The 55199-nt window shown below is 65.3% G+C and carries 57 protein-coding genes and 1 tRNA gene (2 of these 58 running past the window's edge); 27 read left to right on the plus strand and 31 right to left on the minus strand.

Annotated features, from left to right (window positions below; all coding sequences use genetic code 11):
- The 8 genes from ACX12D_RS02050 to ACX12D_RS02085 all read left to right on the plus strand — a co-directional run.
- A protein-coding gene (locus tag ACX12D_RS02050; protein WP_459372743.1) for a methyltransferase domain-containing protein crosses the window boundary here: on the plus strand, positions 1-68 show its 3' end. Its footprint begins 880 nt before the window's first position; 68 of the gene's 948 nt are visible here — the last part of the coding sequence; its start codon lies beyond the left edge, outside the window; it ends in the stop codon at positions 66-68.
- 265 nt (positions 69-333) lie between these two features.
- On the plus strand, positions 334-843 hold the full coding sequence (locus tag ACX12D_RS02055; protein ID WP_253929796.1) for a DUF2244 domain-containing protein: 510 nt from the start codon (positions 334-336) through the stop codon (positions 841-843).
- A gap of 57 nt (positions 844-900) precedes the next feature.
- Positions 901-2163 (plus strand): cytochrome c oxidase subunit II, encoded by a 1263-nt coding sequence (gene coxB, locus ACX12D_RS02060; RefSeq protein WP_459372744.1) that lies wholly within the window; start codon positions 901-903, stop codon positions 2161-2163.
- A 23-nt stretch (positions 2164-2186) separates the two neighbouring features.
- Positions 2187-3791: a cytochrome c oxidase subunit I gene (ctaD, locus tag ACX12D_RS02065; protein ID WP_006159471.1), complete on the plus strand. Its 1605-nt coding sequence runs from the start codon at positions 2187-2189 to the stop codon at positions 3789-3791.
- A 77-nt stretch (positions 3792-3868) separates the two neighbouring features.
- A complete protein-coding gene (locus ACX12D_RS02070) occupies positions 3869-4000 on the plus strand; it encodes a cytochrome oxidase small assembly protein (RefSeq protein ID WP_006159470.1) in 132 nt (43 codons plus the stop codon).
- Positions 4001-4017: 17 nt separating this feature from the next.
- Positions 4018-4632 (plus strand): cytochrome c oxidase assembly protein, encoded by a 615-nt coding sequence (locus tag ACX12D_RS02075; RefSeq protein WP_150989703.1) that lies wholly within the window; start codon positions 4018-4020, stop codon positions 4630-4632.
- A gap of 34 nt (positions 4633-4666) precedes the next feature.
- Positions 4667-4879: a DUF2970 domain-containing protein gene (locus tag ACX12D_RS02080; RefSeq protein ID WP_035861042.1), complete on the plus strand. Its 213-nt coding sequence runs from the start codon at positions 4667-4669 to the stop codon at positions 4877-4879.
- Between the two features lie 136 nt (positions 4880-5015).
- The gene (locus tag ACX12D_RS02085; protein ID WP_459372745.1) at positions 5016-5876 is read left to right on the plus strand and encodes a cytochrome c oxidase subunit 3; all 861 of its coding nucleotides are present in this window, start codon (positions 5016-5018) and stop codon (positions 5874-5876) included.
- A gap of 161 nt (positions 5877-6037) precedes the next feature.
- On the opposite strand, the gene ACX12D_RS02090 is transcribed toward ACX12D_RS02085, so the two are convergent.
- The gene (locus ACX12D_RS02090) at positions 6038-6247 is read right to left on the minus strand and encodes a twin transmembrane helix small protein (protein ID WP_459372746.1); all 210 of its coding nucleotides are present in this window, start codon (positions 6245-6247) and stop codon (positions 6038-6040) included.
- 78 nt (positions 6248-6325) lie between these two features.
- On the opposite strand from ACX12D_RS02090, the gene ACX12D_RS02095 reads away from it, so the two are divergent.
- From ACX12D_RS02095 to ACX12D_RS02115, 5 genes are all read left to right on the plus strand, one after another.
- Positions 6326-7087 (plus strand): SURF1 family protein, encoded by a 762-nt coding sequence (locus ACX12D_RS02095; RefSeq protein WP_459372747.1) that lies wholly within the window; start codon positions 6326-6328, stop codon positions 7085-7087.
- A 109-nt stretch (positions 7088-7196) separates the two neighbouring features.
- Positions 7197-7853: an SCO family protein gene (locus ACX12D_RS02100; protein WP_459372749.1), complete on the plus strand. Its 657-nt coding sequence runs from the start codon at positions 7197-7199 to the stop codon at positions 7851-7853.
- Between the two features lie 7 nt (positions 7854-7860).
- Positions 7861-8964, plus strand: coding sequence for a COX15/CtaA family protein (locus ACX12D_RS02105; protein WP_459372750.1), 1104 nt, complete (start codon positions 7861-7863; stop codon positions 8962-8964).
- Positions 8961-9896, plus strand: a complete 936-nt coding sequence (locus tag ACX12D_RS02110; protein ID WP_441632284.1) for a heme o synthase — start codon at positions 8961-8963, stop codon at positions 9894-9896. The genes ACX12D_RS02105 and ACX12D_RS02110 overlap by 4 nt, the downstream gene beginning before the upstream one ends.
- Positions 9897-10044: 148 nt before the next feature.
- Positions 10045-10671, plus strand: a complete 627-nt coding sequence (locus tag ACX12D_RS02115; RefSeq protein WP_459372751.1) for an SCO family protein — start codon at positions 10045-10047, stop codon at positions 10669-10671.
- 90 nt (positions 10672-10761) lie between these two features.
- Here the strand turns inward: ACX12D_RS02115 and rpoH are convergent, their stop codons facing one another.
- Positions 10762-11658: an RNA polymerase sigma factor RpoH gene (gene rpoH, locus ACX12D_RS02120; RefSeq protein ID WP_006159460.1), complete on the minus strand. Its 897-nt coding sequence runs from the start codon at positions 11656-11658 to the stop codon at positions 10762-10764.
- Positions 11659-12055: 397 nt separating this feature from the next.
- Here rpoH and ACX12D_RS02125 point away from each other — a divergent pair, with 397 nt between their 5' ends.
- Positions 12056-12931 carry a pirin family protein gene (locus tag ACX12D_RS02125; protein WP_459372752.1) on the plus strand — a complete coding sequence of 292 codons (876 nt, stop codon included), beginning with the start codon at positions 12056-12058 and terminating at the stop codon, positions 12929-12931.
- A 29-nt stretch (positions 12932-12960) separates the two neighbouring features.
- Here the strand turns inward: ACX12D_RS02125 and ybiB are convergent, their stop codons facing one another.
- The 5 genes from ybiB to ACX12D_RS02150 form a co-directional block, all read right to left on the minus strand.
- Complete coding sequence (gene ybiB, locus ACX12D_RS02130) at positions 12961-13989, minus strand: DNA-binding protein YbiB (protein WP_459372753.1); 1029 nt, start codon at positions 13987-13989, stop codon at positions 12961-12963.
- Between the two features lie 126 nt (positions 13990-14115).
- The gene (locus tag ACX12D_RS02135; protein ID WP_459372754.1) at positions 14116-14919 is read right to left on the minus strand and encodes an ABC transporter ATP-binding protein; all 804 of its coding nucleotides are present in this window, start codon (positions 14917-14919) and stop codon (positions 14116-14118) included.
- Positions 14920-14978: 59 nt separating this feature from the next.
- The gene (ntrB, locus tag ACX12D_RS02140) at positions 14979-15917 is read right to left on the minus strand and encodes a nitrate ABC transporter permease (RefSeq protein ID WP_459372755.1); all 939 of its coding nucleotides are present in this window, start codon (positions 15915-15917) and stop codon (positions 14979-14981) included.
- An 85-nt stretch (positions 15918-16002) separates the two neighbouring features.
- On the minus strand, positions 16003-17322 hold the full coding sequence (locus tag ACX12D_RS02145) for a CmpA/NrtA family ABC transporter substrate-binding protein (protein WP_441632297.1): 1320 nt from the start codon (positions 17320-17322) through the stop codon (positions 16003-16005).
- A 360-nt stretch (positions 17323-17682) separates the two neighbouring features.
- Entirely contained in the window at positions 17683-18336 is a 654-nt protein-coding gene (locus ACX12D_RS02150) for an ANTAR domain-containing response regulator (RefSeq protein ID WP_459372756.1), read from the minus strand.
- A gap of 208 nt (positions 18337-18544) precedes the next feature.
- On the opposite strand from ACX12D_RS02150, the gene ACX12D_RS02155 reads away from it, so the two are divergent.
- Positions 18545-19246: a fumarylacetoacetate hydrolase family protein gene (locus ACX12D_RS02155; RefSeq protein ID WP_043343393.1), complete on the plus strand. Its 702-nt coding sequence runs from the start codon at positions 18545-18547 to the stop codon at positions 19244-19246.
- 4 nt (positions 19247-19250) lie between these two features.
- Positions 19251-19898 (plus strand): maleylacetoacetate isomerase, encoded by a 648-nt coding sequence (gene maiA, locus ACX12D_RS02160; protein ID WP_459372757.1) that lies wholly within the window; start codon positions 19251-19253, stop codon positions 19896-19898.
- A gap of 89 nt (positions 19899-19987) precedes the next feature.
- Here maiA and ftsY read toward each other — a convergent pair whose 3' ends face one another.
- Positions 19988-21133 carry a signal recognition particle-docking protein FtsY gene (ftsY, locus tag ACX12D_RS02165; protein WP_459372759.1) on the minus strand — a complete coding sequence of 382 codons (1146 nt, stop codon included), beginning with the start codon at positions 21131-21133 and terminating at the stop codon, positions 19988-19990.
- Between the two features lie 60 nt (positions 21134-21193).
- Between ftsY and ACX12D_RS02170 the strand changes: the two genes are divergently transcribed.
- The 5 genes from ACX12D_RS02170 (at position 21194) to ACX12D_RS02190 (ending at position 25849) form a co-directional block, all read left to right on the plus strand.
- Complete coding sequence (locus ACX12D_RS02170; protein WP_459372760.1) at positions 21194-22720, plus strand: M16 family metallopeptidase; 1527 nt, start codon at positions 21194-21196, stop codon at positions 22718-22720.
- Between the two features lie 24 nt (positions 22721-22744).
- The gene (locus ACX12D_RS02175) at positions 22745-24106 is read left to right on the plus strand and encodes a M16 family metallopeptidase (protein ID WP_459372761.1); all 1362 of its coding nucleotides are present in this window, start codon (positions 22745-22747) and stop codon (positions 24104-24106) included.
- A 77-nt stretch (positions 24107-24183) separates the two neighbouring features.
- On the plus strand, positions 24184-24813 hold the full coding sequence (gene rsmD, locus ACX12D_RS02180; protein WP_183032820.1) for a 16S rRNA (guanine(966)-N(2))-methyltransferase RsmD: 630 nt from the start codon (positions 24184-24186) through the stop codon (positions 24811-24813).
- Between the two features lie 217 nt (positions 24814-25030).
- Positions 25031-25519 (plus strand): pantetheine-phosphate adenylyltransferase, encoded by a 489-nt coding sequence (gene coaD, locus ACX12D_RS02185; RefSeq protein WP_174426608.1) that lies wholly within the window; start codon positions 25031-25033, stop codon positions 25517-25519.
- A 69-nt stretch (positions 25520-25588) separates the two neighbouring features.
- On the plus strand, positions 25589-25849 hold the full coding sequence (locus tag ACX12D_RS02190; RefSeq protein ID WP_043343403.1) for a YfhL family 4Fe-4S dicluster ferredoxin: 261 nt from the start codon (positions 25589-25591) through the stop codon (positions 25847-25849).
- Positions 25850-25941: 92 nt separating this feature from the next.
- On the opposite strand, the gene pth is transcribed toward ACX12D_RS02190, so the two are convergent.
- From pth to ACX12D_RS02225, 7 genes are all read right to left on the minus strand, one after another.
- Positions 25942-26535, minus strand: coding sequence for an aminoacyl-tRNA hydrolase (pth, locus tag ACX12D_RS02195; RefSeq protein ID WP_441632312.1), 594 nt, complete (start codon positions 26533-26535; stop codon positions 25942-25944).
- 159 nt (positions 26536-26694) lie between these two features.
- Entirely contained in the window at positions 26695-27294 is a 600-nt protein-coding gene (locus tag ACX12D_RS02200; RefSeq protein ID WP_459372762.1) for a 50S ribosomal protein L25/general stress protein Ctc, read from the minus strand.
- Between the two features lie 119 nt (positions 27295-27413).
- Entirely contained in the window at positions 27414-28367 is a 954-nt protein-coding gene (locus ACX12D_RS02205) for a ribose-phosphate pyrophosphokinase (RefSeq protein WP_017229695.1), read from the minus strand.
- Between the two features lie 97 nt (positions 28368-28464).
- Positions 28465-28541: transfer RNA gene (locus ACX12D_RS02210), tRNA-Gln, on the minus strand.
- Positions 28542-28601: 60 nt separating this feature from the next.
- Positions 28602-29480: a 4-(cytidine 5'-diphospho)-2-C-methyl-D-erythritol kinase gene (gene ispE, locus ACX12D_RS02215; protein ID WP_459372763.1), complete on the minus strand. Its 879-nt coding sequence runs from the start codon at positions 29478-29480 to the stop codon at positions 28602-28604.
- A complete protein-coding gene (gene lolB, locus ACX12D_RS02220) occupies positions 29477-30106 on the minus strand; it encodes a lipoprotein insertase outer membrane protein LolB (protein ID WP_459372764.1) in 630 nt (209 codons plus the stop codon). The genes ispE and lolB overlap by 4 nt, the downstream gene beginning before the upstream one ends.
- 119 nt (positions 30107-30225) lie before the next feature.
- Positions 30226-32109, minus strand: a complete 1884-nt coding sequence (locus ACX12D_RS02225; RefSeq protein ID WP_459372765.1) for a tetratricopeptide repeat protein — start codon at positions 32107-32109, stop codon at positions 30226-30228.
- Between the two features lie 141 nt (positions 32110-32250).
- On the opposite strand from ACX12D_RS02225, the gene mutM reads away from it, so the two are divergent.
- The 3 genes from mutM (at position 32251) to mutY (ending at position 36663) form a co-directional block, all read left to right on the plus strand.
- Entirely contained in the window at positions 32251-33132 is an 882-nt protein-coding gene (gene mutM, locus ACX12D_RS02230) for a bifunctional DNA-formamidopyrimidine glycosylase/DNA-(apurinic or apyrimidinic site) lyase (RefSeq protein WP_459372766.1), read from the plus strand.
- A gap of 266 nt (positions 33133-33398) precedes the next feature.
- A complete protein-coding gene (locus tag ACX12D_RS02235; protein WP_441632324.1) occupies positions 33399-35342 on the plus strand; it encodes a dynamin family protein in 1944 nt (647 codons plus the stop codon).
- 151 nt (positions 35343-35493) lie between these two features.
- Complete coding sequence (gene mutY, locus ACX12D_RS02240; RefSeq protein WP_459372767.1) at positions 35494-36663, plus strand: A/G-specific adenine glycosylase; 1170 nt, start codon at positions 35494-35496, stop codon at positions 36661-36663.
- Between the two features lie 121 nt (positions 36664-36784).
- Here the strand turns inward: mutY and ACX12D_RS02245 are convergent, their stop codons facing one another.
- From ACX12D_RS02245 to ACX12D_RS02295, 11 genes are all read right to left on the minus strand, one after another.
- Positions 36785-37462 carry an LON peptidase substrate-binding domain-containing protein gene (locus ACX12D_RS02245; RefSeq protein ID WP_459372768.1) on the minus strand — a complete coding sequence of 226 codons (678 nt, stop codon included), beginning with the start codon at positions 37460-37462 and terminating at the stop codon, positions 36785-36787.
- Between the two features lie 66 nt (positions 37463-37528).
- Positions 37529-38446, minus strand: coding sequence for an RNase adapter RapZ (rapZ, locus tag ACX12D_RS02250; protein WP_441632330.1), 918 nt, complete (start codon positions 38444-38446; stop codon positions 37529-37531).
- A 119-nt stretch (positions 38447-38565) separates the two neighbouring features.
- The gene (locus ACX12D_RS02255) at positions 38566-38916 is read right to left on the minus strand and encodes a PsiF family protein (protein WP_459372769.1); all 351 of its coding nucleotides are present in this window, start codon (positions 38914-38916) and stop codon (positions 38566-38568) included.
- 187 nt (positions 38917-39103) lie between these two features.
- Positions 39104-40075, minus strand: coding sequence for an HPr(Ser) kinase/phosphatase (gene hprK / locus ACX12D_RS02260; RefSeq protein ID WP_006159437.1), 972 nt, complete (start codon positions 40073-40075; stop codon positions 39104-39106).
- A 35-nt stretch (positions 40076-40110) separates the two neighbouring features.
- Positions 40111-40566 (minus strand): PTS IIA-like nitrogen regulatory protein PtsN, encoded by a 456-nt coding sequence (gene ptsN / locus ACX12D_RS02265; protein ID WP_006159436.1) that lies wholly within the window; start codon positions 40564-40566, stop codon positions 40111-40113.
- A gap of 382 nt (positions 40567-40948) precedes the next feature.
- Entirely contained in the window at positions 40949-41299 is a 351-nt protein-coding gene (gene hpf, locus ACX12D_RS02270) for a ribosome hibernation-promoting factor, HPF/YfiA family (RefSeq protein ID WP_006159435.1), read from the minus strand.
- A gap of 49 nt (positions 41300-41348) precedes the next feature.
- A complete protein-coding gene (locus ACX12D_RS02275) occupies positions 41349-42824 on the minus strand; it encodes an RNA polymerase factor sigma-54 (protein ID WP_043343436.1) in 1476 nt (491 codons plus the stop codon).
- Positions 42825-42959: 135 nt separating this feature from the next.
- Positions 42960-43745: an LPS export ABC transporter ATP-binding protein gene (lptB, locus tag ACX12D_RS02280; RefSeq protein WP_150991814.1), complete on the minus strand. Its 786-nt coding sequence runs from the start codon at positions 43743-43745 to the stop codon at positions 42960-42962.
- A 24-nt stretch (positions 43746-43769) separates the two neighbouring features.
- Positions 43770-44414, minus strand: coding sequence for a lipopolysaccharide transport periplasmic protein LptA (gene lptA / locus ACX12D_RS02285; protein WP_174425621.1), 645 nt, complete (start codon positions 44412-44414; stop codon positions 43770-43772).
- 54 nt (positions 44415-44468) lie between these two features.
- Positions 44469-45095: an LPS export ABC transporter periplasmic protein LptC gene (lptC, locus tag ACX12D_RS02290; protein ID WP_441632407.1), complete on the minus strand. Its 627-nt coding sequence runs from the start codon at positions 45093-45095 to the stop codon at positions 44469-44471.
- Between the two features lie 15 nt (positions 45096-45110).
- Entirely contained in the window at positions 45111-46094 is a 984-nt protein-coding gene (locus ACX12D_RS02295) for a KpsF/GutQ family sugar-phosphate isomerase (RefSeq protein WP_150991810.1), read from the minus strand.
- A 151-nt stretch (positions 46095-46245) separates the two neighbouring features.
- Between ACX12D_RS02295 and ACX12D_RS02300 the strand changes: the two genes are divergently transcribed.
- A complete protein-coding gene (locus ACX12D_RS02300; RefSeq protein WP_416047538.1) occupies positions 46246-48225 on the plus strand; it encodes a monovalent cation:proton antiporter-2 (CPA2) family protein in 1980 nt (659 codons plus the stop codon).
- 35 nt (positions 48226-48260) lie between these two features.
- Here the strand turns inward: ACX12D_RS02300 and ACX12D_RS02305 are convergent, their stop codons facing one another.
- A complete protein-coding gene (locus ACX12D_RS02305; RefSeq protein ID WP_459372770.1) occupies positions 48261-48644 on the minus strand; it encodes a ribbon-helix-helix domain-containing protein in 384 nt (127 codons plus the stop codon).
- Positions 48645-48712: 68 nt separating this feature from the next.
- A complete protein-coding gene (locus tag ACX12D_RS02310) occupies positions 48713-49291 on the minus strand; it encodes a DJ-1/PfpI family protein (RefSeq protein ID WP_006159426.1) in 579 nt (192 codons plus the stop codon).
- 161 nt (positions 49292-49452) lie between these two features.
- Between ACX12D_RS02310 and ACX12D_RS02315 the strand changes: the two genes are divergently transcribed.
- Both ACX12D_RS02315 and ACX12D_RS02320 read left to right on the plus strand, forming a co-directional pair.
- Entirely contained in the window at positions 49453-50025 is a 573-nt protein-coding gene (locus ACX12D_RS02315; RefSeq protein ID WP_459372771.1) for an adenine phosphoribosyltransferase, read from the plus strand.
- Positions 50026-50397: 372 nt separating this feature from the next.
- A complete protein-coding gene (locus ACX12D_RS02320; protein ID WP_459372772.1) occupies positions 50398-52083 on the plus strand; it encodes a Na/Pi cotransporter family protein in 1686 nt (561 codons plus the stop codon).
- Between the two features lie 50 nt (positions 52084-52133).
- Here the strand turns inward: ACX12D_RS02320 and ACX12D_RS02325 are convergent, their stop codons facing one another.
- The 3 genes from ACX12D_RS02325 to uvrA all read right to left on the minus strand — a co-directional run.
- Entirely contained in the window at positions 52134-52619 is a 486-nt protein-coding gene (locus ACX12D_RS02325; RefSeq protein WP_459372773.1) for an adenosine-specific kinase, read from the minus strand.
- 110 nt (positions 52620-52729) lie between these two features.
- Positions 52730-53077 (minus strand): hypothetical protein, encoded by a 348-nt coding sequence (locus tag ACX12D_RS02330; protein WP_459372774.1) that lies wholly within the window; start codon positions 53075-53077, stop codon positions 52730-52732.
- 5 nt (positions 53078-53082) lie between these two features.
- On the minus strand, positions 53083-55199 hold the 3' portion of the coding sequence (gene uvrA, locus ACX12D_RS02335; RefSeq protein WP_459372775.1) for an excinuclease ABC subunit UvrA. Its footprint extends 748 nt past the window's final position; 2117 of the gene's 2865 nt are visible here — the last part of the coding sequence; the start codon falls outside the window, past its right edge; its stop codon occupies positions 53083-53085.

The following is a 55199-nucleotide window of genomic DNA, read 5'->3' on the forward strand; positions in this document are numbered from 1 at the left end:
CTGTCGATGAGCTCGGCCACGCCGTGGTTCCGCTCGACAAGATCGGGCGCGCGCGGCAGCGCAAGTAACGTCCGCGGCGCTGCTGCACGCATCGGCGGCGCAGTCAAGCTGCCGATGGCGAGCACCGTACTGATGCACAAAAACTTGTCGCGCGCTAGCCCCTTGGTCAAGTAGCGGCCTTGTCCGAGTAGGCGAAGCGCCCTATAATGCGCCAGTTTGTCGCAGTGGTCTCCCTGGCACAATTTGCCCGAAATCGCACTTCAATGGTGCGTCCCAGGCGCAATCGTCCAGGCGTGCATCCAGCGCAGAGTAGTTGGCGATGCAAGGTTGGCGATGCAAGACTTGGGTATCGCACTCCAGACGGCGCAAGGCAAATCCGGCGGCAGTTCCGACGGATTTGGCCCGCCGGACAAAGACTGGCTGATGAAGCGGAATTGTTCGCTGTCTCCGCGCCAGGTTGGCTGGTTTTACCTCTCCATCGTCAGTGTTTCGCTCGCCATCGCTTTGTTCTTCGCGTGGCGAGGGTCATGGCTCGTGCTTCCCTTTGCCGGGCTGGAACTGCTGGGGCTGGGCATTGCCCTGCTGGTGCACGGGCGGCATGCGTCGGACTACGAGCGCGTCAGCCTCGTCGACGGCAGGCTGGTAGTGGTTTCGGTCAGTGCAGGGCAGCTGACACGGCATGAATTCAACCCGCTCTGGGTGCGGGTTGAACCGGGTGAATCATTACGGGCGCTGGTGTTGCTGCGCTCGGGCAAGAGCGCTGTGCGGGTGGGGTGTTTTCTGGACCCGTACAAGCGGCGAAAGTTCGCGCAGGAGCTCGCATCGGCTTTGCGCTGCCTCTGAGAGGCGGCGGGGGCCGGCGAGTCACAGATTTGAATCTGTAAATTGGGTAGATAACAAATGAAAATGTGGAAGAAGGCATCCGCAGCGTGTCTGGTGGGGGCGTCCCTGCTCATCAGCCATGCAGCCCTGGCAGTGGAAGACATGCCAGGTGGCCCCGCCGTGCGACAGCTCAATCTGACCGAGCCGGTCACCAAGATCGCCGAGCAGATTCACTGGCTGAACTGGATGATGCTGATCATGTGCACCGTGATCTTCATCGGCGTGTTCGCGGTGATGTTCTACTCCGTGTTCACGCACCGCAAGTCCAAGGGCGCGAAGTCGGCCTCCTTCCACGAAAGCATCACCGTCGAGGTGATCTGGACCATCATCCCCTTCCTGATCGTCATCGGCATGGCCCTGCCCGCCACCAAGACGGTCGTGGCGATGAAGGACACCACCAACGCCGACATCACCATCAAGGCCACTGGCTACCAGTGGAAGTGGGGCTACGACTACCTGAAGGGCGACGGCGAGGGGATTTCCTTCGTGTCCACCCTGACCACCCCGCGCGAGCAGATCAACAACGAGGCCCCCAAGTCGAACACCTACCTGATGGAGGTGGACAACGAGATGGTGGTGCCCGTGAACAAGAAGGTCCGCATGGTGCTGACGGCCAATGACGTCATCCATGCCTGGATGATCCCGGCCTTCGGCGTCAAGCAGGATGCCATCCCCGGCTTCGTGCGCGACACCTGGTTCAAGGCCGAGAAGGTTGGCGTGTACCGTGGCCAGTGCGCCGAGCTGTGCGGCAAGGAACACGCCTTCATGCCGATCGTCGTGCGCGTCGTCTCCGACGCCGACTACGCCAAGTGGGTCGACGGCAAGAAGAAGGAGCTCGCCGCCAAGGCGGACGATCCCAACAAGACCTGGACCCTGGACGAGCTCAAGGCCCGTGGCGAGAAGGTCTACACCGCCAACTGCGCGGTCTGCCACCAGCCTAACGGCAAGGGCGGCGGCGCCTTCCCGGCTCTCGACGGCTCCAAGATCGTCAACGGCCCGGATGCCGGCCAGATGCATATCCTGCTGGAAGGCAAGGGTGCCATGCCGGTGTGGAAGCACCTCTCCGATACCGAGCTCGCTGCCGTCATGACCTACACCCGCAACAACTGGGGTAACAAGACGGGTGAAGTGATTCAACCGAGCGATTTCGTGAATGCGCGTGCCGGCAAGTTCCGCGAAGGCGGCGGCGCACCTGGCGCGAGCGGCGACGCCGCGCCCAAGACGGAAGACAAGCCCGCTGCCAAGCAGGCCAGCGCCGCGGGCGACCGCGCCGCAGGTTGAACAGGATTTCAGGAGTTTTCGCGATGAGTACTGCTACCCCGGACGCGCTCGCCCACCCGCACGACCACGCGCATGACGATCACCACGATCAACCGCATGGCTGGCGCCGTTGGCTGTTTGCCACCAACCACAAGGACATCGGTACGCTGTACCTGCTGTTCTCGTTCACCATGCTGCTGTCTGGCGGCGCGCTGGCACTGCTGATCCGTCTCGAGCTGTTCGAGCCGGGCTTGCAGTTCTTCCGCCCGGAACTGTTCAACCAGTTCACCACCATGCACGGCCTGATCATGGTGTTCGGCGCGATCATGCCGGCCTTCGTCGGCTTCGCCAACTGGATGATCCCGCTGCAGATCGGCGCATCCGACATGGCGTTCGCGCGGATGAACAACTTCAGCTTCTGGCTGATGCCCCCGGCAGCGCTGCTGCTGGTGCTGTCGTTCTTCGCACCGGGTGGCGCCACCGCCGCCGGCTGGACCCTGTACGCGCCGCTGTCGGTGCAGATGGGCCCCGGCATGGACATGGCGATTTTCGCCATGCACATCATGGGCGCGTCGTCGATCATGGGCTCGATCAACATCATCGTCACGGTGCTCAATATGCGCGCACCCGGCATGACGCTGATGAAGATGCCGATGTTCTGCTGGACCTGGCTGATCACCGCCTACCTGCTGATCGCCGTGATGCCGGTGCTGGCTGGCGCCATCACCATGGTGCTGACCGACCGTCACTTCGGCACGAGCTTCTTCTCGGCTGCCGGCGGCGGCGATCCGGTGATGTACCAGCACATTTTCTGGTTCTTCGGCCACCCCGAGGTCTACATCATGATCTTGCCGGCGTTCGGGATCGTCTCGCACGTCGTGCCGACCTTCGCCCGCAAGCGCCTGTTCGGCTATAGCTCGATGGTCTACGCGACCGCTTCGATCGCCATCCTGTCGTTCATCGTGTGGGCTCACCACATGTTCACGACCGGCATGCCCGTGACCGGCCAGCTGTTCTTCATGTACGCCACCATGCTGATCGCGGTGCCGACGGCTGTGAAGATCTTCAACTGGATCGCTACCATGTGGCGCGGCTCGATGACCTTCGAGACCCCGATGCTGTTCGCGATCGGCTTCATCTTCGTGTTCACCATCGGTGGCTTCACCGGCCTGATGCCGGCGGTGGCCCCGATCGACATCCAGCTGCAGGACACCTACTTCATCGTTGCCCACTTCCACTACGTGCTGGTGGCGGGCTCGCTGTTCGCGATGTTCTCGGGCTTCTACTACTGGGGTCCGAAGTGGAGCGGTTTCATGTACAACGAAACCCGCGGCCAGATCCACTTCTGGGGCTCGATGATTTTCTTCAACGTCACCTTCTTCCCGATGCACTTCCTGGGTCTGGCCGGCATGCCGCGTCGCTATGCCGACTACCCGACCCAGTTCGCGGATTTCAACGCGATTGCATCGATCGGTGCACTGGGCTTTGGCCTGATGCAGGTGTATTTCTTCTTCTTCGTGGTGCTGCCGTCCTACCGTGGCGGCAAGGCAGCCGGGGACAAGCCTTGGGATGGTGCCGAGGGCCTGGAATGGACCGTGCCGTCGCCGGCCCCGTTCCACACCTTTGAAGTGCCGCCGCAAGTCAAGTAAGCCGCAGTCAGGCAAGCCGCAATAGGCACGGAAGGATGGGCAGGGCCCGTCCTTCCGTGCCACGCAAGCAAGGTGTTATGCAGGATCCAAACAAAAGTCCATCGCAGGCAGACCGCAAGGCCTCCAATCGTCGTCTCGGCCTGATCCTTTTCTCGATCGTGATGGTTTTCTTTTTGGGTTTCTTCGCCAAGATGATCTTTCTTGGCTGAAGCTGCAGGGTATTGAGATGAGCGCGAACCAGCAGTCAAGCAATGCCACCGACAAGAAGTTCAACCGCGGGATGATGCTGCGGCTGTTGGTGGTGGTGGCGTTGATGTTCTCGTTTGGCTATGCGCTGGTGCCGCTGTACAAGAAGATCTGCGAGATCACCGGCCTGAACGTGGTGACCACGCGGGACCTGTACGGTGGCCAGGTCAAGAACACGCAGGTGGACAAAACCCGCACGATCACGGTCGAGTTCGACTCCAACGCGCGCGGGCCCTTTGCCTTCCGTCCGGTCAAGAGCAGCATGGAAGTGCACCCGGGCGAGATGACCACCATCGTCTACGAAGTGGCGAATGGCCAGGCTCGCGATATCTCGGCGCAGGCCATCCCGAGCTACCTGCCCAAGCTGGCCACGCAGTATTTCAAGAAGATCGAGTGCTTCTGCTTCAAGGAACAGACGCTGAAGGCGAAGGAAGCACGCGAGATGCCGGTGGTGTTCGTGATCGATCCGGACCTGCCGAAAGACGTGAAAAACATTACGCTGTCCTATACCTTCTTCGAGATCGGGACGCCGGTGGCGCAAGCGCCGCAAGGTCCGCTCGACGCGCAGCCAGCAGGCGCGGGCAAGGGCATTTGAGTTTGCAGGCGAGGCAGGTTGCAGGGGAAAAGCCGTGGATGAGATGAAGGACGCGGTCAAGCGCAAGCTGTCATTTGCGCAGACGCTGCGCGCGGTGTTCTGGTCGTTTATCGGCCTGCGCAAGGGCAGCGAGCATGAGCGCGACATGGCACAGCTCAACCCGGTCCATGTGATCATTGCCGGCCTGATCGGGGTAGCCATCCTGATCGCGGTGCTGATCACGGTTGTGCGTGTGGTGGTAGGGTGAGGCCACGCAGCACAGAGCACGGGGCAGGGCAGGAGTAAGTAAAAAAAGCAGGGCAAAAGCATGCCGCCGGCCTCGTCAGGGCTGGATGTGCGGATAACGATTACTGAATCAGAGACTCTGAGCTGGAGAAAAAAGAATGAGTGCGAACCGCGCAAACGCTCCGTACTACTTCGTACCGGGCCCCTCGCGCCATCCGATCACGGCTAGCTTTGGCTTGCTGCTGACGGCTGGGGGTGCTGCTGGCTGGGTAAACGGGCAGAGCTGGGGGCCTTACCTGTGCGGCCTGGGCCTGCTGTGGTTCCTGTTCGTGCTCAAGAGCTGGTTCGGCGAGGCGATCAACGAATCCGAGACGGGCAAGTACGGCAAGAACATTGACCTGTCCTTCCGCTGGTCGATGGGCTGGTTCATCTTCTCCGAGGTGATGTTCTTCGCGGCGTTCTTCGGCGCGCTGTTCTACGCCCGCAACATCGCCATGCCGTGGCTCGGCGACCTGAACAACAAGATCCTGTGGCCCGACTTCGCCGCCGTATGGCCGAACCTCGGACCGGCCGGTGTCGTGGAGAGCTTCCAGACGATGGGCCCGTGGCCGATCCCCACGATCAACACCGCCTTGCTGCTGATGTCCGGCGTGACGCTGACCTGGGCGCACCATGCGCTGCTCGCCAACAAGCGCAGCCAGCTGATCCAGGGCCTGGTGCTGACCATCCTGCTGGGCGCGATCTTCATGTGCTTCCAGGTGTACGAATACCACCACGCGTATTCGGAGCTGAACCTCAAGCTGACCTCGGGCATCTACGGTTCCACCTTCTTCCTGCTGACCGGCTTCCACGGTTTCCACGTGACGCTTGGCGCGATCATGCTGACGGTGGTGCTGGTGCGCGTGCTCAAGGGCCAGTTGACGCCCGACCATCACTTCGCATTCGAAGGCGCCGCCTGGTACTGGCACTTCGTTGACGTGGTGTGGCTGTTCCTCTACATCGTGGTGTACTGGCTGTAAGACACCCGATTGCAGTGCCCGCCGGCCACGCCGGCGGCATCGCGCAGGAGGTTCTCCTCCTTCGCGAGGAACAACAAAAAACAAGCGCCGCAGGGGAAGTAGCCAGCCTGCGGCGCTTGTTTTTTGTGGTTTGAACCTGGCGCAGCCGGGCCGCGCCGGCTTCAGGGCGTCATGCGGATGCCCGTGCTCTGTATCCATCCCATCCAGTGCGAGAACAGGATGAAGACGAACAGGGCCACCGAGAAGCCGACCCGGAACATCAGCGAGCGCATCATGTTTGGCGTCCTGCCGCGGTCGCGCATCATGAAGAACAGGGCGGAGGCCAGGCTACCGATGATGAGGAAGAACGCGATGAGGATGACGATGCGCATGGAGGGCCCGCAAGCGCGGGGTCTGCTAGGGATAGAGCGCCATTATCGCATCGGCGCGCGTGGCAACGCCCTCGGGAAATGCCAGGGAGGCCGCACGTGAAACTGTGGCGCGCACTGAGCCCGCTGCCCACCATCGCCGCGCTGGTGGTGATTGCAGTCACCTGTGCCTTGGGCAACTGGCAGCTGAATCGGGCCCACGAAAAAGTGGCGCGGGCCGCGCGCCTCGAGGCGCTGGCCGCCCAGCCGCCGCTGGAGATCGGGCGCAGCCTGGTGAGTGGCGCGATGGCGGAGCGGCGCGTGCACGTGCGCGGGCGCTTCGATGCAGCGCATACGGTTTTGCTGGACAATCGCCCCCACAGCAACGGCACCGATAGCCGTGCCGGATTCATGGTACTGACGCCGCTGCGGGTTGCCGGGGGCGATGCGGCCACGCCGGCCGTGCTGGTGCTGCGCGGCTGGCTGCCGCGCGATGCGCAGGATCGCACCCATATCGCGCCGTTCCCGACGCCGGAAGGCGAGGTGGAGCTGGACGGCACCGCGCTGGCGACCGTGCCCAGGGTCTTCAGCCTGGGCCGTGGCGCGAATGCCGAGGCCGGCCAGAAGATCCGCCAGAATGTCGATCTCGCTGCCTATGCAACGGAGCTTGGCGTGCCCCTGCAACCCTTTGTGCTGGAGCAGCGCAACGACAACGGCGACGGGCTGGCGCGCGACTGGGCGCCAGCGGACATCGGCGCGGATCGCCACTATGGTTATGCCTTCCAGTGGTTCGGGCTGGCGGCGCTGACCCTGGTGCTGCTGGTGGCGTTGAGCTGGCGGCGAGCTGCCCGCATGACGGCTTGAGCATTCTCGCGGGTGGCACCCGTATCACCTACGAACCACAGCGGCGCGTTGCGGTCAGATGAGCGCAACCGCCCCTAACGACAGACCGACGACAGACAGACGAAACACTATGCAACAGCCAGATCCCGCTTCGGCCCAGGCCGCCCGCGCCGCGCCGCAAGACTCGCGCATCGACGCCCGCACCCGTCGCGGCCGCATCCAGATGCTGCTGCTTTTGCTGGTGTGCGCTTCGCCTGTCATCGCTTCCTACCTGACGTACTACGTGTTCAAGCCGGCGGGCGGTTCCACCAACTACGGCACGCTGATCGAGCCGCAGCGCCCCATGCCCGCGATTCAGATCGGCAACGAGCGTGCCGAGTCCGTGCCGTTGGATAGTTTCAAGGGCAAGTGGCTGCTGGTGACGACGGATGGCGCGGCGTGCGACGAAGCCTGCGCCAGGAAACTGTTCACCATCCGCCAGATCCGCGCGGGGCAGGGCCAGGACCGCGAGCGCATCGTGCCGGTGTGGCTGATCAGTGACGAAGGCCCGATCGATTCCCGCCTGTCGGCCGCCTACAACGAGCCCTATGCCGGCGTGCGCTTCCTGCGCGCCAACCGCGAGGCCATGCAGAAATGGCTGCCGGCGGAACCGGGTGCCCGGATCGAGGACAGCCTGTTCCTGATCGATCCGCTGGGCAACCTGATGATGCGCTTCCCCAAGGAGCCGGACCCCAAGAAGATGAGCTCCGACCTGAAGAAGCTGCTCAAGTACTCTCACATCGGGTGAGGCGCGCATGCTGCTCCAACTCGCCATCATCGGCGTCCTGATTGCGCTGTTCCCCTTGAGCTACGTGCTGGTCAAGGGGGACCGCAACAAGTACCGCAAGCTGGTCTGGATCACCGCCTTCCTGACGCTGGACCTGATCATGTTCGGCAGCTTCACGCGGCTGACGGACTCCGGCCTGGGTTGCCCCGACTGGCCGGGTTGCTATGGCCACTCCAACCCGCACGCGGCACAGGAGCCTATCCGCGCCGCCGAGACGGCCTTGCCCAGCGGGCCCGTGAGCATCACCAAGGCGTGGATCGAGATGATCCACCGTTACTTCGCCCTGGCGGTCGGCGTGCTGATCACCACGCTGATGGTGCTGGCCTGGGTCAAGCGGCGCGAACTCAAGCAGTCGCCCTGGTTCGCCACCGGGGTGCTGCTGCTGGTGTGCGTGCAGGGCGCATTCGGGGCCCTTACGGTCACGCTCAAGCTGCAGCCGATCATTGTGGTCACGCACCTGATGCTTGCCATGAGCCTGCTGGCCGCGTTGATCTGGCTGGGCTCGCGCAACGATCCGCCCTTGCGGGTGGCGCCGCAGGCGGTGGGGCTGCGCTGGCCGGCGCGCATCGCGCTGGCCTTGCTGGTGCTGCAGATCTTCCTGGGCGGCTGGGTGAGCACTAACTATGCCGTGCTGGCGTGTACCGACTTTCCGCTGTGCAACGGCCAGCTCGTGCCGGACATGGACTTCCGCCACGGCTTCACGTTGTGGCGGCAGCTCGGCATGACCGCCGACGGCGACTACATCCCGCATTCAGCCCTGGTGGCGATCCATTGGGTGCATCGCGGCTTCGCTTTCGTCGTGCTGGCTTTCCTGGCCTGGTTCGGGCTGCAGGCACGCCGCCTTGGCGGCCTTGCCCGCAGTGCCGGCTGGTTGCTGGGCTTTCTCGCGCTGCAACTGGCCACTGGCCTGTCGAACATCGTGTTCGACTGGCCGCTGGGCGCCGCGGTGGCGCATAACGGCGGCGCGGCGGTCTTGCTGCTGCTCCTGGTTCGCCTCAACTACAATATAGGGCTCGCGGCCCGGTCCGCTGACATCGCTACCGACGTGCCGGCCGCCGCGCGCGCCACATGAAAGACAAGAACTCCCCAGTGGTCACAGCTACCCACACACATCCCTTCGGACGGGTTCGCCACCTGGTCCGCCAGTACGCCGCCCTGACCAAGCCGCGGGTGACGCAGCTTGCCGTCTTCTGCGCCATCATCGGCATGTTCCTCGCCACACCCGGCATGGTGCCGTGGCCGGTGCTGATCGGGGGTGCCGCCGGCATCTGGCTGTTGGCAGGTGCCGCTTTCGCCATTAACTGCCTGGTGGAGCAGAAGGTCGACGCGCTGATGCGCCGCACCGCGTGGCGCCCGTCGGCCACCGGCGAGATCACCACCATCCAGACGCTGGTGTTCTCCGCCGTGCTGGGCGGGGCGGGGATGTGGCTGCTGCACGTCTACACCAACGACCTGACCATGTGGCTGACCGTGGCCACCTTCGTTGGCTACGCCGTGGTGTACACCATCCTGCTCAAGCCGGCCACGCCGCAGAACATCGTCATCGGCGGCCTGTCCGGCGCCATGCCGCCGGCGCTGGGCTGGGCGGCGGTCGCGGGCGAGCTGCCGGCGGAAGCCTGGTTCCTGGTGCTGATTATCTTCACGTGGACGCCGCCGCACTTCTGGGCCCTGGCCCTGTATCGCCGCGCCGACTACGCCAAGTCCGGCCTGCCGATGCTGCCGGTGACGCACGGCGAGCGCTTCACGCTGCTGCATATCCTGCTGTACACGCTGATCATGATCGCGGCCACGCTGCTGCCTTTTGTGTACGGCATGTGCGGCTATATCTACCTGGCGGCCGCGCTGATCCTGGGGGGCGGGTTCCTGGCCTACTCGTGGAAGATGTATCGCAACTACTCGGATGCGCTGGCGCAACGCACCTTCCGCTTCTCGATCCTGTATCTCTCGCTGCTGTTCGCCGCGCTGCTGGTCGATCACTACTTCAAGTTCCTGCCGCAGGCCTGAGCGGGGCGCGCAGGCTTGCGGCATCTTGTCGCGGCCGGCGCGCGTGACGGCCGTGATCGGCGATACTGCGTGTCATCTGTTAATGTGACCTTGTCGCGTCCAGCCGCCTGCCGGGCGGCGCCGGCTCGCCAACACCACCCGAACTCGCATGCCAAACCACTTCCCTTCAGGCTTCCTCCCCACCTTCGCGACATTCCGCCGGTTTTGCCTGCTGACCCTGTGCGCGCTGCTGCTGGCGGCATGCGGCCAGCAGAAGGCTTCCTTCAAGAACGTCGATATCACCGGCGGCAGTGAGTTCGGCAAGGACTTCGTCCTCACCGATCACAACGGCAAGGTGCGCTCCATTGGCGACTTCAAGGGCAAGGCGGTAGTGATGTTCTTCGGCTATACGCATTGCCCTGACGTGTGCCCGACCACCATGGCCGAGCTCAAGGCGGTGATGGAGCAACTGGGGCCGGACGCCGACAAGGTGCAGGTGCTGTTCGTGACGGTGGATCCGGAGCGCGATACGCAGGCGCTGCTGGCGCAGTATGTGCCGGCCTTCGATCCGCGCTTCCTGGGCATGCGCCCGGCCGACGATGCCGCGCTGCAGAAGGTTGCCAAGGACTTCAAGGTGTTCTACGCCAAGGTGCCGGGCACGTCCCCGAACAACTACACCATGGATCACTCGGCGGGCAGCTATGTGTTCGACCCGAGCGGCAAGCTGCGCCTGTTTATCCGCCACGGCCAGGGGCCGGAGCCGATCGTGCACGACCTCAAGCAACTGCTGTCCTGAGGCGAGCCGCCGGGGCGCAAAGCCGGCAGGCAAAATAAAACAGGGCCGGTCGCGAGACCGGCCCTGTTCTACTTTTGGCGCGCTCAAGCCTTAGGCAAAAGCCTGCAGCGCACCCTTCATCTTCTTCATCGCCGCGGTTTCGATCTGGCGGATGCGTTCGGCGGAAACGCCGAATTCGTCAGCCAGTTCGTGCAGCGTGGAGCCGCCCGAGCCGTCGTCGTTGACCTGCAGCCAGCGCGCTTCGATGATGCGGCGGCTACGGTCGTCGAGCTTGGACAGCGCTTCTTCCAGGCCTTGCACCTGCAGGCGGTCGTGGCGCTGGGCCTCGATCACGCGGGTGGGCTCATTGTGGTTGTCGGCCAGGTAGGCGATGGGCGCGAAGTCCTCTTCGCCATCGTCAATCTGCCCTTCGAGCGCCAGGTCGCCGCCCGACAGGCGGGTTTCCATCTCCATCACTTCTTCCGGCTTGACGTTCAGCTCACGCGCAACCGCGTCGATCTGTTCCGGCGTGAAGGTATGGGCACCCTGCTTGTGGCTGCGCAGGTTGAAGAACAACTTGCGCTGAGCCTTGGTGGTAGCCACCTTGACCATGCGCCAGTTCTTCAGCACGTATTCGTGGATCTCGGCCTTGATCCAGTGCATCGCATACGACACCAGCCGCACGCCCTGATCCGGGTCGAAGCGCTTCACAGCCTTCATCAGGCCGATATTGCCTTCCTGAATCAGGTCTGCGTGGGGCAGGCCATAGCCAAGGTACTGGCGGGCGATGGACACCACCAGGCGCAGGTGCGACAGCACCATGCGGCGCGCGGCATCGACGGAATCATGCTCGCGCAACTCGCGCGCGAGCCGCTGCTCTTCCTCGGGGGTAAGCAGGGGAATACGGTGGACAGCCTGGATATAGCTGTCGATATTTCCCAGCGTTCCGGGAAAGGTCAGCGCAAACGTCCCGGCGCCCTGCGGCACCGTGGGCAGACGGTTGGTCATTTGGGTTTGGTCAGCAGATAGGACTGCGTTCACTCGATTGCTCCTTTCGCATCCGGCGGGTGGGTTGCCCGCTTGTGCGGCCCTTTTGGGGGTCTCGCACTGCATTGCAACACATATTAGCACTCAAGCCGGGGGACTGCTAAGTTGGAGTATCAATAGGGTTGATAGTTCCTGGTAATCGAATAGTTCGTCTAAATAGTATTTTAATCCGACATCTTGCGGAATGTGACGAGGCCACTATCTCACGCGGGTGCGCGAACGATCCGGCCATGATTAGAGGGCCACTGCCCCAGCCGGTTCTGTCGCCAGTTGAGATGCTGTGTTTCGCTAGCAGCTACACTCTTTTCATTTGTCTCAGTGGTGCTGAGCGCCAGCATCGACCAAACCGGGGAATACCATGTCCGCTATCGAGCACTTGTTAAAGCCGCACACCCGTGACCTTGGCGACTTTGCCGTGAGCCGTCTGCTGCCCGCCGCGGCAACCCAGACTGTCGGTCCATTCATCTTTTTCGACCACATGGGCCCGGTGGCCATGCCGCCTGGAGAAGGCGCCGATGTACGCCCGCATCCCCACATCGGCCTGGCCACGGTCACCTACCTGTTCGAAGGTGAGATCCTTCACCACGACAGCCTGGGCAGCAAACAGGTCATCAGGCCGGGCGACGTGAACTGGATGACGGCTGGCAGCGGCATCGCGCACTCGGAGCGCTCGCCCCAGTCCGCCCGCGATGCCGGGCCGCGCCTGCACGGCATCCAGACCTGGGTGGCGCTGCCCAAGGAAGACGAGAACGTCGAGCCGTCCTTTCATCACCATCCGGCCGCGACGCTGCCCAAGCTGGAGCGCCCTGGCGTACGCATGACGGTGATTGCGGGCGATGCGTTTGGCGCCGAGGCCCCTGTGAAGGTGTTCAGCCGCACGCTCTACGTGGCCATTGAGCTCGACGCGGGCGCCAGCCTGGAGATTCCGGCGGAACACGCCGAGCGCGGCATCTACCCGGTGGACGGCACCATCGCCCTGGACGGCGAAGTGTTGCCCGAGCGGCACCTGGCGGTGCTGGTGCCGGGCCAGCCGGTGACGTTGACGGCGCAGGTGGCGTCGCGCGTGATGCTGCTCGGCGGCGACCCGACCGACGGCCATCGCTTCATCTTCTGGAATTTCGTTGCCAGCACCAAGGAAGCAATCGAAGCCGCCTCCCAGCGCTGGGAGGATGACCAGTTCCCGCGCGTGCCGGGCGAGAGTGACCGCATGCCGCTGCCACCGCGCAAGCGCTAAAGGGGCGGCGCCGGCTTGCCGGGCCAGGCTCAGACCGGGCTGGCCCAGGCCACGCGCGTGCCTTGCTGCAGGCAGTCGCGGATGGCGTCGATCTGCGTGGCGATCGGGGCAGGCACAGGCGCCTTGCCATCCAGCACGAGGCGGATCCAGGTCGCGGTCTGGTCCACGTCACTGCCGGGCGGCAATTCCGGCACTTCAACGATGGAGCCCGACGTCGGGTCGACCAAGGTGCGTTGATGCCCGTCATGCAGCCAGTCGATGCGGCTGTTGCGCCGGGCGTCCGCGACCACCTCGCCCTCGGTGCCTCGCGCCAGCAGCACATTGGCGGGCTCGCGCGAGAAATAATCGGTCAGGGTTTCGCGGTACTCGGGGTGGGTGTAGCTATACAGCCGCAGCGCCTCGGCCGGGCCGTGCGCGCCCACGGGCTGCAACATCTTGACCACCGTATGCGCAGAGTTGCGCAAGCCGATCTGCATGCGCCTGTCCAGCATCCGGGCCAGCGCCGGCGACAGCACGTCGATCGGCAGCACCGCCAGCGGGCCGGGCTGGGCATCCTTGCTGCGCAGCTGGGATTCGGCCTGCGCCACGGCGCTGCAAGGCGCGATGCCCAGCGCCTCGAACAGCGAGATGCTGGTGACGCGCCCGTTGAATTGGCGGGAGCCGTGCACCAGCACCGGAATGCCCTCGCGCGCCAGCAGCAGCGCCAGCAGCGGCACCAGGTTAGGCTGCTTGCGCGCGCCGTTATAGCTCGGGATTGACACCACGACGCGATCCGCCGGGCCGGCCAGCGGCAGGCAATGCGCGTGCGCGGCATCGAGCATCCCGGCCAGTTCGTGCGGGGCCTCGCCCTTGATGCGATAGGCCATCAGCACCGCGCCCAGCTCGATATCGGCCACGCGCCCTGCCAGCATGGCATCGAACAGCGCCTGGGCATCTTCGCGCGGTAGCGCGCGGGCGCCGTTGACGCCCCGGCCGATTTCCTTGATGTACTTCGCGGCGGCGAAAGCAGGGGCGGCAGGGGCGGCGGGGGCCGCAGGGGAGGTAGGCGTGGTGGTCATGGCGGGTTGGGACGATGTTGTTTGCAGTCCATGATAGCGGAGCGGGCCGGCCGTGCCCATGACAGCCGCGATGCCGGCTCGGCTTCGCCTCGCGCGCGGCAGCGGCAGGCCCGTCATTGCTCCCGCTCAGGCGGCTTCCTTCAGGGCGGGATTGCGCTGCTTGCGGTACAGGAAGTCCAGTACTGCCGTGCGGCATGCGTGGTAATCCTTGTCTTCGGCCAGCGCCATGCGCTCGCGTGGCCGCGGCAGGTCCACCTTCAGCACTTCGCCGATGGTGGCCGCGGGGCCGTTGGTCATCATGACGATGCGGTCGGCCAGCAGCACCGCTTCATCCACGTCGTGGGTCACCATCACCACCGTGCTGCGCGTCTTCGCCACGATCTTGATCAATTCGTCCTGCAGGTGCGCGCGGGTGAGCGCATCCAGCGCGCCGAAGGGCTCGTCCATCAGCAGCACCTTGGGCTCCATCGCCAGCGCCCGGGCGATGCCCACGCGCTGCTTCATGCCGCCCGAGATCTCCTGCGGATACTTGGCTTCGGCATGCGTCAGGCCAACCAAGGCCAGCGTGTCGTGCGTGCGGGCCTTCAGTTGCGCCTTGCTTTCGCTGCCGCCGAACACGCGCTCCACGCCAAGGTAGACGTTGTCGAAACAGGTCAGCCAGGGCAGCAGCGAATGATTCTGGAACACCACCGCCCGATCCGGGCCGGGGCCGGCGATCTCGCGCTCGGCGCAGATCAGCGCGCCGGCGCTGGGCCGGTCCAGCCCGGCCAGCAGGTTGAGCAAGGTGGACTTGCCACAGCCCGAATGGCCGATCAGCGTAATGAACTCGCCGCTGGCGATGGTCAGGTTGACATCGCGCAGGGCAACGAACGGCCCCTTCTTGGTCTTGAAGGTCTGCCCGACATTCTCGATGCGGACGAACTTTTCCATGAGCTTCTCCTTGGGCGCCAGGGCGCGGGTAGCGACTTGCGTCTTTGCGACTTGGCGTCCTAGTTGCCGTAGCTGAAGCGCTTGGCCAGGCTGAGCAGCGCGTATTCGAGCAGCAGCCCGACCATGCCGATGATGAAGATCGCGATGACGATGTGTTCCACCTTCAGGTTGTTCCACTCGTCCCACAGCCAGAAGCCGATGCCGGTGCCGCCAGTGAGCATTTCCGCGGCCACGATCACCAGCCAGGCGGTACCGATGGACAGCCGCACGCCGGTGAGCATGTACGGCAGCACGGCGGGCAGCAGCACGCGGGTGAACACCTTCCATTCGGAAAGGTCGAGCACGCGCGCCACGTTCAGGTAGTCCTGCGGCACGCGGGTCACGCCCACCGCGGTATTGATCACCATCGGCCAGATCGAGCAGATGAAGATGGCCCAGATCGCCGCCGGGTTTGCCGACTTGAACAGCAGCAGGCCAATGGGCAGCCAAGCCAGCGGCGAGACCGGGCGCAGCAGGCTGATGATGGGCGCCATCATCGCGTTGAGAAAGGCGAAGCGGCCCAGCGCGAAGCCGGCCGGGATGCCGATCAATGCGGCCAGCCCGAAGCCCGCCGCCACGCGCGCCAGCGATGCCAGCACGTTCCAGCCGATGCCCTGGTCATTGGGGCCGTTGCGGTAGAACGGGTCGGCGAACAGCGGCACGGCGGCATGCCAGGTGGCGGCCGGCGTGGGGATGGCGGGGATCATGGTGGCGATGCCGTGCCACATCAGCAGGAACAGCGCAAAGCCCGCGACGGGCGGCATCACCTTGAGCACCAAGGCGGTGATGGCGTCGCGCCGCGCCGCGCGGCGGGCCTCGGCTTGCGCGGCGAGCGCGCGGCGCTCGGCGCGTTCATGGGCGTGCTGGTCGCCAACCACGGCAACCTCGGCAGTGGTGCCGGCATCGGCGGGGGCGGCTTGGTTGGCGGCATGCGGGGCCGGCTGGGCTAGTGCATTCACGTCAGGCTCCTTCGGTAGCCGGCGTGTCGCCACGCCGGCGTTCAAGCGGCAATCAAAATCGGAATCACGCCGGGGCGCGTGCGCGTCAGGCCTTGATCTTGAAACCGTCGGCGTAGGCCTTGGGGTCCTTGCTGGCATCCCACACCACGCCGTCGATCAGCTTCGCGGTACGGAAGTCGCTCTTGGGCAGCGGCACCTGCGCGGCCGCAGCGGCTTGCTTGTAGATGTCGATGCGGTTGACCTTCTTCGCCACTTCCAGGTAGTCAGGGTGATCCTTGAGCAAGCCCCAGCGCTTTTGCTGCGTGAGGAACCACATGCCGTCGGAGAGGAAGGGATAGTTGGCGGCGCCGTCCTGGTAGAACTTCATCGAGTCCGGGTCGTCCCAGGTCTTGCCCAGGCCGTTGTTATAGCGGCCCAGCATCCGGTCCAGGATGATGTCCATGTCGGTGTTGACGTAGGACTTGGCGGCAATGGTCTCGGCGGTCTTGCGGCGGTTGGAGGCCGATGCGTCGATGTACTTCGATGCATCGAGCACGGCGGCCACCATCGCGCGTGCCGTGTTGGGATACTTCTGCACGAACTCTGCCGTGGTGCCCAGGGTCTTTTCCGGGTGATCCTTCCAGATCGCCTGCGTGGTCTCCGCGGTAAAGCCGATCTTGTCGGCGATGGCGCGCGCGCCCCAGGGCTCGCCCACGCAGAAGCCGTCCATGTTGCCCACGCGCATGTTGGCCACCATCTGCGGCGGCGGTACGGTGATGGCCTTGGCGTCCTGCATCGGGTTGATGCCGTTGGCGGCCAGCCAGTAGTACAGCCACATGGCATGGGTGCCGGTGGGGAAGGTCTGGGCGAAGGTGTACTCGCGCTTTTCCTTCATCATCAGCGCCTTCAGGCTGGCGCCGTCCTTGACGCCTTTCTCGGCCAGCTTGGATGACAGCGTGATGGCCTGGCCGTTGTGGTTCAGGTTCATCAGCACCGCCATGTCTTTCTTGGGGCCGCCAATGCCAAGCTGCACGCCATAGATCAGCCCGTACAGCACATGCGCCGCATCGAGTTCGCCATTGACCAGCTTGTCGCGCACGCCGGCCCAGGAGGCTTCCTTGGTGGGCGTGATCTTGATGCCGTATTTCTTGTCGAAGCCGAGCGTGCCGGCCATCACGACCGAGGCGCAGTCCGTCAGCGGGATGAAGCCGATCCGCACCTCCGGTTTTTCCGGCGCGTCGGAGCCTGCTGCCCATGCACCTGCGCGTACCAGGGGATCGACCAGGGTGATCACGCTGGCGCCGGCGATGGTAGCCAGGGCGCGGCGCCGTCCGTTGCTGGCGGGCACCGCATCGGCTCCCGTGGTGCTGGCGTCGGTGGCAACTGCTGCGTGCAGCGACTTGGCAATCTTCAGGCGAGAGGGCATTGACACGGCTCCAAATAAAAAGCGTCCTGAACTGCTCCGCTTTCGCCAGAAATGCGGGGGGCAGGTCAGGACGCCGTTGTCCCGTGATGCGGCGCGGCCGTCGTTGGCGGCGCACATCGGTATGTGATCGGCCGTCGTTGGCCGATGCTTCGATTACGCAAGCCGCGTGCCAAGGGGCGGGAGGGCTGTTGCCGGGGGCTGACGGCCGGCGAGGGCGGGCAAGGAGCCAGAAGCGGGCGCGCCGCGGCGGCGTCCGTGCGCTGCCGGTGCGTGAAAGGTGATGCGGTCGCGCCATCCTTGTGCATTGCACCAAGCGCGTGCGGGGCGCATCGAGGCGCCCGATCGTGGTTCGTTCGGCGCTTAGCTCATCACATCGATGACCCGCCGCGCCGCCTCGACGAGCTTGATGCCGCGCTCCATCGCCATGCTGCGCAGCCGCTTGTAGGCCTCGTCCTCGGTCATGCCGCGCTCCTTCATCAGCAGGCCCTTGGCACGCTCCACTTCCTTGCGCTCGGCCAGCTGCAGCCGCGTGGCATCAAGCTCAGCGCGCAGTTCCTGGTCTAGTTCGAAGCGCGCATAGGCCACATCCAGCACGGTCTTGACGCGATCGGCGCGCAGGCCATCGACGATGTAGGCAGTGATGCCGGCAGACAGCGCGGCCTTGATGCGCTGGGCGTCGTCGTTGTCCGTGAAGAGCACGATGGGGCGCGGCGCGTGCTGGGTCGATACGCACACATGCTCGACCGTATCGCGCGCGGCCGACTCCGAGGCGATGATGAGCAGGTCAGGCTGCCGCGCGGCGATGGCGTCGGGCAGCCGCAGGTCGGCGTCCACCGTTTCGATGTCCGTGAAGCCCGCAGACACAAGCCCGGCGCGGATCGTCTCGATATTGAGCGGATCCTCGTCATGCGGGTCGCGCACCAGCAAGATGCGCAGCGCGCGTGAGCCCGACGCGGCGGGCGCGGGGCTGGCGGGACTCGTCGGGGTGGAGGGGGCTGGGGGGCGTCTGTTCATGGCGTCACTTGGAATGCCTCTTGCCATGCAAGATTCGCGCCGAGATGCTTTTCATTGTATTGCGGGGTTTCCCGGATTCAATGGCTGCCGGCGTACGCGGCCAGAACCGCCGGTGTATGCTATTGCCCTGCTGCGCGGCAGGGCGTCTACTGGCGATGCCAGCATGCTGGCGCGCAGTCTAAAACACAGAATATGCTTGGAGAGATGGATGACCGAATTCGTATTTGCCCCGCCGGCGCCCAATGGGGTGCCCGTGCGCGGCAGCAGCGCTCAGTTCCCGGTGCGCCGGGTCTACTGCGTGGGCCGCAACTATGCCGCCCATGCCCGTGAAATGGGATCGGACCCCGACCGCGAACCGCCGTTCTTCTTCTGCAAGCCCGCCGACGCCGTGAGCTATGTGGCCGACGGCACCGAAGGCGCCTTCCCCTATCCGCAGGGCACCAGCAATTGCCACTATGAAGTGGAGCTGGTCGTTGCCATCGGCAAGGGCGGCAAGGACATCGCCGAGGCGGATGCCGCGAGCCACGTGTTTGGCTACGCGCTCGGCCTCGACATGACGCGCCGCGACCTGCAGAACGAATCGAAGAAGACCGGCCGCCCCTGGGAAACCGGCAAGGCCTTCGACAAGTCCGCCCCGATCGGCCCGATCGTGCCGGTGTCCGCCATCGGCCATCCGGAGAAGGGCGCGGTCACGCTGTCCGTCAACGGCGTGGAGAAGCAGCGCGGCGACCTGTCGGACCTGATCTGGTCGGTGCCCGAGATGGTGTCTTATCTCTCCAAGCTGTTCGAGCTGCAACCCGGCGACCTGATCTACAGCGGCACGCCCGAAGGCGTGGGCCCGGTGGTCAAGGGCGATGTCATGCTGTGCAAGATCGAAGGCGTGGGCGAGCTCACCGTCAAGGTAGTCTGAGTCCATGCTCAAGCTTTACAGCTACTTTCGCAGCTCCGCCTCGTACCGGGTACGCATTGCCCTGCAGTTGAAGGGCCTGCCTTACGAGTACATGCCGGTGCATCTGTTGCGCGACGGCGGCCAGCAACTGCTGCCGGCCTACCGGTCGCTGAACCCCGACGCGCTGGTGCCGACCCTGCTGGATGACGATCACGTATTGATCCAGTCCGTGGCGATGGTCGAGTACCTCGACGAGACGCATCCCGAGCCGCCCCTGCTGCCGGGCAGCGCGCTCGACCGCGCCTACATCCGCGCGCTGGCGCTGGAGGTCGCGTGCGAGATCCATCCGCTGAATAACCTGCGCGTGCTGAAGTACCTCAAGCACACGCTGGGCGTGGCGGAGGAGGCCAAGGACGCGTGGTATCGCCACTGGGTCGAGCTGGGTTTCGAGTCGGTCAATACCAACCTCGTGCGCTCGGGCAAGGCAGGGCGTTTCTGCTTTGGCGATACGCCGACGCTGGCGGACATCTGCCTGGTGCCGCAGGTGTTCAACGCGCAGCGCTTCAATATCGACGTGGCCCGCTACCCGGCCATTGCCAAGGTGTTTGACTCCTGCATGGCGCTGCCCGCGTTCCAGCAGGCCGAGCCCAAGGCGCAGCCGGACGCCGAATAAGCTGCCGCGCCAGGTTTGGCAGGCCGCAAAAAGTAGAAAGCCCCGCAAGCGATTGCGGGGCTTTTTTACTGGCGAGCCGGGCGGGCAGCTCAGCCGAGCAGTGCGTCGGCGAATTCCTCGGCGTTGAAGGGCTGCAGGTCTTCGACATTCTCGCCCACGCCGATGAAGTAGACCGGCACCGGGCGCTGGCGCGCGATCGCGGCCAGGATGCCGCCCTTGGCGGTGCCGTCGAGCTTGGTCACGATCAGCCCGGTCAGGCCCAGCGCGTCGTCGAACGCCTTGACCTGGGACAGCGCGTTCTGGCCGGTGTTGGCGTCGATCACCAGCAGCGATTCGTGTGGCGCGTTCGGCATCGCCTTGGCGATGACACGCTTGACCTTCTTCAGCTCTTCCATCAGGTGCAGCTGCGTGGGCAGGCGGCCCGCGGTATCGGCCATCACGATATCGATGCCGCGTGCGCGTGCCGCGTTGACCGCGTCGAAGATTACCGCGGCCGGGTCGCCGCTCTCCTGCGATACCACGGTGACGTTGTTGCGCTCGCCCCAGATGGTCAGCTGCTCGCGCGCGGCGGCGCGGAAGGTGTCGCCCGCGGCCAGCAGCACGGACTGGTCATAGCTCTGGAAGTGCTTGCACAGCTTGCCGATGCTGGTGGTCTTGCCGGCGCCGTTTACCCCCGAGATCATCATCACCAGCGGCTGCTCGCGGCCCAGAGACATGGTTTTCTCGAGCGGGCGCAGCAGGTTGGTCAGCAGTTCGCGCAGCGCGGCCTTGACGCCTTCGGCGGTATCGATGCGTTCGGTCTTGACGCGGCGGCGCAGCGCGCTCAGCAGGTGCTCGGTAGCCTCGACGCCGGCGTCGGCCATGATCAGGGCGGTTTCCAGGTCCTCGAACAGGTCTTCGTCGACCTTGACGCCAACAAACAGCGTGCCCAGATTGCGGCTGGTCTTGGACAGCCCGGTGCGCAAGCGCTGCATCCAGCCGCGCTTGGCTTCGGCGGAGGCGGCCGGCGGCGGGGTCAGCACCAGTTCCTCGGCAGCGGCCGGAGTCACGCTCTGGACTGGCTGGATGGCGGTTGGCCGGACGGAAACGACGGCGGCCGGGGCAGGCCCGGCCGCGGGAATGGGGGTTGGCGCGCTGGCGGGCGCCGCGGCCGGTGTGGCGGCGGGCGCCGGGCTTTGCACCTCGGGCGGCGCACTGGCCGGTTCGGCCTTGCGCTTCTTCCAGAAACTAAACATTGGGAAAGGGGTCAATACCCCGGTAGAATCAATCGCCAAAATTCTAGCAGACGGGGTCGCATGAACCATTGTGCTGTCAGGTCCAGGTCGGGCGCCGCCCGTACCGCTTCGCTTCTTGCCGGCGCCGGCGCTATTCGCCCGGCCGCTTTCTCCCGGCGCCTCGTTCCCACCCTTTTGTTGATCGCGATGCCCTGGTTTGGCGCTGCCTATGCGCAGACCGCCGTGGTGGCGCCGCCGTTGCCGACCGGCCAGACCTCCGCAGCGCAAGCTGCCGCGGCGCAGGCCGATACCACTGAGTTCAATCTGTCCAACGGCATGCGGGTCATCGTCAAGGAAGACCATCGCGCGCCCACCGTAGCTCACCAGATCTGGTATCGCGCAGGCGGCATGGACGAGGTCAGTGGCACCACTGGCGTGGCGCACATGCTTGAACACATGATGTTCAAGGGTACACCAAAGGTCGGGCCGGGCGAGTTTTCCAAGCAGATCGCAGCTTTGGGCGGGCGCGAGAACGCCATGACCAACCGCGATTTCACGCTCTATTACCAGCAGATCAGCAAGCAGTACCTGCCCAAGATGATGGAGCTGGAAGCCGACCGCATGGCCAACCTCATCATCAAGAAGGATGAGTTCGAGCGGGAAATGAAGGTCGTGATGGAAGAGCGGCGCCTGCGCACGGACGACTCCGCGCGCGGCACCGTCTACGAGCAGTTGCTGGCCACCGTCTACACCGCCGGGCCCTACCGGCATCCCGTGATCGGCTGGCCGGCCGACCTGGTCAACATGCGCGTGGAAGACGTGCAGGCCTGGTACAAGAACTGGTACGTGCCCGACAACGCGCTGCTGGTGGTAACGGGCGACGTCACGGCGGCCGAGGTCAAGGCGCTGGCGGAGCGCACCTACGGCAAGCTCAAGGCCCGCCCGCTGCCGCTGCGCAAGAACCAGCTGGAGCCGGCGCAGAAGGGCATCAAGCGGATCTGGGTCAAGGCCCCGGCCGAGAACCCCTACATGGTCATGGCGTACAAGGTGCCGCGCCTGCAAGATGTCGAGAAGGACGTCGATCCCTATGCCCTGGAAGTCCTCTCTGCCGTGCTCAACGGCTATGACAACGCCCGCCTGACGCGCGACCTGGTGCGCAAGCGCCGCATCGCCGATGACGTCAACGTGGGCTACGACAGCATCAACCGCGGCGAGTCCCTGATGGTGCTCGACGGCACGCCGGCCACCGGCCATACCACGGAGGAGATCGAGCGCGCGCTGCGCGACGAGATCGCCCGCATTGCGCGCGAAGGCGTCTCGCCCGAAGAGCTCAAGCGGGTCAAGGCGCAGGTGGTGGCGGCGCAGATCTACAAGCGCGACTCGGTGTTCGGGCAGGGCATGGAGATCGGCGTGGCCGAGATCGCCGGCATTTCCTGGCGCCAGCTCGACCGCATGCTCGACAAGATCAAGGCCGTCACGCCGGAACAGGTGCAGGCGGTGGCGGGCAAGTACTTCAACGACGATAACCTGACCGTGGCGACCCTGCTGCCGCAGCCGATCGACCCGAACAAGGCGAAGGCTCCGGCCGCCGCCGACTCGCTCCGCTGAGCTCTCTAGAGGACAGGACCCAAGATGCCTCTCTTTGCCCCGACGATCCCGTCGCCACGCCTGTTGCGCCGCCTGGCAGGCGCGGCTTGCGCTGCGCTTGCCCTGATCGCCTCGCAGGCCGCGCTGGCTGCGATCCCGATCGAGCAGTGGACCACCTCCACCGGCGCCCGCGTGTATTTCGTGCGCAGCCCGTCCATTCCCATGCTCGACGTCAATATGGATTTCGACGCCGGCAGCCGCTACGACCCGGCCGGCAAGGCAGGCCTTGCCACGCTCGCCTCGGCCCTGCTCGACAAGGGCGCGGCCGCGCAGGATGGCCAGCCGGCCCGCAATGAAGCGCAGGTGGCTGATGCCTTCGCCGACACCGGCGCCGACTTCGGCGGCGCCGCCAGCAGCGATCGCGGCGGCATCGGCCTGCGCACGCTGACCTCCGAGCCGGAGCTCAGCCAGTCGCTCGCGCTGGCCGGACAGCTGATCAAGGCGCCGGCCTACCCGGATGCCGTGGTGGCGCGCGAGAAGCAACGCCTGATCACCGCCATCCGCGAGGCCGATACCAAGCCTGGCGTGATCGCCGACAAGATGGTGTCGCGTGCGATCTATCCGTCGCATCCGTACGGCGTGTCGCCGACTGTAGCCAGTGTCGAGTCGATCACGCGAGCCGATATCGAGCGCTTCTGGCGGGACAATTTCGCGGCGTCGCGTGCCGTCGTGACGCTGATCGGCGCCATCGACCGCAAGCAGGCCGAGACCATTGCCGAGCAGCTGACGCGCGGCCTGCCGGCCGGCGCCACGCCCCCCACGATGCCCCCCGTGCAGCTCAAGATCCCGGCCAGCGAGCAACGCGTGCCGCATCCGGCACAGCAGGCTACGGTAACCATCAGTCAGCCTGCCATCGCGCGTGGTGATCCCGACTACTTTGCCCTGCTGGTGGGCAACTACGTGCTCGGCGGCGGCGGCTTCAGCTCGCGCCTGACCGATGAAGTGCGGGAAAAGCGCGGCCTCACCTACGGCGTCGACAGCTACTTCGCACCGGCCAAGCAGGCAGGACCCTTCGGCATCGGCTTGCAGACCAAGAAGGCACAGACCAACGAAGCGCTGGCGCTGGTGCGCAAGGTGCTGGCGCAGTACGTGGCGGAAGGCCCCACGGACACCGAACTGAAGGCCGCCAAGGACAATCTGGTCAACGGCTTCCCGCTGCGCATCGACAGCAACCGCAAGCTGCTGACCAATGTGGCCAATATCGGCTGGTATGGGCTGCCGCTGGACTACCTTGACACGTGGACCGCCCAGATCGGCAAGGTCACCCGTACCCAGGTCCGCGACGCCTTCCAGCGCCACGTGTTCCCGGACGCCATGGCGACCGTCATCGTGGGTGGACCGGAATAACGCAGTGACAGATGCGGGTGCCGGGAGCCGTTCCCGGCGCTTGCGCTTTTCCGCGCCGCAGGCTCTACAATCACGGCATGAATTCGCGTACCCGATCTCCTTCGCCCGCTGCCAGCGGGCGATCTCCATCCCCCTCACCGCGGCAGTCGCCTGCCCAGGTCCGCATCATTGGCGGCAAGTGGAAGCGCACGCCGCTGCCCGTGCTCGACGCCGAAGGCCTGCGTCCCACCCCTGACCGCGTGCGTGAGACCCTGTTCAACTGGCTTGGGCAGGACATGTCGGGGCTGGCTTGCCTCGACCTGTTTGCCGGCTCCGGTGCACTCGGTTTCGAGGCCGCCTCCCGAGGTGCCCAGCAGGTCACCATGGTCGAAGCCAATCCGCGCGTGGCCAAGCAGCTGCGCGACAACCAGTACCGGCTCGACGCCCAGCAGATCCGGGTGGTGCAAGGTGATGCATTCGCGACCGCGGCACAGATGCCGTCGGCCAGCTTTGACGTGGTGTTCCTCGATCCGCCCTTTGCCGAAGACTGGCTCGGTCCCGCGCTGGAGCATGCGGCGCGGCTGTCACGTCCAGGCGGCGCCGTGTATGTGGAAACGGATCGCGCCCTGATCGGCCCCGACGCGCCCGTGCCAGCGGCGCTGGAGATCGTGCGGCATGCGCGGGCCGGCGCGGTGCACTTCCATTTGCTGCAGCACAGGAACCTTTGAAGGGCCGGTGGCTGCGAGCGTTGTGCCCGGCCACCTGCATGCAAGATGCGGCGGCGCGGCAAAACCGCGATGTGGCGGCTTGCAAGTGCCGCATTTAGAGTTACACTACGCCGCTGTCGCCAACGCTCGTCACGCAGCCTTGGCTCCAGCCCTCACCATAGTGGGCGGGGTCGATCGGTCCATCCAGGACCGGCGGCGGGCAGAACAAGGAGGAAGCATGGTCGTCGCGGTCTATCCCGGCACTTTCGACCCAATGACCCGGGGCCACGAGGATCTGGTGCGCAGAGCATCCAATATCTTCGATGAGCTCGTGGTCGGCGTGGCGCATAGCCCCAACAAGCGCCCGTTCTTTTCGCTGGAAGAGCGCATAGGCATCGCCCGTGAAGTCCTGGGCCACTATCCCAATGTGCGCGTCGAAGGTTTCTCCGGCCTGCTCAAGGATTTTGTCCGCAAGAACAATGCGCGCGTGATCGTGCGGGGTTTGCGCGCGGTTTCCGACTTCGAGTACGAGTTCCAGATGGCGGGCATGAACCGTTACCTGCTGCCGGACGTGGAAACCATGTTCCTGACGCCGTCCGACCAGTACCAGTTCATCTCCGGCACCTTCGTGCGGGAGATCGCGGTGCTTGGCGGCGATGTCAGCAAGTTTGTGTTCCCCTCGGTCGAACGCTGGCTTGCGGAAAAGATCGGCAGCAAAACGGAATAAACTAGAGTCTTGCGACATGTCGGCCGCGGCCAGTCGGGCGCGGGGCATGTTGGGTTCAAAGGAAACACCATGGCACTATTGATCACCGACGACTGCATCAATTGCGACGTTTGTGAGCCGGAGTGCCCAAACGAAGCCATTTCGATGGGGCCCGAGATCTATGAGATCGACCCCAACAAATGTACCGAATGCGTTGGGCACTTCGACGAGCCGCAATGCCAGCAGGTTTGTCCTGTGGCTTGCATCCCGCACGATCCCAACCGCATTGAGACGCGCGAGATCCTGATGGATCGCTACCGTCTCCTTACGGCGGCCAAACGGGTAGCCTGAGCTACCGCTGCGGCTTGCGGCACAAAGCTCGCAGCACAAAAAAGCCCCATTACCTTCGCGGTGATGGGGCATTTTTTATCCGCGTGAGCCGTTCAGCGGTTCGTATGCAGCTCCAGCATGGCGCGCTCGGACTCGCCTTTGGCCAGCAACCCAAGCGGTGCGATGCTGCGGTCGATGGCCTCGTCGATGGCCTGCTGCTCCTCGCGGCGCGGCGGCTTCAGCACAAAATTGATCACATCCTCGCGCTCGCCGCCGCCACCCGCCGAATTACGCGGATGGCCGACGCCAAGGCGCAGGCGCCAGTAGTCCTGGGTGGTCAGGTGTGCGGAAATATCCTTGAGGCCATTGTGGCCGCCCGCGCCACCGCCGCGCTTGAGCTTGACGGTGCCTGAGGGCAGGTCCATCTCGTCATGGGCCACCACGATCTCGTCCGGCAGGATTTTGTAGAAGCGCGCGAGCGACACCACGGACAGCCCTGAGCGGTTCATGAAGGTGGACGGCTTGAGCAGCCAGATCTCCTGGTCCCACAGCCGGGCGCGCGCTGCCAGCCCGTGGAAGCGGCCTTCCACGCGCAGGGTGACGCCGCCCATGCGGGCCAGCTGGTCGACCAGCCAGAAGCCGGCATTGTGGCGCGTGGCTTCGTATTCCGCCCCGGGGTTGCCGAGGCCGACGATGAGTTTGATCATGCGTTGCACTACTTGGTTGAGAGGGGCGCGAAAGTGCTGCCAGAAGCCAAGCATACGCGAACCCCGGGACGAAAAAAAACCGCCGGACGCGCCGGCGGTTTTTTCTTGCGGCTGCGGGAGCCGTCCCGTTGCACGGCCCGGAGGCCGCGTTCAGGGTACTCAGGCAGCAGGCGTTTCTTCTTCGGCTGCCGCAACGCCGCCGGCCGGCAGCGAGATGCTGGCGATAGCGGGGTTTTCGTCACCGTGGGTGATGGCGCTCACGCCCTTCGGCAGCTTCACGTCGGACAGGTGCAGGGTCTGGCCCAGTTCCGCATTGCCCAGGTCCACTTCGATGAACTCAGGCAGGTCGGCCGGCAGGCACGACACTTCCAGTTCGTTCAGGATGTGGTTGACGATGCCATGGCCCAGCTTCACGCCCGGGGCGTTTTCCTGGTTCATGAAGTGCAGGGGCACCTTGACGTGGATCTTGTCGGTGGCCGACACGCGTTGGAAGTCAACGTGCAGGACCAGCGGCTTGAACGGGTGCATCTGGAAAGCGCGCAGCAGGGCCTTTTCAGCCTTGCCTTCCACTTCGAGGTCGAGAATCGACGAGTGGAATGCTTCTTTCTTCAGCGCGTGGAACAGTGCGTTGTGATCGAGTTCGATCATCTTGGGTTCGGCTGCGCCGCCATAGATGATGCCGGGGGTCTTGCCGGCGTTGCGCAGGCGGCGGCTCGCACCCGTTCCCTGTACGCTACGCTCGAAGGCTACTACTTTCATGATGACTCCAAATGTAAGAGGGCTGTCCGCGACCAGACAGCCCGATGAACCTCGCCACGTGCCGTAACCGGGGTCTTACCCCAAAAACAGCCGCAAACGCGGTAAAGCCTTGAATTCTATCAGGAATCGGCAAACAGCGACATGATCGAGTCGCCCTTGACGATCCGGGTGAAGGTCTCTGCCAGCAGCGATGCGGTCGAGAGCTGGCGAATCTTGCCGGACTGGATGGCATCGTCGCGCAGCGGAATCGTGTCGCACACCACCACTTCATCCAGTTCGGAGTCGGCGATGCGGGCTGCCGCGCCGCCGGACAGGACCGGGTGGGTACAGTAAGCGAATACCTTCAGCGCGCCGCGTTCCTTGAGCACCTGGGCCGCCTTGCACAGGGTGCCGCCGGTGTCGATCATGTCATCCATGATCACGCAGTTGCGGCCGTCGACTTCACCGATGATGTTCATCACTTCGGCCACGTTGGCCTTGGGACGACGCTTGTCGATGATGGCCAGGTCGCAGTTCAACTGCTTGGCCAGCGCACGGGCGCGCACCACGCCGCCGACGTCGGGCGAGACCACCAGCAGATTGCCGTAGTTCTTCTCGCGCAGGTCGCCCAGCAGAACCGGGGAGGCGTAGATGTTATCAACCGGGATATCGAAGAAGCCCTGGATCTGGTCGGCGTGGAGGTCCATGGTCAGGACCCGCTCGACGCCGGCAACTTCCAGCATGTTGGCGACCACCTTGGCCGAGATCGCGACGCGCGCTGAACGCGGGCGGCGGTCCTGGCGGGCATAGCCGAAGTAGGGCATGGCGGCAGTGATGCTGCGTGCCGAAGCGCGCTTGAGCGCATCGACCATCACCATCAGTTCCATCAGGTTGTCGTTGGTCGGCGCGCAGGTGGACTGCAGCACGATGACGTGCTTGCCGCGAACATTTTCCTGGATTTCAACTTGGACTTCGCCGTCGGAGAACCGACCGACCTGGGCCTTCCCGAGCGGGATGCCGAGGTGCTGAACGACAGCCTCCGCGAGTTTGGGGTTGGCGTTGCCGGTAAAAACCATCAAGCCTTCGCTGCTCATTCGGTGCACCTGTCTTGCTACTGGAGGGGAAACGATTGCTGCCGGCTAGTGCCGGCAGCTTTTCGTGCAGTGTCCGTAAGGACACTGTAGGATGTAATGGCAGGGGAAGAAGGATTCGAACCTTCGAATGCCGGAATCAAAATCCGGTGCCTTGACCAACTTGGCGACTCCCCTACACAACCGGGTACGTCCATCGTCACATTCAACTGCCTGCGACGCCGAACGAAAAAACTTTTATGCGAGCGTTGCGAGTGGGTGTTGCGATAAACTCTTCGCACACCTGCCATCCCATTCGGGAGGCAACCGGTCTAGTACCTGCTGCGCAGTTTGCTCGTCATTAAACCGTGCAAACACGCAGGCTCCGGAACCGGTCATCCTTGCATGTGGACTGTACTGTCTCAACCATTCAAGGGCTCGGGCAACTTCGCCGAACTTCACTGTTGCTATCGCTTCCAGGTCGTTGCGACCGAAACCGAACTTGTTTGTGCATCCAGTGAAGTCCGCTATTATGGTGATCGCCGTATCCCTTGTCAAGCGCTTGTCTGAAAAAATTGCAGCGGTCGGAACATGCTGCCGCGGATGGATGATGACGAACCAGCTTTCAGGCAATTCGACCGTCGTCAGTTCCTCGCCAATCCCTTGCGCGAACGCGTTTTCTCCATGCACGAAGAACGGCACGTCGGCGCCTAGTGAAAGGCCAATGCGCTTGAGTTCTTCGCGTCCCAGGCCCAGCCCCCACAGATGATTCAGTGCCAGCAGCGTGGTCGCCGCGTCCGATGATCCGCCGCCGATGCCGCCGCCCATCGGCAGCCGCTTGGCAATGGTGATGTCCGCGCCAAAGCGGGTGCCGCCAGCTTGCTGCAAGGCCTGCGCGGCGCGCACGATCAGGTCGCTCTGCGCCGGTACGCCCGGCACGTCGCTGATGCGCTCGATGCGGCCATCATCGCGGCGGAAAAAGTCGAGCGTATCGCTCCAGTCCACCAGTTGGAAAACCGTCTGCAGCGTGTGGTAGCCGTCCGCGCGGCGCCCGGTCACATGCAGGAAGAGATTCAGCTTGGCGGGCGCCGCGCAGTCGCGCAGTTCAGGCGGGGGCAGGGTGCGGGCCGTGCTCATTGTGCTTGCTCCGGATCGATGACCAGGCGTACCGAGAGCGGGTTGGCTGCGCCATCGCGCGCGAGGTCGATGCGGCGCGGGCTCGCCGTGGCCGGCGTCGATGGCGTCGTGGGCGTTGTGGGCGCGGCTTCCTGCCATGTCACGTAGCGCACGGTCCAGCCGTTCTGCGCCAGGGTAGCCAGCCGTCCGCTGTCGTCACGCGTGGTGCGCGCCGGGCTGCCGGGTGCGGGGCGGGCATGCAGCCAGTCGCGCAGGCCTGCCACCGGCAGCGAAAATCCAAGCGCATCCTCCAGCAAGGTATCGACTTCGGGCGCGTTGCGCGGTGGCTGGTTGGGCAGGTCGAGCGTGGCGCCGGAAGGCGTGGAGGTGACCACCGCCAGGGTCTGGCCCAGCGGCGAGATCAGGTCCAGGCGCACATTGCGGCCTTGCTCATGCCATTGGAAGCTGCCCTGCACGCCTTCATCGCGGCCATAGCGCACGTAGTTGGCGGCGAAGCGGCCGCTGAGGTCGCGAGCCTGGGCGGTCTCGCCGGCATCGAACTGCCGCGTGGGCGTGATGCTGGCGCAGGCGGCGAGCCATAAGGGGGCGCTCAGGCAGAGCAGGGCAAGGCGTCGGGATTTGGGCATGGCGTTTGGCGTGCGCGCCGGCGCCGCCGGGCGCCGGGCTGCCGGCCCGGCGCGAGGGCCGGGCGGCGGATGATTGCGGGTGATCGGAATGCTGCGTGACGGCTGCGGACGGCAGGATGCTACTTGGACAGCGCGGAGAGCGGGACGTTATAGCGGCGCAGGGTGTCGATCAGGATGACGTTATCCGGCTCGATCTTGGCGGCTTCGGTCCAGGTCTTGCGGGCCTCGTCCTGCTGGCCGAGCTGCCACAGCACCTCGCCGAGGTGGGCGCCGATTTCGGCCTCGGGTGCCTTGGCGTAAGCGTTGCGCAGCAGTTCGGCGGCCGGCTGCAACTGGCCCAGGCGGAACTTGACCCAGGCCAGGCTATCCATGATGTAGGGATCGTCCGGGCCCAGCGCGGAGGCCTTTTCCAGCAGCTTGAGGGCTTCGGGCAGGCGCACGTTGCGGTCCGCAAGCGAATAGCCCAGCGCGTTATAGCCCTGCTTGGCTTCCGGCTGCATGGCGATCACGCGGCGCAGCAACTTTTCCATGCTGTCGTAGCGCTTCTCGCGCTCATCGAGCATGGCGAGTTCATAGACCCAGTCCGAGTTGTCGGGCTCCGCCGCGGCGCGTTCATCCAGCACCTTGCGGGCGCGGTCGTAGGACTTGGCGTCGATCAGCATGCCAACTTCGGCCTGGCGGATAGCGGTCATGCGCTGCGCGCGCTGGTCGGGCTCGGGTATATCTTCGGCATCGGCCAGCATGTCGTTGAATATCGCCTGGGCGTCGTCGAGCTTGCCCATGCGGCCCAGCAACTGCGCGCGCTTGACGGCGGCAGCCGGCGCGAGGCGGGCGTCGTCGATGCGGTCGAGCCAGGCTACGGCCGCCGGGTAGTCCTTCTTTTCCTCGGCGATCTGCGCCAGGTATTGGTAGGCGATATCCGGGCTGGCCGCCGGCACTCGCTCGGCGAGCTGCAGGTATTCCTTCAGGTACAGCTCGGCCTCGTCGTAGCGCTTGGACTGCAGGCTGGTGAGGCCAAGCGCGAGCGGCACGCGCGGATCCTTCGGCGCAATCTTGCGCAGCGTCTCGAACTCCGAGCGCGCGGCTTGCAGGTCGTTCTGCTGCAGGTAGAGGCGGGCCAGCGTGATGTGCCCGTTGACCGAGGCCGGGGCCCTGTTGACGAACGCCTTGAGCCCGGCAATGGCCTGGTCCGGCGCGCTGTCGGCGCGCAGCTCGGCAGCCATCAGCGCGGCGCCTTCGAAGTCGGGACGGATCTTCTGGGCCTCGTCGAGCTCGGCCAGGGCGCCGGGAATGTCGTTGGCGGTTTCCTTGGCGCGCGCGAGGGCAAGGTGAGTCTCGGCCGACTTCAGGTCGTTGGCCACCAGGCGCTGCAGCAGCGCGGCCGCGCCGGCGGGATCGCTGGTGCGCGAAAGCTGCTGCTGCATCTGCAGGATGGCCTCCGGCCGCTGGCTCGGCGGCACGCCATTGAGCTGCAGGGCCAGCAGGGGTTCGGCTTCGTCCCATCGGCCGCTCAGGACCAGCAGGGTCGACAGCACCTGCCGCGCGCCGGCGGAGGTGGGCGCAAGCTCGGTCCACAGCCGCGCGGCGTCAAGCGCTTGCTGGGCGCTGCGGGCATTGAACGCGATCTCGGTGGCGCGCTGGGCAAAGCGCGGGTCGTGCGTATTGCGCGCCAGCTCCAGGTACGTCTGGTAAGCGGGGCCGACCACGCCGCGCTGGGCGGAGATTTCAGCGGCCAGCACCCGGTACAGGATGTCCGCGGTCAGCGGCACCGCCGGCAGGGGCATCTTCGGCGGCAGCGGGTTCGAGCGGATTGGCGTGGAAGCCTCCGCGGCGACCTTCATCGCGGGCTTGCCGTCCGCAGGCGCGGCGTGGCTGGCGAGCGGCGCCAGGGCGCAGACCGCCACCGCGGCCGCAGCCGTGGCTGCGAGCCTGTGACGCAGCGGCCGCCGGGGGAAGAGAAGTTGAGCGGTGGTCATCGGGGTACGGTCCAGGCGGTCCGACATGTGGGTGGGTGCTCCAGCACTCAAAGGCGATGGGTAAGGTAAAGGCATTGTAGCCTGCCGCTACAATGCTTTGCTTATCCGCATGGCACCGGCACGGCTGGGGTCTCTGGCGGTTTGAGTGGCACAAAAGGGAGAGGTTCGATGCCTGAGTTGCCAGAGGTCGAAGTGACCCGGCGCGGCTTGCTGCCGCATGTGGTTGGGCGGCGCATTGCCGAAGTAGTGGTGCGCCATCGCGGCCTGCGCTGGCCGGTCGAGCCGGATCTGGAGTCGCAGCTGGCCGGGCGGGTGATCGCGCGCATCGAGCGGCGCGGCAAGTACCTGCTGCTGGAGTGCGTGCGCCCGGACGGCGAGGCTCCCGGATGGCTGCTGATCCACCTTGGCATGACGGGCACGCTGCGGGTGTTGCCGCAGGCGCCGCCGCCGGGCACGCACGATCACCTTGACCTGGTCCTTGCCGACCCCGACGGTGCGGGTGATGCGCAGCCCGGCGCAGCCACCAGCCTGGTGCTGCGCTTCCGCGATCCGAGGCGCTTTGGCGCGGTGCTGTGGAGCCTGCTCGAAGAGTCGCAATTGCCGACCCATCCGCTGCTGAGCAAGCTCGGCATCGAGCCGTTCGACCCACGCTTCGACGGCGCCTGGCTCTATCGCCTGGGACGCGGGCGCAGCGCGGCCATCAAGACCGTGCTCCTCGCGGGCGACATCGTGGTGGGCGTGGGCAATATCTATGCATCGGAAAGCCTGTTCGCCGCGGGTATCCGCCCCACCACGCCGGCCGGGCGCTTGTCCCTGGCGCGTTGCGAACGCCTGGCCGAGGCCGTGCGCGACACGCTGGCCCGCGCGATCGAGCGCGGCGGCAGCACTTTGCGCGACTTCGTCGGCAGCGATGGCAGCAGTGGCTATTTCCAGCTGGATTGCGCCGTGTACGACCGCGCCGGCCATCCATGCCGGGTCTGCGGCACCACCATCCGGCAGATCGTCCAGGGGCAGCGCTCGACGTTCTACTGCCCGAGCTGCCAACGTTGAGTGCGGCTCTCGTTGCGCAGGCCGTACGAGAGTGATGATTGCCTATCTTCTTGCGAATGTGGCGCCAACCCGATGGCCCGGCGCAACAGGGAAGGCGGCGGGCGACTCGAATTTCACAAAAATCCGCCGTAAACCTGTATCTTGAAGAACGTAAAAAAGTGTTACAAAGACACCATGTCACCGCCCGGGTGCCGGCCATCGGACATCAAGATGTCAGGCCTGCAGCGCCGTCGCGGGGGCTTTTCGCCAAGCCGATCCCAGTGCCAATGACAACCCTCGCCCTTCAATTCGAACAATACGGCGCCTGGAGAACCGGGGTACTCCACTCCCTGGCCGAATTCCGCTCCTGGCTGCAACAGCACGATCTCTACGACGCCCAGGCCGACGAACGCGTCCAGCGCATCCAGGGCGTGCTCAAGAGCGACCGGCTCAAGGTGGCGTTCATCGCGGAGTTTTCGCGGGGCAAGAGCGAGCTGATCAACGCGATTTTCTTTGCCGACTACGGCCGTCGCATCCTGCCGTCTTCCGCCGGGCGCACCACGATGTGCCCGACCGAGCTGCGTTACGACGAAGCCGAGGCGCCGTGCATCCGGCTGCTGCCGATCGAGACGCGCCTGCAGGAAGCTTCCACCGCCGATTTCCTTGACGTCGATGCGCACTGGCATACCGTGCCGCTCGACCCCTCGTCGCCCGATGGCATGCTGGATGCATTCCGGCACGTGGTCGAGACCAACCGTGTCACGCGCGAGATGGCCGAATCGCTTGGCCTGTACAACGAGAACGATCCCGACGCCGCCTACGCGCTCGATGCCGATGGCATGGTCGAGATTTCCCGCTGGCGCCACGCGGTCATCAACTTCCCGCATCCGCTGTTGCGCCAGGGCCTGGTCATCCTCGACACGCCGGGCCTCAACGCGATTGGCACCGAGCCCGAACTGACGCTGCGCCTGATCCCGGACGCGCATGTCGTGGTGTTCATGCTGGCGGCCGACGCCGGCGTGACCAAGAGCGACCTCGACCTCTGGCGCAGCCATGTGAGCGCAGGCCACCGCAAGGGCTGCCTGGCGGTGCTCAACAAGATCGATGGCCTGTGGGACCCGCTCAAGTCGCCGGCCGAGACCGCGGCCGAGATCACGCGCCAGGTCACCACCAGCGCGCATGTGCTGGGCATCGACGAGTCGCGCGTCTACCCGGTGTCGGCGCAGAAGGGCCTGGTGGCCAAGGTCACCAACGATGACGACTTGCTGGCACGTAGCGGCCTGCCGCAATTCGAGCACGTGCTGTCTGACCAACTGATCCCGCAGCGGCGCGAGATCGTCGCCGACCAGGTGCAGCGCTCGGTGGAGGAGATGGCGCGCGGCGCGCAGCAACTGCTGCAAAGCCGCCGCCGCAGCATCGTCGAGCAGTTGTTCGAGCTGCGCGGGCTGCGCGGCAAGAACCACGCGATGGTCAAGCACATGCTGATGCGCGTGCAGTCGGAGAAAGAAGAGTTCGAGCAGAGCATCGCCAAGTTCCAGGCCCTGCGGCTGGTGTTCGGGCGTCATAGCGCGGACATCATCAAGAGCCTGCAGCTGCGCGACGTGCGCCGCACCATGCGCGAGCGCCGCGAGCAGATGAAGGAGCGTTTCTTCTCGCGCGGCATGCGCGAGGACATGGACGCCTTGTTCGCGCGGCTTGGCGAACTGGTCAGCGAGGCGGACCAGAAGATCGCCCAGCTCCACCAGCTCACCGACAGCATGTACCGCCGCTTCAATGCCGAGCATGGCTTTACGCTGCCCGCGCCGATCCAGTTCGTCACCGCGCGCTACGTCAACGAATTGCAGCAGACGCTGGCGTTGGCCCACACGCACTTCGGCGCCATGAACATGCTCACGCGCTCGCGCCCGCAGCTGGTGCAGAGCGCGTTTTCCACCATCGCCACCCGCGTGCTGGAGACCTTCCGCGATCTGAACCGCGATATCGAGATCTGGCTCAAGTCGGTGATGACGCCGCTGGAGGCGCAGGTGCGCGAGCACCAGAAACAGCTGCGCCGCCGGGTCGATTCGATCGAGCGCATCCACGAGGCCACCGACACGCTCGAGAGCCGCATCGCGCAGCTCGAGGAAGTGCTCAACGGCCTGGACGATCGCAGCGGGCGCATCGAATCCTTCTCCAGGCGGATCCTGCAGCCGGACGCCGACGAGGGGCAGCTCAAGGCGTTCGCGGCCTGAAGCGCGGCCGGCGGCGAGTGCCGGCGGCGAGTGCCGGCGGCGAGTGCCGGCGGCGAGTGCCGGTGGCGAGTGCCGGTGGCGGCGAGGCGGTATCATGACGCGCCGCCGCCTTCGGCGCTGTTGCTGTGTTGCCTTACCCGTCACGTACCCGATGCCCGCCAAGCCCGCTGCTTCTCCTGCCGTTTCATCCGATCTTTCCCCCGCCGTGGTTCCTGCCAATTTCGCCGCGCGCGTGGTGGGCTGGCAGCGCGTGCACGGGCGCCATGACCTGCCGTGGCAGAACACCCGCGACCCTTACCGCATCTGGCTGTCCGAGATCATGCTGCAGCAGACCCAGGTCAGCGCGGTGATCGAGTATTTCCAGCGTTTCGTCGGCCGGCTGCCAACCGTGGCCGCATTGGCCGAGGCCAGCGCGGATGAGGTGATGGCGCTGTGGGCCGGGCTTGGCTACTACTCGCGCGCGCGCAACCTGCACCGCTGCGCCAAGGCCGTAATGAGCGAGCATGGTGGTGTGTTCCCGACCGACCCCGAGGTGCTGGTGACGCTGCCCGGCATCGGCCGCTCCACCGCGGCAGCCGTGGCGGCGTTCAGCGCCGGCGTGCGTTCGCCGATCCTGGATGGCAACGTCAAGCGCGTCTTTGCCAGGTTCTTTGGCATCCATGGCCATCCCGGCGTCAAGGCGGTGGAGAACCGCATGTGGCAGATTGCCGATGCGGTCCTGCCCGCCAAGGGGCCGGCGCAAGCCGAGGACATGGTGTCCTACACCCAGGGCGTGATGGACCTCGGCGCCACTGTCTGTTCGCGCGGCAAGCCAGCCTGCCTTGCCGCCGCCGCGTCGTGCCCGCTGGCCAGCGACTGCGTGGCGCGCCGCGACGGGCTGACCGGCGTGCTGCCCACGCCGAAGCCGCGTGCCGCCATTCCCGAGCGCAGCACCGTGATGCTGCTGGTCCGCCGCGGCCGCGAGGTCCTGCTCGCACTGCGCCCGGATAGCGGCATCTGGGGCGGGCTGTGGAGCTTGCCCGAAATGCCGGTCGACACCGTGCCCTTCGATGCGGAACTGGCCGAAGACGCTGCGCTGGAACGCGCCCGCGAATTCGGCAATCCCAGCACGGCCAATATGGTCGGCGAGCTCACCCACGTCTTCACCCACTTCCGCTTGCTGATCCGCGCCATTCGCGTCGACGTCACCGGCCTCACCGCGCGCGATGCCGCCGACGGCCCCGCGCTACGCTGGCTGTCACTGGACGATCTGGATGCGGTAGGCACGCCCGCGCCGGTGCGCAAGCTGCTGGAGGCGCAAGCCCAAGGCGGATTGTTCTAACGCTGCTTAGAGGCCATTTCAAAAAGATTCTGGCGTCGTTGCGCGGCCTTGCCGTACCAGTTGTACTGTCTGCGGCCGCGCGCCTAGCCAGAACCGCTTCGCTTCATTTTGAAACAGCCTCTTAGAGGATGTGGTGCTGGTGCATGTATTTATGCACGATCTCGATCCGCATGCCCGCGTCCGGCAGCGCCATCAGCATCTGCTTGGCCTTGAGCGGCACCGGCAAGAACTCGCACAGCCGATTGGCCACCCAGCTGGGGTCATCCCACAGGAACGGCTCGCTGAAAGGCAGCTCGCCCGGATGCTCGGCATGGAGCGAAGCAACGATACGCCGCAGCACGGCCAGGCATTCGCCCAGTAGCTCGAGCTTGCAGTCGATGATGTCGGGCGGCAGCAATTCCGCCTGGCCGACCAGCAAGCCGTCGGGGCTCACGCTGTGGCCCAGCAGCCGGAAGCGCTGGCGGCCGCGCGCGCTGATCAGTAGCACGCCCAGTTGCTCCATATTGCAGTCGATGATGTCGGCCAGGCAGCCGATCGTCTCGGGCATGGTGGGCTCGTCCTGGCGGGCGACCTCATTGCCGCTGGCGATCAGGCAGACACCGAAGGGCGAGCGATCGCGCATGCAGGCGCGCACCATGTCCACGTAGCGCGCTTCGAACACGCGCAGTGGCAGCAGCCCATCGGGAAAGAGTACGGTATGCAGCGGAAACAGCGGCAGGCCATCCAGCGTAGGCCCCGCCGAGGTGCTGTGCGAGGCGGCGAATGAAGTGGATGAGCCGGGTGTGGCGGGTGAGGACATGCTGAGCCAGCAAAGGTTTCGGGCGAGAATTGCCGAGCCTGACCGCGAAACCTGGCGGTGCGGTGTTTAGCCGCCCGGCGCGAGCTCGCGGTGTCTCACCAGCACATTACCATGGGCACGAAAATAGTTGGCAAGTCTTTCCGCGATGTACACGGAGCGATGCTGCCCGCCAGTGCAACCGATTGCGACGGTCAGGTAACTGCGATTGTCAGCGATGAAACTTGGTAGCCACTTTTCCACATAGGCGCGTATGTCCTCGGCCATGGCCAGCACCATCGGCTGGCTTTGCAGGAAGTCGATCACGGGCTCGTCGCGGCCGGTCAGCGGGCGCAGCGCCAGGTCGTAGTAGGGGTTGGGCAGCGAGCGCACGTCGAACACCAGGTCGGCGTCACTGGGCACGCCGTGCTTGAAGCCGAACGACTCGAACAGCAATGTGAGCTTGAGGTCATCGCCGCGCACGAATTCCTTGATCCACGCGCGCAATGTATTGGTGCGCACATTGCTGGTGTCGATGCGGTGCGCAGCCTCCGCCAGCGGGCTCAGGAGCTCGCGCTCCATCTCGATGGCCTCGATCAGCGAGGTGTCGTTGAGTGCGGCCTCGGCGGTACTGTCGGCGAGATTCTCGTTCTTGGGATTGGCCGAGAGGCTAGCCATGGCTGCGCGCATCGACAGCGGATGGCGCCGCCTTGTCTCGGAATAACGCTGCACCAGCGCATCGGTATTGGCGGTCAGGAAGACCACCCGCACCTGGTGTTCAGAGGCGAGGTCGCGCAGCGTGCCGGGCAGCTTGTCCAGCGATTCGCGGCTACGGATATCGGTGGCGACGCCCAGATGGGTGTAGCCCTGCGCCGCCAGGTACTGGGCCAGCTCCGGGATAAACTGCGCCGGCAGGTTGTCGACGCAGTAGTAGCCCGCGTCTTCCAGTACGTTCAAGGCAACGGATTTGCCGGAGCCGGAGATCCCGGTGATAAGTATGATGCGCATAGCACGACAAGCATAACATCAGGTGATGACGCCGTCATGACGGCGCCGTGCCAGTAAAAATGGCGAACCGAAAAGGTTCGCCATTTTTACACGTCCGCGCCGCAAATGATGCCGGTAGCTTACTTGGACAAGCAGTCGCTCATGAAGGCCTTGCGTTCATCGCCCTTCTTGCCGGTGGCCTGGGCGTTGCAGGACTTCATCTTTTCCTGCTGGCTGTTCTTGGCGGGTGCGGCTGCGGGCTTGTTGGACAGGCAGTTGCTCATGAAGGCCTTGCGCTCGTCGCCCTTCTTGCCGGTGGCCTGCGTGTTGCAAGCCTTCATCTTGTCCTGCTGGGTGTTAGCTGCAGCGGGTGCAGCGGGTGCAGCTGCGGCAGCGGGTGCCGCGGGGGCCGCTGCCGGTGCATTCTGGGCGAAGGCGCCGGTGGCAAAAAGCGGGGCTACCAGCACGCACATCGCGATCAATTTTTTCATGCTTGCTCTCCTGGCTGTGGAAAACTTCATGGCTGCTGGCCTGTCGGCTCGGCAACTCGGGCTGGGCCCAATGCCCATTACTGCACAAAACGGCCTATGCCCCAATCGCGTTGACCATTGAAGCGCGGCCGGATGTAAGCAATTGCAAACGGCCCCGTCGTGGTCGCATGACGTGGGCCTGCCAAGCCTAGAGTAGCCGGCCCTGGCCCCGCGATGCGACATCGGCCTGCATCGCGGCGCGCTGGCGGTCCATGAAGTCGCGCAGCGTGTCGATGCCGCGCAAGCGCAGGATGGTGTTGCGCACGGCGGCCTCGACCAGCACGGCGAGATTTCGACCGGCCGCCACCTGGATCTTGACCATGTGGATAGGCAGGCCGAGCACGTCGAGATACTGGGAGTCCAGCGGCAGGCGCTCGAATTCGCCATCGTTGCGGCGTACCAGCTGCACCACCAGCTTGAGCTTCATCTTGCGGCGTACCGCGGTCTCGCCAAAGATGGTCTTGATGTCGAGCAGGCCCAGGCCGCGCACTTCCAGCAGGTTCTGCAGCAGCGGCGGGCAGCGGCCCTCGATGAAGTCCGGCCCGAGGCGCACGAAATCGACGGCATCGTCCGCCACCAGCCCATGTCCGCGCGAGATCAGTTCCAGGCCGAGCTCGCTCTTGCCCAGGCCGGATTCGCCCATCACCAGCACGCCCATGCCGAGGATGTCGAGGAACACGCCGTGCATGGTTACGCGCGGCGCGGAAATGCGCGACAGATAGAGGCGCAGGTGATCGATCACCGCGGCCGAAGACACCGGCGTGGTGAACAGCGGGGTGGACGAGCGCGTGCAGCGCAGTTCCAGGTCGGGCGGCGGCTCCATGCCGTCGGCGATCACCAGGAACGGCGGCTCCAGCAGGATCAGCTCGCCCATCTGGCGCTTGCGCATCTCGTCATCGAGGCGCTGGTAATACGTGATTTCGGGCTTGCCCAGCACCTGGATCCGGTTCGGGTGGATCAGGTTCAAGTGGCCGACGAGATCGGCCGCGGACGTGGCTTCACGCGCAAACTCGACATCGAAGGCGCGGTCCGCACCCTCCAGTCCTGCTACCCAGGAGAGTTTGATATCGGCTGCGTTGTCGTCGAAGATCGACTGCGAGGTGACGCCAGTGAGTTCCATTCGGGTGCTTTCAGGGGCGGGCTTTCAGTGCCGGATCAAGGGTGCCATTGCGTCAGCAACTGGTGCACGTCGTCGGGGGTGGGCAGGGTAGCCAGTCCTTCGCGCATCTCGCGGTCGGACAGCAACTGGGCGATCTCGGAGAGAATTTCCAGATGCTGCTGGGTGGCCTGTTCGGGCACCAGCAGGAAGATCAGCAGCGCGACCGGCTTGCCGTCGGGCGACTCGAAGGGGATCGGCTCGGCCAGGCGCATGAAGGCGGCCAGCGGCTGCTTCAGTCCCTTGATGCGGCCGTGGGGGATTGCAACCCCCGCGCCTAGGCCGGTGGACCCCAGCGACTCGCGGGCGAACAGGTTGTCGGTCACGGTCGCGCGCGCTACGCCATGGTTGTTCTCGAAGAGGAGCCCGGCCTGTTCGAACACGCGCTTCTTGCTGGTGACGCTGACGTCGAGGTTGATGTTGCCGGGTGGCAGCAATTTAGCCAAACGATTCATGTGGAATGCGCAGGGTTTTCTAGTAAGCAGGCCCGGGGCCAGGAGGCGTCCCGCCGGGCGGAAAGTGGATAAAAACCAAGGCCCGAGGTTTCCACCGGTTGTCCCCCATGCCGGTGTCGGGCGTCTGGCCATTATAGAGCAGGCCCGCTTCCGCTTTGTGCATTGCAATAGCCGATGCGCTCAAGCGGTGCTGCATGCACCGGAATGGCTAGGCCAGTCAACTATGTATTGCACAGCATACACCGGTACATATGCGTTGCGGAATCCCCTGTGTGCCCCGATTGGGTAGGCCGCAATGAAAAAGCCGCGCTCTGGGCGCGGCTTGATTCCATTTTTCAAGGGACTGACACCGACGGCCCGGTATGTGGGCCGCCAGGCACGGTCATTGCTGCATCTGCGATGCGGCCATCTGATACTTGACCGCTTCACGGTCGTGGCTCTGCACGCGATCCTTGTGGCGAATCACCTGCCGGTCGAGCTTGTCGACCAGTGCGTCGATAGCGGCATACAGGTCTTCATGATGCGCTTCGACAAAGATGTCCTTGCCCTTGAGATGTAGATTGATTTCCGCGTACTGCCGCCGGTCCTTTTCTTTTGTATTGTCGACAGAGAGCAGCACACTTACGCCAATGACTTGATCGAAATGCCTGACGATACGCTCCAGTTTCGTTTCCACGTACTCACGCAGAGGGGGCGTGATGTCCAAGTGGTGTCCACTGATCTTGAAGTTCATAGCGTTTCTCCTTCTGAAAGAGCTGCATCAGGCAGGCGATGCAGCTCGGCTACAAAGTCTTACGGAGATTGACCGCGGGAATCTTGAGCGCTTCGCGGTATTTGGCAACGGTACGCCGTGCCACCACAAAGCCTTGCTCGCCGAGCAATTCGGCAATCCGGCTGTCGGACAAGGGGTTCCTAGCGTCTTCGGCTCCTATCAATTGCTTGATCAACGCACGGATTGCCGTTGATGAGGCCGCGCCGCCGGTTTCTGTGGATACGTGAGAGCCGAAAAAATACTTCAGCTCGAAAGTCCCCATCGGCGTTGCCATGTATTTATTGGTAGTCACCCGAGAGATGGTGGACTCGTGTAAACCCAGTGTATCGGCAATCTCCCGCAAAACCAAGGGGCGCATCGCAATTTCACCGTGGGTGAAGAAGTTCTTTTGACGTTCGACAATGGCTTGTGCGACGCGCAATATCGTGTCGAACCTTTGCTGGATATTCTTGATCAACCAGCGTGCTTCCTGCAGCTTTTGCTGCAATCCGGCCGCGCCCGCGTCGCCTTTTGCACCGCGCAAAATCTGCGCGTACATGTCGTTGATGCGTAGCCGCGGCATCACATCCGGGTTGAGATGGGCGATCCATCCGCCGCTCAACTTTCGAACAAAAACATCGGGCACCACGAAATCCGCTTCCGGCCGGCTGTAGGCATGGCCGGGATAGGGCGCGAGCGAGCGGATCAGTTCATGGGCGGCCTTGAGTTCCGGTTCGTCCACTTGCAGCGCCTTTTTAAGGCGCGTGTAATCGCGCACCGCCAGCAGCTCGAGGTGGTTGGTGACGATGCTCAGCGCCAGTTCGCGCTGCGGATGCTTGAGCCTGCGCAATTGCAGCGCCAGGCACTCGGCGGCGTTGCGTGCCCCGACGCCCGGCGGATCGAAGCTCTGCAGCAGCGTGAGCACAGCCTGGATCTCGTCGACCTCGAACTCGAGCTCCTCCGGCAGCTCGCTGCAGATTTCCTCGAGCGTGGTGCTCAGGTAGCCGTCATCGTCCAGGGATTCGACCAGGAAGATAGCCAGCCCCTTGTCGCGCAGGGAAATCTTGAGCGGCGCCAGCTGTTCCATGAGGTGTTCACGCAGCGTGGGCTCGGCGTCGCGCAGCTGCATCGGGGTCTTTTCGTCGTCTTCGCCTTGCGGGCGGCGGGCGAAGTCGTCCAGGCTCCAATCGCTGCCGTAGTCCTCGTTGCTGTCGGAGTAGCTGTCGTCGGCTTCGGGGGCGCCATCCGGGCGGTTCTCGCTGGTGCCCTGGCCATCGGCGGGCGCCGGCGCGGGCGCGCTCTGCAGGTTCACCGAGCCGTCCGAAGACACGCGCAACGGGCTGTCCAGCCAGTCGTTCTCACGCTCGAGCAAGGGGTTCTCGGTCAGCGCCTGTTCCACTTCCTGCTGCAGTTCAAGCGTGGACAGTTGCAGCAGCCGGATCGACTGCTGGAGTTGCGGCGTAAGCGCGAGATGCTGCGAGAGGCGGAGCTGTAGCGACGGTTTCATGCGACCTATTTTATGCTCAACTTCCGTACTGATGGAACGGAAATTGCTATCGCTGATGTCGCTATGATCGTTTGAAGGATAAAAGGCGACACCGAAGCCGCCCGGGGGCCGATGCGCGGCAGGCGCCGCGCGCCCTTACATGCGGAAGTTCTCGCCCAGGTAGACCTTGCGCACCGACTCGTTGGCGATGATGTCCTCAGGCTGCCCGGACGCCAGCACCGCGCCTTCGCTGATGATGTAGGCGTGGTCGCAGATGCCCAGCGTCTCGCGCACGTTGTGGTCGGTGATCAGCACGCCGATATTGCGTGCCTTGAGGAAGCTGACGATGCGCTGGATTTCGCCCACCGCGATCGGGTCGACACCGGCGAAGGGCTCGTCGAGCAGGATGAAGCGCGGCGCGGAGGCCAGCGCGCGGGCGATTTCCACGCGGCGGCGCTCGCCGCCGGACAGCGACAGCGCCGGGTTGTCGCGCAGGTGGGCAATCTGCAGGTCATCCAGCAGGGTGTCCAGCCGGCGCTCGATCTCGGCCTTGCCCAGGGGTTTGCCATCGTTGAGCTGCAGCTCCAGCACCGCGCGGATGTTCTCCTGCACATTGAGCTTGCGGAACACCGAGGCTTCCTGCGGCAGGTAGGACAGGCCCATGCGCGCTCGCTCATGGATGGCCAGGCCGCTGATGTGCTTGTCGTCGAGCACGATATCGCCCTCGTCCAGCGCCACCAGCCCCACGATCATGTAGAACGACGTGGTTTTGCCCGCGCCGTTGGGGCCCAGCAAGCCGACCACCTCGCCGCTCTTCACGTCGAGCGACACGTCCTTGACCACGGTGCGCGAGCCGTAGCGCTTCTTCAGGTGGCGCACGACCAGCGTGCTGCTGTCCTTCAGGGTGGCGGGCTGGGACGGTGCGGTTTGGGTAGCGGTCATGAAGGTGAAGTCAGAATCCGTGGGTCAGGGGTTGACGGGAGCCGTGGCCGGCTTGAGCGGCAGCGGGTTGGCTGCGGCACCGCTGGCGGGTTGCTCCTGGCGCGGCGACAGCACGGCGCGCACGCGGCCCGACGGGCTGCCCGCGGTCGCGTTCTCGGCGCCGCCGCTGGCCGTGTAGAACTCGTTGCGGCTGTCATAGGTGATCACCGCGCCGCGGATCTCGTCGACCAGCTTGGCGCCGGCCAGGCGAGCCATGCGGGCGCGCCCGATCAGCTTGGACAACTCCTGCTTGCCGTCATATTCGATGCGGTCGCCCCAGCCGTCGATGTACTCGTCGACGTTGTCGCGCTTCTGGCGGATATAGGCTTGCTTGCCGCCCTTTGAGGTCGCGACCGCGTACTGGTAGCCCTCGGGATCGGTGCGGACTTCGGCCGCGTCGGATTTGAGCACCATGGTGCCTTTGGTCAGCACCACGTTGCCGGTCAGTACGTAGACCTGCTTGACGTCATCGTAGCTGGCATTGTCGGCCTCCAGGACCAGCGGCTTTTCGCGGTCGGCCTTTTCGGCGCTGGCGGGCGCGGCCAGCGTGAGGCCAAGGACGGCGGCCAGCGTCAGCAAAGCGGCCGTGCTGCGGCGCAGACAGGACGAAGTCGTCGGGAATGGGTTCATGTTGGCGTGATGGCGGTTGACGCGGGCGGCTGGTGCCCGCGGGCGGCTTCAGGGCTACTTCGCGGGACTTGCCGGCGGCGGCCCCGTGATGATGGTGCCGCGTACGTTACCCAGCAATTGTACTTCGCGAGTGACATTGTTGAAGACCAGTCCGTTGGCGGTCATCACCGACGGGCCGCGGGTCAGCTTGACAGCCTTGTCGGTCTTGACGATGTCATCGTTCACCAGCACCTGGAAATACTCCGAGGCGGCCGTCATCTGTGGGTCCTTGGCAGGCTCGGGGCCCTGGGCACGCACGATGAAGGCATTGCCGAACAGGTCGATGACCGAGCCTTCCGCGTTCATCGTGCCGCGATCGGAGTGGCCGGTGACGGGCGGACGGTCGATTTCGTAGGAGCGCATGGCCGGGCGCGTCACTTCGTAGGTCTGGTCGTCCTCGAAGTGGATCATCTTGTCGCCGGTGAAGCGCAGCTTGGTGTTGCCGTCCTCGGCAAGCTCGGTCGCGGAAAAACGGATCATGTAGTAATCCGGTTCATGCTTCTTGCCTACCGTCCCGGTGTCCGCTTCTTTCGGGGAGTTGACCTGCACCAGCCAGAAGGTGCTGCCCGCCACCAGTGCCATCAGCAGCAGGGGCAGGGCTCGCATGGCAAGCCGGCTCAGGGAGGACAGGATTTCCCGCATGGGCATGGGCTGGCCTCAGATGACCTTGGCGCGGGTCAGGTCGTGGATGTGGAGCGCGCCGACCAGGCGCCGCTCCGCGTCGACCACCAGCATCTGGTTGATGCGGTTCGCCTCCATCACCTGCACGGCTTCCACGGCCAGCTGGTCCGGCCCGACGGTATGCGGTGTGCGGTGCATGACCTCGCTGATGGGTACGGTCTTCCAGTCACGCGGGGTTTCGAGCAGGCGGCGCAGGTCGCCATCGGTGAAGACGCCGATCAGGCGGTCGTCCGGGTCCACCACCGCGGTCATTGCCATGCCTTTGCGGGTGATTTCCATCAGGGCCTGTGCCAGCGGCGTGCTCTCGCGCACCTTGGGCACCGCGTTGCCGCTGCGCATGACGTCGCGCACGTGGGTCAGCAGCTTGCGCCCGAGCGCGCCGCCCGGATGCGAGCGGGCAAAGTCTTCCTCGCCGAAGCCGCGGGCATCCAGCACCGCCACCGCGAGCGCGTCGCCCATCGCCAATGCGGCGGTGGTGCTGGCGGTCGGGGCCAGGTTGAGCGGGCAGGCTTCTTTTTCCACCCCGGCATTGAGGTGCGCGTCGGCCAGCTTGGCCAGCGTGGAGGCGGGGTTGCCGGTCACGGAGATGAGCTTGGCGCCGATGCGCTTGACGATCGGGACGATCGAAAGCAACTCGGCGGTCTCTCCGGAATTGGAAAAGGCGATCAGCACGTCGTCGCGCGTGACCATGCCCAGGTCGCCGTGGCTGGCTTCGGCCGGATGCACGAAAAACGCGGGCGTGCCGGTCGAGGCCAGCGTGGCCGCGACCTTGCGGCCGATGTGGCCCGACTTGCCGATGCCGGACACGACCACGCGCCCGCTGCAATTGAGCGTCAGTTGCACGGCCTGCGCAAATCCGTCGTCCAGGCGGCCTGCGAGGGCAGCGACGGCGTCGGCTTCGATCTGGAGGGTTTCGCGAGCGAGCCTAAGTGCTCGATCCGCATTGAAATTAGCTATCATGGCGACGAAGTATACCAACGAATGCGATGGCGCTTGGGCTGTTCCTGGGATCGGGCGGCCGGAGCGGCCATCGCGCTTGCCGTAATCCGCCGGCAGGGCCGCCCGCACCGGGCCGGCCCGGTGCCCGGCGCGGCGTACCCTGACCCTGTCGATGCACTCTCCGCTGGACCTTACCCTTGTCCTGCTGGCCGCCGCCGTGTTTGGCGTGGTCGCGTTTCGCATGTTGCAGTTGCCGCCGATGCTGGGGTACCTGGTCGTGGGCATCCTGATCGGGCCGCACGCGCTCGGCCTGGCCAGCGATACCGCGCAAACCAAATACCTGGCCGAGTTCGGCGTGGTCTTTTTGATGTTCTCGATCGGCCTGGAGTTCAGCCTGGGCAAGCTCAAGGCGATGAAGCGGCAGGTCTTCGGCCTGGGCGGCTCGCAGGTGGTGCTGTCGCTCCTGGCCGTGATTCCGGCGAGCTGGGCGTTCAACTGGCTGTTTCCGCTGTCCTGGCAGGCCTCGGTGGCGTTGGGCGGCGCGCTGGCCATGTCATCCACCGCCATCGTGTCCAAGATGCTGTCGGAGCGGCTGGAGCTGGAGAGCGAGCACGGGCGCAACATCATCAGCATCCTGCTGTTCCAGGACCTGGCCGTGGTGCCGCTGCTGATCGTGATCCCGGCGCTCTCGCGCGATCCGGGCGACCTGATGATGGCGCTGGGCCTGGCCACGGTGAAGATCGTGGTGGCCCTGAGCCTGATCTTTTTCGTCGGCCAGCGTCTCATGAGCCGCTGGTTCCACATCGTGGCGGCGCGCCGCTCGCAAGAACTGTTCATGCTCAACCTGCTGCTGGTCACGCTGGGCATGGCCGCGCTGACCGAGCGGCTCGGCCTGTCGATGGCGCTGGGCGCCTTCATGGCCGGCATGCTGATCTCCGAGACGCCCTATCGCCATCAGGTGGAGGAGGACATCAAGCCCTTCCGCGACGTGCTGCTGGGGCTGTTCTTCGTCACCATCGGCATGCTGCTCAATATCCATGTGGTGCTCGATCACTTGTGGCTGGTGCTGGCGCTGCTGGTGGTGCCCATTGTCTTCAAGCTGGTGCTGATCTCCGGGCTGGCCCGCTTGTTCGGTTCGCGCCAGGGGGTGGCGATCCGTACCGGCCTGGGCCTGGCGCAGGCCGGCGAGTTCGGCTTTGTGCTGCTTAACCAGATCGACGGCCTGAACCTGGTCGACCCGGTGCTGATCCAGGTCATCCTGGCCTCGATGCTGTTGTCGATGCTGGCGGCGCCGTTCCTGATCCAGTACAGCGACGCCATCGTGCTGCGCTTTACCGCCAACGAATGGCTGATGCAGTCGCTCAACATGACGCGCATCGCGGTGCAGAGCCTGCAGACCGAGAAGCACGCCATCATCTGCGGGTTTGGCCGCAGCGGCCAGAACCTGGCGCATATGCTGGAGCGCGAGGGCATCACCTATGTGGCGCTGGACCTCGACCCGGACCGGGTGCGCGAAGCCGCTGGCGCGGGCGACACGGTAGTGTATGGCGATGCGGGCCGGCGCGAGGCGCTGATCGCGGCGGGCCTGCATCGCGCGGCAGCCTTGATCATCACTTACAACAACACGCCCTCGGCGCTGAAGGTGCTGCACCATGTGCAGGAACTGGAGCCGGCGCTGCCCGTGATCGTGCGTACCATGGACGACTCGGAACTCGACATCCTGCAAAAAGCGGGCGCCACCGAGGTGGTGCCGGAAAGCATCGAGGGCAGCCTGATGCTGGCCTCGCACGCGCTGGTGCTGCTGGGCGTGCCGATGCGGCGTGTGGTGCGCGGGGTGCAGGAGGCGCGCGATGCGCGCTACAGCCTGCTGCGCGGCTACTTCCACGGCCGCGACGACGAGGAAGACATGGTGGAGCGAGAGTCCGTGCGGCTGCACTCCATTTCGCTTGGCCCGGAGGCCACGTCGGTGGGGCGGCGCCTGGGCGCGCTCGGGCTGGACCGTATCGGGGTGGAAGTGACGGCGGTGCGCCGGCGTGGCATCCGGGCGTTCGATCCGGAGCCCGATACCGTGCTGGAGCCGGGTGATATCGTGGTCTTGCGCGGCCAGCCAGAGGCGCTGGAAGCGGCCGAGGCGCGCATGCTGGCCGGCTGAGCCTGCGCTACGCGCTCAGTGGCCGCAGTTCGGGTTCATGCCGCCACGCGGCTGCCGGCGTGTGCCTCTTCCGCCCACGATGGCGGCAGGCCCTCTAGCACGGTGCGCGCGTCGAGCGAACCGATCGGGATGCGCGGGTCGGCGGGAATGCGGCCTTCGCCTTGCAGCATCAGGTAACGGAGGCAGCATACGCGCAGGAAGGACGTGAAGTTTGCCGCCTCGCCCCGGTAGGCCACCAGTTCGTCGTGCAGCCGGGTGATGAGCTGGCTCACGCTCATGCTGTCGCGCCTTGCCAGCGTTTCGAGCACTTCCCAGAACAGGCTTTCCAGCCGGATGCTGGTGGCCACGCCATGCAGCCGGAGCGAGCGCGACTGGCCCTGGTACGACTGCGGGGTGGCCCGGATGAAGATTTCACACATAGAAGAACTCCCGTGCTTAACGGCCCGCGATAGCCCTAGGCAGGCTCGCGGGCCGCGTTCGGTAGCCTCTAATGTACGATCCTGGTACCCAGGACGGCAAGGAACTGCGCCAGCCATGCCGGGTGCGCGGGCCAGGCCGGAGCGCTCACCAGGTTGCCATCGGTGTAGGCCTGGTCGACCGGAATGTCGGCATATTTTCCGCCCGCCAGGCGCACTTCGGGCGCGCAGGCCGGATAGGCCGAGCAGGTCCGGCCTTCCAGCACGCCGGCCGCGGCTAGCAGCTGGGCGCCGTGGCACACCGCCGCGATCGGTTTGTTGGTGCTGGCAAAGTGCCGCACGATCTCCAGCACCCGCTCGTTCAGGCGCAGGTATTCGGGGGCGCGCCCGCCCGGGATGACCAGCCCATCGTAGGCCGCCGGATCCACATCGGCAAAGCTCGCGTTCAGCGCGAAGTTGTGGCCGCGCTTTTCGCTATAGGTCTGGTCGCCCTCGAAATCATGGATGGCGGTGGGGCAGCTGGCGCCGGCCGCCTTGTCGGGACACACCGCATGGACCGTATGGCCCACCATCTGGAGCGCCTGGAAAGGCACCATGGTTTCATAGTCTTCGGCGTAGTCGCCGACCAGCATCAAGATCTTTTTCGCCATCGCTGTCTCCTGTATGGTTACGGTTGTCCCGGGGGAGCCGCGCCGCAAAGCGTGCCGTCCGCCCAGGCGTCGCCCATTGTGTTGCCGTTCGCGGCAGCCCGGGTGGTAACCCATTACCGCATCCAGCCTGCCGATTTGGCGGGCTGCCCGAACGAGTCCCCATGCCCAACACCACCATCCAGTCGTCCGCCCTTGGCGACGTTACCCACTACCTGCGCGAACGCATCCGTACCGTGCCTAACTGGCCGCAGCCCGGCGTGATGTTCCGCGACATCACGCCGTTGCTGCAGGATCCCAAGTCCCTGCGCGTGCTGATCGATGTCTTTGTGCACCGCTACATGGACACCAAGCTCGACGTGGTGGCCGGCATCGACGCACGCGGCTTTATCCTGGGCGCCATCGTGGCGTACGAGCTGAACCTGGGCTTCGTGCCAATCCGCAAGAAGGGCAAGCTGCCGTTCGAGACCGTGGCCGAGGAATATGAGCTGGAGTACGGCAGCGCCACGGTGGAGATCCACGCCGATGCCTGCAAGCCGGGTGACCGCGTGCTGCTGGTGGACGACCTGATCGCCACCGGCGGCACCATGATGGCTGGCCGCAAGCTGCTCGAGCGGCTGGGCGCCACTGTGGTGGAAGGCGCCGCCATCGTCGACCTGCCCGAGCTCGGCGGCTCGCGCCACCTGCTGGATAGCGGCCTGCCGCTGTTCACGGTTTGCCGCTTTGACGGGCATTGACGCGCATTGACGGCCGCGCAGTGACAGCTGATCTCCGAGCGGCACGGGCACCGCGCCTGGCGCGCGCGCTGCCGAGGCCGTGGCGGCATCGCCACGCTGCCTTCGGATGCGCAACAAAACACCTCAAATTGTAATAATATGCCAATTGCGGCGCGCCCGGCATTGGCCGCCAGGCTTCGCCCCGCGGCACTTGCTGCGTCTGGCGCGAGCGGCTTGCGCATTGGGCTTGCGGCCATTTTCGCAGCGTGGACATGGCGTTGCCCACACATGCCGGCAGGCGCATAATGCCCCATTGACAACGATACGATGGCCGGGCGAAATCTTGCGATCCGCATTGGAGGCACCGGTCACATAAGGGCATAAGGGCGCAGCATGGGCGTACTACTTCATTTGCTTTCCGGCGTGGCGCTGCTGGTGTGGGGCACCAACATCGTCAAGGTCGGCATCCTGCGCGTGTATGGCGCCAACCTGCGCCACGTGCTCTCGTCCAGCATTTCCAACCGGTTCACGGCCTTCGCCGCCGGCCTCGGCGTGACCGGCCTGGTCCAGAGCAGCAACGCGACCGCCGTCATCGTCAGCTCCTTCGTCGGCCAGGGCCTGATTGCCGTGGCCCCGGCGCTGGCCATCATGCTGGGCGCCAATGTCGGCACCGCGATCATGGTGCAGGTGTTCTCGCTGGACCTGTCCTGGCTGTCGCCGCTGCTGATCTTCGTCGGCGTAATCCTGCATCTGTCCTGGAAGGGCAACAAGCCTGGCCACGTGGGCCGCGTGCTGATCGGCCTGGGGCTGATCACGCTGGCGCTGGAGCTGATCTCCATTGCCACCCGCCCCGTGGTGGAAGCGGCCGGCGTCAAGGTGTTGTTCGGCACGCTCACCGGAGACCCCACGCTGGACATGCTGATTGGCGCCTTCCTGACCATCCTTTGCTATTCCAGCCTGGCGGTGGTGCTGTTCTGCGGGGCGCTGGCCTCGGCCGGGGTGGTGTCTCTGCATGTGGCGATGGCGCTGGTGCTGGGCGCCAACCTGGGCTCGGGCATTTCCGCGCTGCTGACCACCTCGGGCAACAACCAGCCCGGCAAGCGCGTCACGCTGGGCAACCTGCTATCGCGCCTGCTCGGATGCGTGATCGCGCTGCCCTTGCTGGGGCAGGCCGAACACCTGCTTGCGCTGGTCGATGCCGATCCGCAGCGGCTGGTCGTGAATTTCCACCTGCTCTTCAACGTGGCGCTGGCGGCGCTGCTGCTGGGCGCCACCGGTCCGCTGGCGCGCCTGTGCGAGGCGGTGCTGCCCGGTCGCAACACCGGCGACAGCCAGGTCACCCCGCGCCACCTCGATCCCGCCGCGCTGCCCACGCCGGCGCTGGCGCTGTCCAATGCCGCGCGCGAGGTGCTGCGCATCGGCGACCGCATCGAGCAGATGCTGGACAACATGCTGCGCGTGCTGCGCACCAACGATGCCAAGCTCGCCACCGCCACCTGCCGCATCGACGACGAGGTGGACGATCTCTACACCGCGATCAAGCTCTACCTGACCCGGATCAGCCTGGAGGCGCTGGATGAGCGCGACGGCCGGCGCTGGACGGAAATCATCTCGCTCACCATCAACCTCGAGCATGCCGGCGACATCATCGAGCGCATCGTGCAGGACGCGCGCGAAAAGAAGATCGCCCACAACCTGGCCTTCTCGGAAGCCGGCATGCAGGAGATCTCGCAGATGCACGCGCGCGTGGTGGCCAACCTGCGGCTCGGGCTGTCGGTCTTCCTCTCCGGCGACCTGAAAAGCGCGCAGCAACTGATGGCGGAGAAGGCGACCTTCCGCGAGATGGAGCGCGAGTATGCGCGCACGCATCTGCAACGCATCGCCGTGCAGACCGCCGAGAGCATCGAGACCAGCTCGCTGCACCTCGACGTGATCAGCGATCTCAAGCGCCTGAACTCGTTGTTCTGCGCCACCGCCTACCCGGTGCTGGAAGACGCTGGCGTGCTGAACCGCAGCCGCATGAAGGAAGACGATGGCGAGCCCCCAGCCAGGGCGGTGCCGTCCGCGCAGGCGCACTAAGGCGGCACCAAGGCGGCACTGAAGCGGCACTAAGGAGCCAATAAGGAGGGCTACAGCTTGTAGCCGATCTCCCGCAGCAGGTTCCGCCGCGCGGCAATGTCAGCCTCGGTTTCCAGCCCGAGCGGCGAGGCGCCATCCACCACGCCAAGCACCGCGCGCCCCTGCGCGGTCTGCGCTACCACCACCTCGGTCGGGTTTGCCGTGGCGCAATAGATCCGGCATACCTCCGGCACCGCGCGCACGGTCGCGAGCACATTGACCGGATAGAAGCCGTCGCCGAGGAACACCAGGAAGCAGTGGCCGGCGCCGATTGCCAGCGCGTTCTGGCACGCCAGGTCGATCATCGCCTCGTCGGTGCCGGACCAGCGCACAAGGCGCTTGCCCGAGGCCTCGCAGAACGCCAGTCCAAAGCGGATGCCGGGCACCGCGCCGGCCAGCGCCTCGTGGATGTCGTCCACGGTCTTGATGAAGTGGGATTGCCCGAAAATGAAGTTGATCGCCTCGGGCTTGGCGATCGGCACTACGGTGAGTTCCATGGCCGTGCTCCTGCATTGGCCTGTGCCAGCCCGGAAAGGGCTTCAAGCGGCGCGGCCTTCCGCAGTTTATGGTAGGCCGGGCAAGGTCGAATGCAAGGCGCTGCGCGGGCCTACCTTGAGGACGGCGGGCGGCGTCTGCGGCGCGCGCGCTGCAGCATCGCGGCGATGGCCACAAGCACGGCAGCCCCGCCCAGCGTCAGCGCCAGATTGCCGGATACGGCGCCGCTCGCCTTGGCTGGTACCCGGGCAGCGCTGGCGGCGCTGGCCTCCCGGGCGGCTTGCGCGGGCGGGGCGGATGCCGCCGGCGCGGCTGGTTCATCGAGCGCTCGCGCCGCCGGCGCGGCCAGGTCGATCGGCGTGACGGTGGCCTGCGCCGCAGCCGGGCCGGCAACGGCGGCGCTGCCGAGCAGCAGCGCGCATTGCCAGGCGCGCAGGATGAGGCGGGAACGCGTGCGCATGGTGGTCAGCGGCGCTCGAGCAGCGGCGCCAGGTACTTGCCGGTGAAGCTCGCGCGGCTGGCCGCCACCGTTTCCGGCGTGCCCTTGGCGATCACCTGGCCACCGCCCGCACCGCCCTCCGGGCCCATGTCGAGCAGCCAGTCCGCGGTCTTGATCACGTCCAGGTTGTGCTCGATGATGACCACCGTGTTGCCCTGATCGCGCAGCTTGTGGATGACCTTGAGCAGCAGCTCGATATCGTGGAAGTGCAGGCCCGTGGTGGGTTCATCCAGGATGTAGAGCGTGCGGCCGGTGTCGCGCTTGGACAGCTCCAGCGACAGCTTGACGCGCTGCGCCTCGCCGCCCGAGAGCGTGGTGGCGGACTGGCCCAGCCGGATGTAGCCAAGGCCCACGTCCAGCAGCGTCTTGAGCTTGCGTCGCACGACAGGCACCGCCAGGAAGAACTCGTGCGCGTGCTCCACCGTCATGTCGAGCACTTCGTGGATGTTCTTGCCCTTGTAGAGCACCTCCAGCGTTTCGCGGTTGTAGCGCTTGCCATGGCAGACGTCGCAAGGCACGTACACGTCCGGCAGGAAGTGCATCTCGACCTTGATCACGCCATCGCCCTGGCAGGCCTCGCAGCGCCCGCCCTTGACGTTGAACGAGAAGCGGCCCGGATCGTAGCCACGCTCCTTGGCCGAGGGCACGCCCGCGAACAGCTCGCGGATCGGCGTGAACAGGCCGGTGTACGTCGCGGGGTTCGAGCGCGGGGTGCGGCCGATCGGGCTCTGGTCGACGTTGATGACCTTGTCGAAATGCTCCAGCCCGTCGATGCGGTCGTGCGCGGCCGGCTCCGCCGTGGAGCCATACAGGTGGCGCGCCACCGCGTGGTAGAGCGTGTCGTTGATCAGCGTCGACTTGCCCGAGCCCGACACGCCGGTCACGCAGGTAAGCAAGCCCACCGGGATCTCGGCGCTGACGTTGCGCAGGTTGTTGCCGGTGGCGTTGATGATGCGCAGCAGCTTTTCCTCGTCGGGCGCGGCGCGCTCTTTCGGCACCTCGATGCGGCGCGCGCCGGACATGTATTGCCCGGTGAGCGAATTGGCCGACTGCTCGATCTGCTGCGGCGTGCCTTCGGCCACGATCATGCCGCCGTGCACGCCGGCGCCCGGGCCAATGTCGACCACGTAGTCGCAGGCGCGGATCATGTCTTCGTCGTGCTCCACCACCAGCACGGAGTTGCCGATGTCGCGCAGGTGCTTGAGCGTGCCGATCAGGCGGTCGTTGTCGCGCTGGTGCAGGCCGATGGACGGTTCGTCCAGCACGTACATCACGCCCGTCAGGCCGGAGCCGATCTGCGACGCCAGCCGGATGCGCTGTGCCTCGCCGCCCGACAGCGTGTCGGCGCTGCGCTCGAGCGACAGGTAATCCAGCCCCACGTTGTTGAGGAAGTTCAGGCGCGCGCTGATTTCCTTGACGATCTTGTCGGCGATCTCGCGCTTGGCGCCGTGCATGTCCAGCGTGAGGAAATAGGTGAGCGCGTCGCGCAGCGGCCAGCCGTTGATCTCGTAGATGGCGCGTGCCTGGTCGTTCTCGCCCAGCTTGACGTGGCGCGCCTCGGTGCGCAGGCGGGTACCGTGGCAGGCGGGGCAGGCCTGGTTGTTCTGGTACTTGGCGAGCTCCTCGCGCACCGCGATGGAGTCGGTCTCGCGGTAGCGGCGTTCCAGGTTGGGGATGATGCCCTCGAAGGCATGCTCGCGCACCGTGGTGCGGCCACGCTCGTTCATGTAGGTGAACGGGATTTCCACGTCGCCCGAGCCGTGCAGCACGACTTCCTGCACCTCGGCCGGCAGGTCCTCGAAGGCTGTATCGAGCTCGAAGTCGTAGTAGGCCGCCAGGCTTTGCAGCATCTGGAAGTAAAACTGGTTGCGGCGGTCCCAGCCCTTGATGGCGCCCGAGGCCAGCGACAGGTTGGGGAAGGCCACCACCCGCTTGGGGTCGAAGAAGGTGATCTGGCCCAGGCCGTCGCAGCTCGGGCAGGCGCCCATCGGGTTGTTGAACGAGAACAGCCGCGGCTCCAGTTCCTGCAGCGAGTACGAGCAGATCGGACAGGCAAACTTGGAGCTGAATCCGTGTTCCCGGT

The organism is Cupriavidus sp. PET2-C1, from assembly GCF_054515855.1.

Bases quoted from the DNA above. Each gene is read 5' to 3' on its own strand.
- ACX12D_RS02055 (WP_253929796.1), top strand. From the start codon at position 334: ATGCAAGACTTGGGTATCGCACTCCAGACGGCGCAAGGCAAATCCGGC.
- coxB (WP_459372744.1), top strand. From the start codon at position 901: ATGAAAATGTGGAAGAAGGCATCCGCAGCGTGTCTGGTGGGGGCGTCC.
- ctaD (WP_006159471.1), top strand. From the start codon at position 2,187: ATGAGTACTGCTACCCCGGACGCGCTCGCCCACCCGCACGACCACGCG.
- ACX12D_RS02070 (WP_006159470.1), top strand. From the start codon at position 3,869: ATGCAGGATCCAAACAAAAGTCCATCGCAGGCAGACCGCAAGGCCTCC.
- ACX12D_RS02075 (WP_150989703.1), top strand. From the start codon at position 4,018: ATGAGCGCGAACCAGCAGTCAAGCAATGCCACCGACAAGAAGTTCAAC.
- ACX12D_RS02085 (WP_459372745.1), top strand. From the start codon at position 5,016: ATGAGTGCGAACCGCGCAAACGCTCCGTACTACTTCGTACCGGGCCCC.
- ACX12D_RS02090 (WP_459372746.1), bottom strand. From the start codon at position 6,247: ATGCGCATCGTCATCCTCATCGCGTTCTTCCTCATCATCGGTAGCCTG.
- ACX12D_RS02095 (WP_459372747.1), top strand. From the start codon at position 6,326: ATGCCAGGGAGGCCGCACGTGAAACTGTGGCGCGCACTGAGCCCGCTG.
- ACX12D_RS02100 (WP_459372749.1), top strand. From the start codon at position 7,197: ATGCAACAGCCAGATCCCGCTTCGGCCCAGGCCGCCCGCGCCGCGCCG.
- ACX12D_RS02105 (WP_459372750.1), top strand. From the start codon at position 7,861: ATGCTGCTCCAACTCGCCATCATCGGCGTCCTGATTGCGCTGTTCCCC.
- ACX12D_RS02110 (WP_441632284.1), top strand. From the start codon at position 8,961: ATGAAAGACAAGAACTCCCCAGTGGTCACAGCTACCCACACACATCCC.
- ACX12D_RS02115 (WP_459372751.1), top strand. From the start codon at position 10,045: ATGCCAAACCACTTCCCTTCAGGCTTCCTCCCCACCTTCGCGACATTC.
- rpoH (WP_006159460.1), bottom strand. From the start codon at position 11,658: ATGACCAACCGTCTGCCCACGGTGCCGCAGGGCGCCGGGACGTTTGCG.
- ACX12D_RS02125 (WP_459372752.1), top strand. From the start codon at position 12,056: ATGTCCGCTATCGAGCACTTGTTAAAGCCGCACACCCGTGACCTTGGC.
- ybiB (WP_459372753.1), bottom strand. From the start codon at position 13,989: ATGACCACCACGCCTACCTCCCCTGCGGCCCCCGCCGCCCCTGCCGCC.
- ACX12D_RS02135 (WP_459372754.1), bottom strand. From the start codon at position 14,919: ATGGAAAAGTTCGTCCGCATCGAGAATGTCGGGCAGACCTTCAAGACC.
- ACX12D_RS02145 (WP_441632297.1), bottom strand. From the start codon at position 17,322: ATGCCCTCTCGCCTGAAGATTGCCAAGTCGCTGCACGCAGCAGTTGCC.
- ACX12D_RS02150 (WP_459372756.1), bottom strand. From the start codon at position 18,336: ATGAACAGACGCCCCCCAGCCCCCTCCACCCCGACGAGTCCCGCCAGC.
- ACX12D_RS02155 (WP_043343393.1), top strand. From the start codon at position 18,545: ATGACCGAATTCGTATTTGCCCCGCCGGCGCCCAATGGGGTGCCCGTG.
- maiA (WP_459372757.1), top strand. From the start codon at position 19,251: ATGCTCAAGCTTTACAGCTACTTTCGCAGCTCCGCCTCGTACCGGGTA.
- ftsY (WP_459372759.1), bottom strand. From the start codon at position 21,133: ATGTTTAGTTTCTGGAAGAAGCGCAAGGCCGAACCGGCCAGTGCGCCG.
- ACX12D_RS02170 (WP_459372760.1), top strand. From the start codon at position 21,194: ATGAACCATTGTGCTGTCAGGTCCAGGTCGGGCGCCGCCCGTACCGCT.
- ACX12D_RS02175 (WP_459372761.1), top strand. From the start codon at position 22,745: ATGCCTCTCTTTGCCCCGACGATCCCGTCGCCACGCCTGTTGCGCCGC.
- rsmD (WP_183032820.1), top strand. From the start codon at position 24,184: ATGAATTCGCGTACCCGATCTCCTTCGCCCGCTGCCAGCGGGCGATCT.
- coaD (WP_174426608.1), top strand. From the start codon at position 25,031: ATGGTCGTCGCGGTCTATCCCGGCACTTTCGACCCAATGACCCGGGGC.
- ACX12D_RS02190 (WP_043343403.1), top strand. From the start codon at position 25,589: ATGGCACTATTGATCACCGACGACTGCATCAATTGCGACGTTTGTGAG.
- pth (WP_441632312.1), bottom strand. From the start codon at position 26,535: ATGATCAAACTCATCGTCGGCCTCGGCAACCCCGGGGCGGAATACGAA.
- ACX12D_RS02200 (WP_459372762.1), bottom strand. From the start codon at position 27,294: ATGAAAGTAGTAGCCTTCGAGCGTAGCGTACAGGGAACGGGTGCGAGC.
- ACX12D_RS02205 (WP_017229695.1), bottom strand. From the start codon at position 28,367: ATGAGCAGCGAAGGCTTGATGGTTTTTACCGGCAACGCCAACCCCAAA.
- ispE (WP_459372763.1), bottom strand. From the start codon at position 29,480: ATGAGCACGGCCCGCACCCTGCCCCCGCCTGAACTGCGCGACTGCGCG.
- lolB (WP_459372764.1), bottom strand. From the start codon at position 30,106: ATGCCCAAATCCCGACGCCTTGCCCTGCTCTGCCTGAGCGCCCCCTTA.
- ACX12D_RS02225 (WP_459372765.1), bottom strand. From the start codon at position 32,109: ATGTCGGACCGCCTGGACCGTACCCCGATGACCACCGCTCAACTTCTC.
- mutM (WP_459372766.1), top strand. From the start codon at position 32,251: ATGCCTGAGTTGCCAGAGGTCGAAGTGACCCGGCGCGGCTTGCTGCCG.
- ACX12D_RS02235 (WP_441632324.1), top strand. From the start codon at position 33,399: ATGACAACCCTCGCCCTTCAATTCGAACAATACGGCGCCTGGAGAACC.
- mutY (WP_459372767.1), top strand. From the start codon at position 35,494: ATGCCCGCCAAGCCCGCTGCTTCTCCTGCCGTTTCATCCGATCTTTCC.
- ACX12D_RS02245 (WP_459372768.1), bottom strand. From the start codon at position 37,462: ATGTCCTCACCCGCCACACCCGGCTCATCCACTTCATTCGCCGCCTCG.
- rapZ (WP_441632330.1), bottom strand. From the start codon at position 38,446: ATGCGCATCATACTTATCACCGGGATCTCCGGCTCCGGCAAATCCGTT.
- ACX12D_RS02255 (WP_459372769.1), bottom strand. From the start codon at position 38,916: ATGAAAAAATTGATCGCGATGTGCGTGCTGGTAGCCCCGCTTTTTGCC.
- hprK (WP_006159437.1), bottom strand. From the start codon at position 40,075: ATGGAACTCACTGGCGTCACCTCGCAGTCGATCTTCGACGACAACGCA.
- ptsN (WP_006159436.1), bottom strand. From the start codon at position 40,566: ATGAATCGTTTGGCTAAATTGCTGCCACCCGGCAACATCAACCTCGAC.
- hpf (WP_006159435.1), bottom strand. From the start codon at position 41,299: ATGAACTTCAAGATCAGTGGACACCACTTGGACATCACGCCCCCTCTG.
- ACX12D_RS02275 (WP_043343436.1), bottom strand. From the start codon at position 42,824: ATGAAACCGTCGCTACAGCTCCGCCTCTCGCAGCATCTCGCGCTTACG.
- lptB (WP_150991814.1), bottom strand. From the start codon at position 43,745: ATGACCGCTACCCAAACCGCACCGTCCCAGCCCGCCACCCTGAAGGAC.
- lptA (WP_174425621.1), bottom strand. From the start codon at position 44,414: ATGAACCCATTCCCGACGACTTCGTCCTGTCTGCGCCGCAGCACGGCC.
- lptC (WP_441632407.1), bottom strand. From the start codon at position 45,095: ATGCGGGAAATCCTGTCCTCCCTGAGCCGGCTTGCCATGCGAGCCCTG.
- ACX12D_RS02295 (WP_150991810.1), bottom strand. From the start codon at position 46,094: ATGATAGCTAATTTCAATGCGGATCGAGCACTTAGGCTCGCTCGCGAA.
- ACX12D_RS02300 (WP_416047538.1), top strand. From the start codon at position 46,246: ATGCACTCTCCGCTGGACCTTACCCTTGTCCTGCTGGCCGCCGCCGTG.
- ACX12D_RS02305 (WP_459372770.1), bottom strand. From the start codon at position 48,644: ATGTGTGAAATCTTCATCCGGGCCACCCCGCAGTCGTACCAGGGCCAG.
- ACX12D_RS02310 (WP_006159426.1), bottom strand. From the start codon at position 49,291: ATGGCGAAAAAGATCTTGATGCTGGTCGGCGACTACGCCGAAGACTAT.
- ACX12D_RS02315 (WP_459372771.1), top strand. From the start codon at position 49,453: ATGCCCAACACCACCATCCAGTCGTCCGCCCTTGGCGACGTTACCCAC.
- ACX12D_RS02320 (WP_459372772.1), top strand. From the start codon at position 50,398: ATGGGCGTACTACTTCATTTGCTTTCCGGCGTGGCGCTGCTGGTGTGG.
- ACX12D_RS02325 (WP_459372773.1), bottom strand. From the start codon at position 52,619: ATGGAACTCACCGTAGTGCCGATCGCCAAGCCCGAGGCGATCAACTTC.
- ACX12D_RS02330 (WP_459372774.1), bottom strand. From the start codon at position 53,077: ATGCGCACGCGTTCCCGCCTCATCCTGCGCGCCTGGCAATGCGCGCTG.